56 protein-coding genes (2 of these 56 only partly in view) are annotated in these 56,714 nt (G+C 76.0%); 34 read left to right on the top strand and 22 right to left on the bottom strand.

The window, feature by feature from the left end; all coding sequences use genetic code 11:
- Together BLS21_RS01850 and BLS21_RS01845 are read left to right on the top strand one after the other, a co-directional pair.
- Nucleotides 1–85 carry the end of a WhiB family transcriptional regulator gene (locus BLS21_RS01850; protein ID WP_175479383.1) on the top strand. It extends 152 nt beyond the left edge of the window, so only the last 85 of its 237 coding nucleotides appear in the window; the start codon falls outside the window, past its left edge; it ends in the stop codon at nt 83–85.
- 151 nt (nt 86–236) lie between these two features.
- Nucleotides 237–1,049 carry a hypothetical protein gene (locus tag BLS21_RS01845; protein WP_245699936.1) on the top strand — a complete coding sequence of 271 codons (813 nt, stop codon included), beginning with the start codon at nt 237–239 and terminating at the stop codon, nt 1,047–1,049.
- A 55-nt stretch (nt 1,050–1,104) separates the two neighbouring features.
- Here BLS21_RS01845 and BLS21_RS01840 read toward each other — a convergent pair whose 3' ends face one another.
- Entirely contained in the window at nt 1,105–2,106 is a 1,002-nt protein-coding gene (locus tag BLS21_RS01840) for a hypothetical protein (RefSeq protein WP_091213006.1), read from the bottom strand.
- A 139-nt stretch (nt 2,107–2,245) separates the two neighbouring features.
- Nucleotides 2,246–2,692 (bottom strand): metallopeptidase family protein, encoded by a 447-nt coding sequence (locus BLS21_RS01835; protein ID WP_091213004.1) that lies wholly within the window; start codon nt 2,690–2,692, stop codon nt 2,246–2,248.
- Between the two features lie 188 nt (nt 2,693–2,880).
- Here BLS21_RS01835 and BLS21_RS01830 point away from each other — a divergent pair, with 188 nt between their 5' ends.
- From BLS21_RS01830 to manA, 6 genes are all read left to right on the top strand, one after another.
- Nucleotides 2,881–3,231 (top strand): DUF3499 domain-containing protein, encoded by a 351-nt coding sequence (locus tag BLS21_RS01830; RefSeq protein WP_072917856.1) that lies wholly within the window; start codon nt 2,881–2,883, stop codon nt 3,229–3,231.
- A 98-nt stretch (nt 3,232–3,329) separates the two neighbouring features.
- Entirely contained in the window at nt 3,330–4,694 is a 1,365-nt protein-coding gene (locus BLS21_RS01825; RefSeq protein ID WP_091213002.1) for a phosphomannomutase/phosphoglucomutase, read from the top strand.
- Nucleotides 4,691–4,885 carry a Trm112 family protein gene (locus tag BLS21_RS01820; RefSeq protein ID WP_091212999.1) on the top strand — a complete coding sequence of 65 codons (195 nt, stop codon included), beginning with the start codon at nt 4,691–4,693 and terminating at the stop codon, nt 4,883–4,885. The genes BLS21_RS01825 and BLS21_RS01820 overlap by 4 nt, the downstream gene beginning before the upstream one ends.
- A complete protein-coding gene (locus tag BLS21_RS01815; protein WP_091212997.1) occupies nt 4,882–6,027 on the top strand; it encodes an SIS domain-containing protein in 1,146 nt (381 codons plus the stop codon). Before BLS21_RS01820 ends, BLS21_RS01815 begins: the two co-directional genes overlap by 4 nt.
- On the top strand, nt 6,024–6,146 hold the full coding sequence (locus tag BLS21_RS26120) for a hypothetical protein (protein WP_281241890.1): 123 nt from the start codon (nt 6,024–6,026) through the stop codon (nt 6,144–6,146). Before BLS21_RS01815 ends, BLS21_RS26120 begins: the two co-directional genes overlap by 4 nt.
- Before the next feature lie 249 nt (nt 6,147–6,395).
- Nucleotides 6,396–7,571, top strand: a complete 1,176-nt coding sequence (gene manA / locus BLS21_RS01810) for a mannose-6-phosphate isomerase, class I (protein WP_091212994.1) — start codon at nt 6,396–6,398, stop codon at nt 7,569–7,571.
- Nucleotides 7,572–7,575: 4 nt separating this feature from the next.
- Here the strand turns inward: manA and BLS21_RS01805 are convergent, their stop codons facing one another.
- Complete coding sequence (locus BLS21_RS01805) at nt 7,576–8,586, bottom strand: lysylphosphatidylglycerol synthase domain-containing protein (RefSeq protein WP_175479361.1); 1,011 nt, start codon at nt 8,584–8,586, stop codon at nt 7,576–7,578.
- A gap of 64 nt (nt 8,587–8,650) precedes the next feature.
- Complete coding sequence (locus BLS21_RS24910; protein ID WP_175479360.1) at nt 8,651–10,951, bottom strand: glycosyltransferase family protein; 2,301 nt, start codon at nt 10,949–10,951, stop codon at nt 8,651–8,653.
- A gap of 315 nt (nt 10,952–11,266) precedes the next feature.
- On the opposite strand from BLS21_RS24910, the gene BLS21_RS01800 reads away from it, so the two are divergent.
- The gene (locus BLS21_RS01800) at nt 11,267–12,052 is read left to right on the top strand and encodes a glycosyltransferase (protein WP_091212989.1); all 786 of its coding nucleotides are present in this window, start codon (nt 11,267–11,269) and stop codon (nt 12,050–12,052) included.
- Here the strand turns inward: BLS21_RS01800 and BLS21_RS01795 are convergent.
- From BLS21_RS01795 to BLS21_RS01785, 3 genes are all read right to left on the bottom strand, one after another.
- The gene (locus BLS21_RS01795; protein WP_091212986.1) at nt 12,043–12,996 is read right to left on the bottom strand and encodes a Gfo/Idh/MocA family protein; all 954 of its coding nucleotides are present in this window, start codon (nt 12,994–12,996) and stop codon (nt 12,043–12,045) included. The genes BLS21_RS01800 and BLS21_RS01795 overlap by 10 nt on opposite strands.
- Entirely contained in the window at nt 12,993–14,096 is a 1,104-nt protein-coding gene (locus BLS21_RS01790; protein ID WP_091213767.1) for a DegT/DnrJ/EryC1/StrS family aminotransferase, read from the bottom strand. The genes BLS21_RS01795 and BLS21_RS01790 overlap by 4 nt, the downstream gene beginning before the upstream one ends.
- 74 nt (nt 14,097–14,170) lie before the next feature.
- Entirely contained in the window at nt 14,171–14,764 is a 594-nt protein-coding gene (locus BLS21_RS01785) for an acyltransferase (protein WP_091212984.1), read from the bottom strand.
- A gap of 219 nt (nt 14,765–14,983) precedes the next feature.
- Here BLS21_RS01785 and BLS21_RS01780 point away from each other — a divergent pair, with 219 nt between their 5' ends.
- The 7 genes from BLS21_RS01780 to hpf all read left to right on the top strand — a co-directional run bounded on the left by BLS21_RS01780 (nt 14,984) and on the right by hpf (nt 23,584).
- Nucleotides 14,984–15,901, top strand: a complete 918-nt coding sequence (locus BLS21_RS01780) for a GmrSD restriction endonuclease domain-containing protein (protein ID WP_217635935.1) — start codon at nt 14,984–14,986, stop codon at nt 15,899–15,901.
- A gap of 140 nt (nt 15,902–16,041) precedes the next feature.
- Nucleotides 16,042–17,526 carry an adenosylhomocysteinase gene (gene ahcY / locus BLS21_RS01775; protein ID WP_091212981.1) on the top strand — a complete coding sequence of 495 codons (1,485 nt, stop codon included), beginning with the start codon at nt 16,042–16,044 and terminating at the stop codon, nt 17,524–17,526.
- A 134-nt stretch (nt 17,527–17,660) separates the two neighbouring features.
- A complete protein-coding gene (mtrA, locus tag BLS21_RS01770; protein ID WP_281241889.1) occupies nt 17,661–18,368 on the top strand; it encodes an MtrAB system response regulator MtrA in 708 nt (235 codons plus the stop codon).
- Between the two features lie 79 nt (nt 18,369–18,447).
- Entirely contained in the window at nt 18,448–20,193 is a 1,746-nt protein-coding gene (mtrB, locus tag BLS21_RS01765; RefSeq protein WP_091212977.1) for an MtrAB system histidine kinase MtrB, read from the top strand.
- Nucleotides 20,190–21,917: an LpqB family beta-propeller domain-containing protein gene (locus tag BLS21_RS01760; RefSeq protein ID WP_091212974.1), complete on the top strand. Its 1,728-nt coding sequence runs from the start codon at nt 20,190–20,192 to the stop codon at nt 21,915–21,917. The genes mtrB and BLS21_RS01760 overlap by 4 nt, the downstream gene beginning before the upstream one ends.
- Before the next feature lie 165 nt (nt 21,918–22,082).
- Nucleotides 22,083–22,862, top strand: coding sequence for a ComF family protein (locus tag BLS21_RS01755; RefSeq protein WP_091212971.1), 780 nt, complete (start codon nt 22,083–22,085; stop codon nt 22,860–22,862).
- Nucleotides 22,863–22,900: 38 nt separating this feature from the next.
- Nucleotides 22,901–23,584, top strand: a complete 684-nt coding sequence (gene hpf, locus BLS21_RS01750) for a ribosome hibernation-promoting factor, HPF/YfiA family (protein WP_091212969.1) — start codon at nt 22,901–22,903, stop codon at nt 23,582–23,584.
- Nucleotides 23,585–23,625: 41 nt separating this feature from the next.
- Here hpf and BLS21_RS01745 read toward each other — a convergent pair whose 3' ends face one another.
- Both BLS21_RS01745 and BLS21_RS01740 read right to left on the bottom strand, forming a co-directional pair.
- On the bottom strand, nt 23,626–24,186 hold the full coding sequence (locus BLS21_RS01745) for a GNAT family N-acetyltransferase (RefSeq protein ID WP_091212967.1): 561 nt from the start codon (nt 24,184–24,186) through the stop codon (nt 23,626–23,628).
- A gap of 10 nt (nt 24,187–24,196) precedes the next feature.
- Complete coding sequence (locus tag BLS21_RS01740) at nt 24,197–24,589, bottom strand: pyridoxamine 5'-phosphate oxidase family protein (protein ID WP_091212964.1); 393 nt, start codon at nt 24,587–24,589, stop codon at nt 24,197–24,199.
- Nucleotides 24,590–24,631: 42 nt separating this feature from the next.
- On the opposite strand from BLS21_RS01740, the gene BLS21_RS01735 reads away from it, so the two are divergent.
- Both BLS21_RS01735 and secA read left to right on the top strand, forming a co-directional pair.
- Entirely contained in the window at nt 24,632–25,333 is a 702-nt protein-coding gene (locus tag BLS21_RS01735) for an SDR family NAD(P)-dependent oxidoreductase (protein WP_091212961.1), read from the top strand.
- A 71-nt stretch (nt 25,334–25,404) separates the two neighbouring features.
- A complete protein-coding gene (gene secA / locus BLS21_RS01730; protein WP_091212959.1) occupies nt 25,405–28,569 on the top strand; it encodes a preprotein translocase subunit SecA in 3,165 nt (1,054 codons plus the stop codon).
- 135 nt (nt 28,570–28,704) lie between these two features.
- Here the strand turns inward: secA and BLS21_RS01725 are convergent, their stop codons facing one another.
- The gene (locus BLS21_RS01725) at nt 28,705–29,292 is read right to left on the bottom strand and encodes an Rv3235 family protein (RefSeq protein ID WP_091212957.1); all 588 of its coding nucleotides are present in this window, start codon (nt 29,290–29,292) and stop codon (nt 28,705–28,707) included.
- A 40-nt stretch (nt 29,293–29,332) separates the two neighbouring features.
- On the bottom strand, nt 29,333–30,061 hold the full coding sequence (locus BLS21_RS01720) for a LysM peptidoglycan-binding domain-containing protein (protein WP_091212954.1): 729 nt from the start codon (nt 30,059–30,061) through the stop codon (nt 29,333–29,335).
- Nucleotides 30,062–30,162: 101 nt separating this feature from the next.
- Here BLS21_RS01720 and BLS21_RS01715 point away from each other — a divergent pair, with 101 nt between their 5' ends.
- Nucleotides 30,163–30,732, top strand: a complete 570-nt coding sequence (locus BLS21_RS01715; protein ID WP_091212952.1) for a hypothetical protein — start codon at nt 30,163–30,165, stop codon at nt 30,730–30,732.
- An 82-nt stretch (nt 30,733–30,814) separates the two neighbouring features.
- On the opposite strand, the gene BLS21_RS01710 is transcribed toward BLS21_RS01715, so the two are convergent.
- Nucleotides 30,815–31,090, bottom strand: coding sequence for a helix-turn-helix domain-containing protein (locus tag BLS21_RS01710; protein ID WP_091212949.1), 276 nt, complete (start codon nt 31,088–31,090; stop codon nt 30,815–30,817).
- 181 nt (nt 31,091–31,271) lie between these two features.
- Between BLS21_RS01710 and BLS21_RS01705 the strand changes: the two genes are divergently transcribed.
- The 4 genes from BLS21_RS01705 to BLS21_RS01690 all read left to right on the top strand — a co-directional run bounded on the left by BLS21_RS01705 (nt 31,272) and on the right by BLS21_RS01690 (nt 35,623).
- Complete coding sequence (locus BLS21_RS01705; RefSeq protein ID WP_091212946.1) at nt 31,272–32,276, top strand: SAF domain-containing protein; 1,005 nt, start codon at nt 31,272–31,274, stop codon at nt 32,274–32,276.
- Nucleotides 32,276–33,574, top strand: a complete 1,299-nt coding sequence (locus BLS21_RS01700; RefSeq protein ID WP_091212943.1) for a CpaE/TadZ family protein — start codon at nt 32,276–32,278, stop codon at nt 33,572–33,574. Before BLS21_RS01705 ends, BLS21_RS01700 begins: the two co-directional genes overlap by 1 nt.
- An 84-nt stretch (nt 33,575–33,658) precedes the next feature.
- Nucleotides 33,659–35,038, top strand: a complete 1,380-nt coding sequence (locus tag BLS21_RS01695) for a WS/DGAT/MGAT family O-acyltransferase (RefSeq protein ID WP_091212939.1) — start codon at nt 33,659–33,661, stop codon at nt 35,036–35,038.
- Between the two features lie 72 nt (nt 35,039–35,110).
- Nucleotides 35,111–35,623, top strand: coding sequence for a DUF6912 family protein (locus BLS21_RS01690; protein WP_091212935.1), 513 nt, complete (start codon nt 35,111–35,113; stop codon nt 35,621–35,623).
- A 19-nt stretch (nt 35,624–35,642) separates the two neighbouring features.
- Here the strand turns inward: BLS21_RS01690 and BLS21_RS01685 are convergent, their stop codons facing one another.
- The gene (locus BLS21_RS01685) at nt 35,643–39,809 is read right to left on the bottom strand and encodes a type VII secretion EssC family protein (RefSeq protein WP_139176987.1); all 4,167 of its coding nucleotides are present in this window, start codon (nt 39,807–39,809) and stop codon (nt 35,643–35,645) included.
- 150 nt (nt 39,810–39,959) lie between these two features.
- Between BLS21_RS01685 and BLS21_RS01680 the strand changes: the two genes are divergently transcribed.
- The gene (locus BLS21_RS01680) at nt 39,960–40,253 is read left to right on the top strand and encodes a WXG100 family type VII secretion target (protein ID WP_091213761.1); all 294 of its coding nucleotides are present in this window, start codon (nt 39,960–39,962) and stop codon (nt 40,251–40,253) included.
- Between the two features lie 34 nt (nt 40,254–40,287).
- Here BLS21_RS01680 and BLS21_RS01675 read toward each other — a convergent pair whose 3' ends face one another.
- Both BLS21_RS01675 and BLS21_RS01670 read right to left on the bottom strand, forming a co-directional pair.
- Nucleotides 40,288–41,214 carry an MFS transporter permease gene (locus tag BLS21_RS01675; protein WP_091212929.1) on the bottom strand — a complete coding sequence of 309 codons (927 nt, stop codon included), beginning with the start codon at nt 41,212–41,214 and terminating at the stop codon, nt 40,288–40,290.
- Nucleotides 41,211–41,711 carry a hypothetical protein gene (locus tag BLS21_RS01670; RefSeq protein ID WP_245699935.1) on the bottom strand — a complete coding sequence of 167 codons (501 nt, stop codon included), beginning with the start codon at nt 41,709–41,711 and terminating at the stop codon, nt 41,211–41,213. The genes BLS21_RS01675 and BLS21_RS01670 overlap by 4 nt, the downstream gene beginning before the upstream one ends.
- Nucleotides 41,712–41,848: 137 nt before the next feature.
- Between BLS21_RS01670 and BLS21_RS01665 the strand changes: the two genes are divergently transcribed.
- Nucleotides 41,849–42,358 carry a MaoC family dehydratase gene (locus tag BLS21_RS01665; protein WP_091212924.1) on the top strand — a complete coding sequence of 170 codons (510 nt, stop codon included), beginning with the start codon at nt 41,849–41,851 and terminating at the stop codon, nt 42,356–42,358.
- Nucleotides 42,359–42,383: 25 nt separating this feature from the next.
- Here BLS21_RS01665 and BLS21_RS01660 read toward each other — a convergent pair whose 3' ends face one another.
- Nucleotides 42,384–42,809 carry an NUDIX domain-containing protein gene (locus BLS21_RS01660; protein ID WP_245699934.1) on the bottom strand — a complete coding sequence of 142 codons (426 nt, stop codon included), beginning with the start codon at nt 42,807–42,809 and terminating at the stop codon, nt 42,384–42,386.
- 76 nt (nt 42,810–42,885) lie between these two features.
- Between BLS21_RS01660 and BLS21_RS01655 the strand changes: the two genes are divergently transcribed.
- The 5 genes from BLS21_RS01655 (at nt 42,886) to BLS21_RS01640 (ending at nt 46,273) form a co-directional block, all read left to right on the top strand.
- Nucleotides 42,886–43,509: a DUF6758 family protein gene (locus tag BLS21_RS01655; protein ID WP_091212918.1), complete on the top strand. Its 624-nt coding sequence runs from the start codon at nt 42,886–42,888 to the stop codon at nt 43,507–43,509.
- A 133-nt stretch (nt 43,510–43,642) separates the two neighbouring features.
- The gene (locus BLS21_RS24905; protein ID WP_175479359.1) at nt 43,643–43,798 is read left to right on the top strand and encodes a hypothetical protein; all 156 of its coding nucleotides are present in this window, start codon (nt 43,643–43,645) and stop codon (nt 43,796–43,798) included.
- Nucleotides 43,799–43,804: 6 nt separating this feature from the next.
- A complete protein-coding gene (locus BLS21_RS01650; RefSeq protein ID WP_091212915.1) occupies nt 43,805–44,533 on the top strand; it encodes a PH domain-containing protein in 729 nt (242 codons plus the stop codon).
- The gene (locus BLS21_RS01645; RefSeq protein WP_091212912.1) at nt 44,533–45,408 is read left to right on the top strand and encodes a PHP domain-containing protein; all 876 of its coding nucleotides are present in this window, start codon (nt 44,533–44,535) and stop codon (nt 45,406–45,408) included. Before BLS21_RS01650 ends, BLS21_RS01645 begins: the two co-directional genes overlap by 1 nt.
- A 10-nt stretch (nt 45,409–45,418) precedes the next feature.
- Entirely contained in the window at nt 45,419–46,273 is an 855-nt protein-coding gene (locus BLS21_RS01640) for a RecB family exonuclease (RefSeq protein WP_245699932.1), read from the top strand.
- A gap of 114 nt (nt 46,274–46,387) precedes the next feature.
- Here the strand turns inward: BLS21_RS01640 and BLS21_RS01635 are convergent, their stop codons facing one another.
- From BLS21_RS01635 to BLS21_RS01620, 4 genes are all read right to left on the bottom strand, one after another.
- The gene (locus BLS21_RS01635) at nt 46,388–47,260 is read right to left on the bottom strand and encodes an oxygenase MpaB family protein (protein WP_091212909.1); all 873 of its coding nucleotides are present in this window, start codon (nt 47,258–47,260) and stop codon (nt 46,388–46,390) included.
- The gene (locus BLS21_RS01630; RefSeq protein ID WP_175479382.1) at nt 47,257–48,204 is read right to left on the bottom strand and encodes an alpha/beta fold hydrolase; all 948 of its coding nucleotides are present in this window, start codon (nt 48,202–48,204) and stop codon (nt 47,257–47,259) included. The genes BLS21_RS01635 and BLS21_RS01630 overlap by 4 nt, the downstream gene beginning before the upstream one ends.
- An 83-nt stretch (nt 48,205–48,287) precedes the next feature.
- Nucleotides 48,288–49,430, bottom strand: coding sequence for an outer membrane protein assembly factor BamB family protein (locus tag BLS21_RS01625; RefSeq protein WP_091212907.1), 1,143 nt, complete (start codon nt 49,428–49,430; stop codon nt 48,288–48,290).
- Nucleotides 49,431–49,519: 89 nt separating this feature from the next.
- Complete coding sequence (locus BLS21_RS01620; protein WP_091212902.1) at nt 49,520–51,040, bottom strand: DEAD/DEAH box helicase; 1,521 nt, start codon at nt 51,038–51,040, stop codon at nt 49,520–49,522.
- Between the two features lie 438 nt (nt 51,041–51,478).
- On the opposite strand from BLS21_RS01620, the gene BLS21_RS01615 reads away from it, so the two are divergent.
- The gene (locus BLS21_RS01615; RefSeq protein WP_091212898.1) at nt 51,479–52,129 is read left to right on the top strand and encodes a ferritin-like fold-containing protein; all 651 of its coding nucleotides are present in this window, start codon (nt 51,479–51,481) and stop codon (nt 52,127–52,129) included.
- Nucleotides 52,130–52,186: 57 nt separating this feature from the next.
- Here the strand turns inward: BLS21_RS01615 and BLS21_RS01610 are convergent, their stop codons facing one another.
- Both BLS21_RS01610 and BLS21_RS01605 read right to left on the bottom strand, forming a co-directional pair.
- Nucleotides 52,187–52,423, bottom strand: a complete 237-nt coding sequence (locus BLS21_RS01610; protein WP_091212895.1) for a DUF3107 domain-containing protein — start codon at nt 52,421–52,423, stop codon at nt 52,187–52,189.
- Between the two features lie 149 nt (nt 52,424–52,572).
- Nucleotides 52,573–53,223 carry a TetR/AcrR family transcriptional regulator gene (locus BLS21_RS01605; protein WP_091212892.1) on the bottom strand — a complete coding sequence of 217 codons (651 nt, stop codon included), beginning with the start codon at nt 53,221–53,223 and terminating at the stop codon, nt 52,573–52,575.
- A 69-nt stretch (nt 53,224–53,292) separates the two neighbouring features.
- Between BLS21_RS01605 and BLS21_RS01600 the strand changes: the two genes are divergently transcribed.
- From BLS21_RS01600 to moeZ, 3 genes are all read left to right on the top strand, one after another.
- On the top strand, nt 53,293–54,351 hold the full coding sequence (locus tag BLS21_RS01600; RefSeq protein ID WP_245699930.1) for an alpha/beta fold hydrolase: 1,059 nt from the start codon (nt 53,293–53,295) through the stop codon (nt 54,349–54,351).
- A gap of 170 nt (nt 54,352–54,521) precedes the next feature.
- Nucleotides 54,522–55,580: a DUF3152 domain-containing protein gene (locus tag BLS21_RS01595; protein WP_245699928.1), complete on the top strand. Its 1,059-nt coding sequence runs from the start codon at nt 54,522–54,524 to the stop codon at nt 55,578–55,580.
- Between the two features lie 305 nt (nt 55,581–55,885).
- Nucleotides 55,886–56,714 carry the 5' portion of an adenylyltransferase/sulfurtransferase MoeZ gene (gene moeZ / locus BLS21_RS01590; protein WP_091212887.1) on the top strand. Its footprint extends 332 nt past the window's final position, so 829 of the gene's 1,161 nt are visible here — the first part of the coding sequence; it begins with the start codon at nt 55,886–55,888; the stop codon falls past the right edge of the window.

Here is a 56,714-nt window from a genome sequence, read left to right as displayed (position 1 = left end):
CGCGCTGGCCAACGACGAGCGCTTCGGCATCTGGGGCGGGCTCTCCGAGCGTGAGCGCCGCCGCCTGCGCCGCCGCGCCGGCTGAGGGCGGACCCTCCTGCCCCCACCCCTCGCAGGCTCGGGGCGGGGCCCTGCAGGAGGGCTCCTCACCGCACACAGCGCCGTGTGACACCAGCTCCGAGCTGTCCCTACAGCCGCCGACGGATCCCGTCGGCGGCTGTGGTGTCGTTCGGGGCATGACGACGCGTGTGGTGACCGGCCGGGCCGGCGTGGTCCGGGAGCTCCGCGCGGCCGGACCGCTGCTGGCGGCGGTGCGTGCGCCGGTGACCGCCCGTGCTCCCTGGCTGACCGCCGCGCTCGCCCTGGACGGCGCCCGCCGCGCCGGCCCCCGGCCGGTCGCCGTCGTGGTCGACCCGCCCGGCGGCACGGGCGTCCCGCGGGCGCTGGCGACCCTGGTCCTGCGCGGTGGCCCGCGGCTCACGGCCACGCTGCTCGGGGACGGGCTGCCGGTACCCGCCGGGGCGGCCCCGGCCCGCCTCCCGGCCCGCGACGACGACGCCGCCGAGCAGCTGGCCGCCGGCGTGCTGGGCCTGCTCGACCGGGTGCTCCGCCCCTGGACGCTGCGGCTGACCGGCCTGCCGCTGGGCGACCCCACGCTGCGCGCGATCGGCCGGCGGCGGCCCGAGGCGGCGTTCACCAACGCCCGCAGCGCCCGCCTGGTCGACGACCTCGACGGCGCCGGCGCGGTGCACCGCACCCGGGACCCCGCCGAGCTGGACCGCCGGCTGCCCGCGCTGCTCGCCCGCGAGCCCGACCGTCGCACCCGGACTGCCCTGCGCGTCACCGCCCGGCTGCACGCCGCGATCGGGCAGGTCGAGCTGGCCGTCGGGGCCGACGGCGACCGGGGCCTGCTGACCCTCGTCGACGGCGCCGACCGGCGGCCGTGGTGGGGCACCCCCGATGCGGCCTGGCGCACCGAGATGGGTGCGCCCCTGGTCTCGCTGACGCTGTCCGGCGGCGGCCCCGCAGCGCTGCCGGGCCGGCGGTGACATCCCGGCCCCCGCGCCTCTCCCGGCCATGTCCGCGGAGATGGCCACCGGGTTCTCAGCGGGCGTGGCGGACGACGTTGAGCCCCGGCTCGTCGACGCTCTCGGCGCGGTCGGTGCCGAGGAAGAGGGTGCCCTCGGCCGGAGCGGTGCCGTCGCGCACCGGCCCGGCGGGGGAGACGGTGACCGCCAGGTCGTACACCCGGCCCGTGTAGGCCGGTGCGGTGCCGATCGGCCGGGTGTAGGTCGGGAAGCGGCCGGCCAGCCGCAGGCCCTCGCCGTCCCGGGTCACGGTCAGGGCGGGGGAGGGCAGGTCGGCGTACTCGGTGCGCGACCGCACGCAGCCCGCGGCCGCCGGGTCCTCGGGCGCCTCGGCGGCCAGGCAGTTCCAGGTCGGCAGCCGCACGTGGGCGAGCGCCGCCCCGCCGTCCCCGGCCGCGGTGACGCTCACCATCGGGTAGGCCACCGTCGTCCCCACCGCCTGCCGCTCGACGACGAGGCCGCCGAAGGCCAGCCGGGCCACGACGCCGTCCTCGCCCAGCGGCACCGAGCGGGCGGCCAGCACCCCCGCGCCGCCCTCGCCCGGCAGCGGGTCCGCGGGCACGGCCGGCAGCGGCGGCGGCGCCGGGGTGGGGGTCGGGGTGTCCGGCGGGGACGGTGCCACCGGTTCGGGCGCGGGGGTCGCGGCCGGCTCGCCGCCGTCGCCGGTGGCCCCGGCGACACCGGCCAGCGCCGCGACGAGCACCAGCGCCGCGGCGGCCATCCCGGCCACGGCCCGGCCGCTGCCGTCCGGGCGCGCGGGGCCCGGGTCGTCCTCCTCCGGGGGTGCGGCGACCGGCGCGGGCGGCGGGGGCGGCGTGCCGGGCGGGGCGTCGAGGAAGCCGGGGAGGTCGTCGTCCGGCCAGCGCGGAGCCGGGCGGGCGGGGCGTGCCGGCGCCGGATCGGCAGGGGGAGCGGGGGGTCGCGGACGGCTCAGCGCGACCACGGCCAGGCCGGCGAGTGCGAGCAGCGCCAGGACCAGCACGACCCACGGGACGGCGGCCGGCGCGGAGGAGTCCATCGCGACAGAGCATCGCAGGCCCCCCTGCGGGGTCCCGGCCCCGTCCGGGGGCACCGCCCCGAGCGTGGTGACGTGCTGGAACGGCCCTGCTGCAGGGTCCCGCCGCGAGCTCGCGAGCGGTGGGGGGCAGAGGGGCCCGTCAACCGGTGGGGTCGATCTCCTCCGGGTCGCGCCCGAGCAGCACGGCGACCTGGTCCACGACGACGTCGCGCACCAGGTCGGCGAGGTCGTCGCGGTCGTGCGCGCGCAGCTCCAGCGGCCGGCGGTAGACGACGATCCGCGGCGGCACCTCCCGGGCGCCGTCCCGGTGCGCGGGCAGGACGCGGGCCAGCGGCACGCTGCCGTCGTCGAGCACGTCGGTGTCGAGCACCACCTCGTCGGGGTCGGTGTGCTCCACCCAGGGCACGTCCTCGACGGCGAACTCGACCCCGGCGAGCTCCTTCTCCCACCGGCGCTCGAGGTCCTCGACCGCGTCCAGGACGAGGTCGTCGAACTGCTCGGCGCGGCTGCGGGCCAGGGGGACGCCGTCGGGCACCAGGCGCCCGCGCAGCCCGCGGCCGTGGCGGTCGCGGCGGGATCGGCTCATGACGGGTGCGAGCGTACGGCTCCGGCCCCGGACCCGACGTCCCGAGCGGGGCAGCGGCCACCTCGGCCGGTGCCCACGGGGACATCGTGGAGGATGGGACCGCTGCTCCTCCCGGGCCGCGGACGTCGGTGTGCCTGATGCCAACCAGCCGGGTACGCGGCTACTGTGCCGTCCGTGAGGAACCGGTGGTGAGGCAGTCACGTCGCTGCTCGCGCAGCGGCTGCGCGCAACCGGCGGCAGCGACCTTGACCTACGTGTACGCGGAGTCGACCGCTGTCGTCGGCCCGTTGGCGACGTTCTCGGAGCCGCACAGCTACGACCTCTGCGAGTTCCACGCCGAGCGGCTGACCGTGCCGCGCGGCTGGGAGGTCGTCCGCCACGAGATCGACGTCGAGGACTCCGGCCCGACCGGGGACGACCTGCTGGCCCTGGCCGACGCCGTCCGCGAGGCCGCCCGGCCCGAGCCCCCGCGCAACCCCGCCGACGACGGCAGCGGCACCCGCCGCGGCCACCTGCGGGTCCTGCCCGACATCACCTGAGAGAGGACCACCCTCCCCCCGCGCCTCGCACGCTCGGCGCGGGCCCCTGGAGGGCGGCCGTTCCAGCACCTCGCCCGCACGCCGATAAGGTCGCCCGCGTGCGGGAGCTGTCCACGATCACCAAGGCCTACGACGTCCGCGGCGTCGTCCCCGACGAGTGGGACGAGGACGTCGCCCGCCGGATCGGCGCGGCCTTCGCCGAGCTCGTCTGGCAGGAGAGCGGCGCGACCGCGATCGTGACCGCGCACGACATGCGCGACTCCTCCGTGCCCCTGTCGCGGGCCTTCGCCGAGGGCGTGCTCTCCCGCGGCGTCGACGTCGTCGAGGCCGGCCTCGGCTCCACCGACCTGCTCTACTTCGCCTCCGGCTCCCTCGGCGTCCCCGGCGCGATGTTCACCGCCAGCCACAATCCCGCGCAGTACAACGGCATCAAGCTCTGCCGCGCCGGCGCCACCCCGGTCGGGCAGGAGTCCGGTCTGGCGACCCTCCGCGAGTGGGCCGAGCGCGACTCCTACGACCGGGTCCCCGAGCGGACGGCGTCGATCAGCCAGCGCGACCTGCTCGCCGAGTACGCCGCACACCTGCGCTCGCTGGTCGACCTCTCGACCATCCGGCCGCTGCGGGTCGTCGTCGACGCCGGCAACGGCATGGCCGGGCACACCGTCCCGGTGGTCCTCGACGGCCTGCCGCTGGAGGTCCTGCCGCTGTACTTCGAGCTCGACGGCTCCTTCCCGCACCACGAGGCCAACCCGCTGGACCCGGCCAACCTGGTCGACCTGCAGGCCGAGGTCCGCCGGGCCGGCGCCGACCTCGGGCTGGCCTTCGACGGCGACGCCGACCGGGTCTTCGTCGTCGACGAGCGCGGCGAGCCGGTCAGCCCGTCGGCGATCACCGCGCTGGTCGCCGTCCGCGAGCTGGCCAGGGGCCGGGGGACGACGGTCATCCACAACCTGATCACCTCGCGGGCGGTCCCGGAGATCGTCCGCGAGCACGGCGGCCAACCGGTGCGCACCCGCGTCGGGCACTCGTTCATCAAGGCCGAGATGGCCCGCACCGACGCCGTCTTCGGCGGGGAGCACTCCGCGCACTACTACTTCCGCGACTTCTGGCGGGCCGACACGGGCATGCTCGCCGCCATGCACGTGCTCGCCGCGCTGGGGGAGCAGAGCCGGCCGCTGTCGGAGCTGACCGCCGGCTACTCCCGCTACGTCGCCTCCGGAGAGGTCAACTCCACCGTGGCCGACGCCGCCGGCCGGGTGGCGGCGGTGCGGCAGTCGTTCGAGGAGCAGGACGGCGTCACCGTCGACGAGCTCGACGGGCTGACCGTGGACCTGCCCGACGGCTCGTGGTTCAACCTGCGGGCCAGCAACACCGAGCCGCTGCTGCGGCTCAACGTCGAGGCGCCGGACGAGGCGCGGATGACCTCCCTGCGGGACCGAGTGCTGGAGATGGTGCGCGCATGACGACAACACCGGGTCCGCTGGGGCTGGACCCCACGCTGCTGGAGATCCTGGCCTGCCCCGACACCCACCACAGCCCGCTGACGGTGGACGAGGCGGCCGGCGAGCTGGTCTGCCCGACCTGCGACCGGGCCTTCCCGGTCCGCGACGGCATCCCGGTGCTGTTGCTCGACGAGGCCAGGCAGCGCTCGTGACGTCGCCGGAGCTGGCCGAGGAGGTCCTCGACGACCTCGACGTGCTGCGCGCCCGGGACCCGCGCGGCCTGCTGCCCGCGGTGGCCGGGGCCGGCGCGCAGGTCCGCGAGACCGCCCGGCTGACCGAGGAGGCCGGCCTGGACCGGGTCACCACGGGCGGCCGCCCGCGCGGCCTGGTCGTCGTGGCGCGCCGTGAGGGAGCCGTGGCCGCGCAGGTGCTGCGGGCGCTGCTCGGGCCGGCCAGCCCGGTCACCGTGGACGTCGTCCCCGGGCCCGACCTGCCGGTGTGGACCGGCCCCAGCGACATCGCGGTCGTCGTGACCCGCACCGGCGCGGGCCGCTACGCCGTCACCCCGGCCTACGAGGCGGCCCGCCGCGGCGTGACGCTGCTGGGCATCGGTGCCGAGGACGCCCCGCTGCGCGCGGCCTGCTCCACGGCCCGCGCCCCCTACGTGCCGCTGCCGCGGTCCCGGGTGCGGCACACCACGCTGTGGTCGCTGCTCACCCCGATGCTGCAGCTGGCCGTCGGCCTGGACCTGGTGTCGGAGGGGGCGGCCGACCTGGAGGCCATCGCGGCGGCCCTCGACGAGGTCGCCACGGAGTGCGGTCCGGCCCGGGAGTCCTTCGTCAACCCGGCCAAGACGCTGGCCCTCGAGCTGCTGGACGCGCTGCCGGTGATCGCCGCCGAGGGGCCGCTGGCCGGCACCGCCGCGACCCGGATCGCCGACCAGCTGGCGACGCTGGCCGGGCTGCCGGTGACCACCTTCCGGATGCCCGACCAGCGGGTCGCCGCCTGCGCGGTGCTGCGCGGCCCGCTGGCGCCCGAGGGTGGCGAGGACGACTTCTTCCGCGACCGCGCGGAGGACACCGGCCGGCGGCTGCGGCTGCTCACCGTCCGCGACGCCGACGCCGGCGAGCACGACGGCGCGGGGGAGCGCGAACCCCGGTCGGCCCGGGAGGCGCTGGGGGAGGCGCTGCGCAGCGCCGCCGCGGCCAACGTCCCGGTGAGTGGGCTGGCCGAGCACGGGGAACCGGAGCGGTACGGCCGGCTGCCCCGCCTCGCCCGTCAGCTGGCGGTCGCCGACTTCACGGCCGTCTACCTGGCCCTGGCGCTGGACACCGAGAGGTCCGCCCCGTCATGAGCACCGCCGAGGCGATCTGCGCCGCCGTGCCGATGACCCGGGTCGTCCGCCTCGAGCCCGACCTGCGCCGCACGCCCTCCCCGGAGGGCCCGGGCTCGACTCCCGTCGCCCGGGACTGACCCGGGCGGGGCGTGGGCGGGACCTCGGCGCCTGCCGGCCCGCCGGGCGGCCGACCGGGTTCGGCGCACCCCGCTGTCCGGTGCGCATCCCGCGGCGGCGACCGGGCTCGGGGCCGGGCCGCCCGGCCGGGACGCCGTCCGCACCGCCGGGGAGGTGCGTCCGCGCGCTGACCCGGACGGGCGGGAGCGCGAGGTGGTGTGGCCCGGACCATGCCCACCGGACGCGACCGGCCAGTAACGTCCACGGCGATGTGGCCCCTCACCAGCGCCGTCCGTTTCTACCCGTGGGGGAGCCGGACGGTGATCCCCGAGCTGCTCGGGCGGCCCAGCCCGGCCCCGCAGCCGCACGCGGAGCTGTGGATGGGTGCGCACCCCGACGAGCCGAGCCTGCTGGCCGACGGCCGGCCGCTGGACCGGGCCATCGCCGAGGAGCCCGAGCGGCTGCTCGGTGCCGCGGTCGTGTCGCGCTTCGGTCCGCGGCTGCCGTTCCTCATGAAGGTGCTGGCCGCCGACCGGCCGCTGTCGCTGCAGGCGCACCCCACGATGGAGCAGGCGGCGGCCGGCTACGCCGCCGAGGAGGCCGCGGGCATCCCCAAGGACGACCCGACGCGGACGTTCAGGGACCCGTGGCACAAGCCCGAGCTGCTGCTCGCGCTCACCACCTTCGAGGCCCTCTGCGGCTTCCGGCCGGTCGAGGAGTCGCTGCACTGCCTGGCCAAGCTGCAGCTGCCCGAGCTCAAGCCCACGATCGCGGCGCTGGCACGCGGCGGCCTGCGAGCGGCCATCCCGCAGCTGCTGGCCCTCTCTGGCCGGCGCCGCACCTCCCTGGTCGAGGCGGTCGCGCGCAAGGCGGCCGCCTACGTGGCCGCGCACGACCCGGAGTTCATCAACACCTACCGCTGGGCGGCGACGCTCGCCGAGTCCTACCCGGGTGACCCCGGCGTCGTCATCTCGCTGATGTGCAACCACCTCAAGCTGGCGCCCGGCGAGGCGGTGTTCCTGCCGGCCGGCAACCTGCACGCCTACCTCAGCGGCGCGGGGGTCGAGGTCATGGCCAGCTCGGACAACGTGCTGCGCGGGGGGCTGACCGACAAGCACGTCGACCTGGCGGCCCTCATCGAGGTGCTGGACTTCGCCGACGGCCGCATCCCGGTCCTCCACCCGGTGCTCGGGCCGGGCGGGCTGCGCTACCCGGTGCCGGTCGAGGACTTCGACCTCACCCGGGTGGAGCTCGACGACCGGACCGGGACGCTGACCACCGCCGGCCCGCAGGTGCTGCTGTGCACCGAGGGGCGCGCCGTGCTGGCCGCGGCGGACGGCGAGCTGGTGCTGGAGAAGGGGAGGTCGGCGTTCGTCCCGGCGGGGGAGCCGGTCACCGCCCGCGGGCCCGCGCTGCTCTACCGGAGCACGACGAACCTGCGCTGACGGGTCAGGCGGGGGTGTCGCGCCGGGCCGAGAGCCGGGCGGCGAGCACCGCCGCGGCGGCGGAGGCCAGCTCCACGACGGTGAACAGCACGCGCGACACGAGGGCCAGGGCCAGGGCCTGCCCGTAGGGCAGCACCGCGGCCAGCGCCCCCACGATGACGAGCTCACGTGCCCCGATGCCCGACGGCAGCACGAAGGCGACCAGGCCGGCGGTCATCGCCACCCCCATGGTCCCCACGCACAGGACGACGAGCAGCGCCCGGTCCGTCGCCCCGGCGGCCGGGAGTGCGTCGACGAACACGAACAGGTGGAGACCGTAGAGCAGGTAGACCAGCAGGCTCAGGCCGCTCGCCCGGGCGATCGCCCCGCCGGCCAGACGCCGGGGCAGGGGTGCCTGGCGCAGCAGCGCCAGCACCCGGTCGACCACGAACGTCAGCGCGGTGGGGTGCAGCAGGGCGAGCCCGACCGGCAGCAGGGCGAACATCCACAGCAGCACCGGCTCGCTGCCGGCCAGCGCCGGGACCGCGAGGAGACCGACGAGCAGCGAGGTCACGACCGCGACCCCGGCGGTGAGCAGCGAGGCGGTGAGACCGCGGGCCCGGGAGACCCCTGCCGCTCGGGCCAGCTCCATCTGGAGCACGAAGGCGACGACCGATCCGGGCACGTACTTGCCGAGCTGGCCGACGAGGTAGATCTCGGCGGCGTCGGACACCCCGACCCGGGCTCCCATCGCGGCCAGGGCCGCACGCCAGACGAGCGCACCGAGCAGGACGCCGCCCGACACGGCCACCAGGGCGAGCAGCACGTGGGGCCACGGGAGCTGGCGCAGCGTCGCGGACACCTCGTCCCACTCGCGGACCACCTGGAGCACGGCGAGGCCGATGACCGTGGCGACCACCAGCCGCCGGGCCCAGGCGAGCAGGACGCCCCGAACGTCCGCGGGACGGCGACCGCGGGCTGCCGCGGTCCCGGCCGGGCCCGACGTCGTCGGCGGTCGGGCGACGTCCCCGGTCACGTGCGGGCACCCCCGTTCCCCGCTCGGCGCGGCGTCGTCCGGTGCGGCACCGGGTCGTGGCCGGTCATCGGCCGGACGTACCCACTGGGACCACGTCCTCCCGCCGTTCGTCCCCGGCGTCGGGCTCGAGGCGGGCCCGGGGGTCGTCCGGCGGCGCCGTGGGGCGCCGTCCCCACCGCCACCTGGCGACGAGCCACACGGCCGACTGGACGAGGCCGACGAGCGCCGCCGCGGCGAGGACGTCGGCCCCCTCCGCCAGGCCCGGTGACCGGAAGTCGATCTCCAGGAGGTGCCGGCCGGCGGGGACGTCGACGGCCAGCAGCCCGGCAGGACCGTCTCGCACGTCGACCGGCTCCCCGTCGAGCGTCGCGGTGTAACCCGGCCAGGCCAGCCGGGCGAAGACCAGCGTGCCGGCGTCGGCTGCCCGCACCTGCACCTGCTCGCCGACTCCCGTTCCGGCGTCGGACAGGACGTCCACGCCGGGCGACACCCAGGACAGGCGCCCGCCGTACCCGATGGCCTCGTCGCGGACCCACACGGTGCGCAGCCGGTCCCGGGTCGCCAGGGACCAGCCGGGCGGGGGCGGCTGACCGGCGGGACCGGGGAACACCTGGGTGTCGATCACCAGGGTCTCCACACCCAGCAGGTCGACCAGCGGCACGCCGGTGCCGACGGCCGGTCGCCAGGCGCGGTCGAACGCCTCGGGGCACACCTGGCCCCGGTACCCCATGCAGAGCGCGTCGGCGAACTCCTCGAACCCCATGCCGCTGTACCGCACGATCGACTCGTGCCCGGACATGAGGGTCTCGTTGCCGAACAGGAGGTGCCCGGTGTACCGGCGCGGTGCCGTGCGGAGCGACCCCGGGGAGGCCAGCTGCAGCACCGTGCCGCGGTAGGCGGACGACGCCTCCTGCACCTGCGCGATCGAGCTCGGCAACTGCGCCTGGTCCACCGCCTCGCCGGAGCCCAACGGCAGCTGCCGGGTCTGGACGGTGACGACCAGGACCGTGCCGACCACCAGGACCGTCGCCCCGGCGAGGCGTCCCCGCCGGTGGGACGCGGCCAGGGCCAGGAGGACCAGGGCGAGCACGCCCCCCGTGGCCAGCACGTGCAGCCACGGGTGCTCGGGGCGGGCGGCGAAGGACAGGTAGCCCCCGACGACCACGACGGCGACCGTCGCCGTCGTCCGTCGGCGCACGTGGTCGGTGGCCGGGCCGCGGGACAGGAGCAGGGCGAGCAGGACGCCGAGGGCCAGGTAGAGGTACTCGATCAGCCGGATCGGCCAGCGGAAGAGCCACAGGTTCGACGGTCCGAACGTCAGCACCGCGAAGACGGCGGCGACGACGGCCACGCTGGTCAGCGGCCGGTCCGGTCGCCGCAGCGCCCCCCAGCGCACCCACGGCAGCAGGGGGAGGGCGAACCAGGTGGCGTAGGTCGACGGGACCTGCTCGATGAGCGCCCCGCCGAAGTGCAGGATCGCGGGCAGGTACGTGGGCGCGCTGGAGGCCAGGACGTCACCCAGTTGCGGGACCAGGAACGTGTCGTTGGCCAGCATCGCGGTCTGCTCGCGGTCGGTCACCGGCAGGGTGCCCACGAGTGGCAGGAAGACGAGGGCCGCGGTCGCCCCGACGCACGCACCGGTGACGACGACGCCGACGAGTCGCCCCCAGTCGCGCCGCACCAGCAGCTCCACGGCGATGCCGGCCAGCACGACGACCATCCCCAGCGCCGCGTACGGGTTGCCGGTGGTCATGGCCAGGGCGCCGAGGAGGAAGGTCACCAGCGGCAGGAGGTGGCCGCGGGACTGCCGGCGCGCCGCCCACCAGAACCAGGTCACCCAGGAGAACGCCATGAGGCCGGCCGGCCAGCCGTTGGCCTCGTAGTAGAGGGTGAAGCCGGTGGCGGGGACGGCGAGGGCGACGGCCACCGACGCGAGCCGACCGGCGCCGTACTCGCGGAACAGCAGGTACGCGCCCATGCCGAGCAGGGCCAGGAACTGGATCTGCACGACGGCGGCGGCCGTGGCCAGGTCGTCGAAGTAGGAGACGAGCACGTAGTCCAGCAGCTGGACCGGGTTCCACAGCGCGTACGTGCCCTCGGCGGCGTAGTTGCCGCCGGTCCAGCCGGCCGGCTCCATGGTCGGCCACTGCCCTGCCCGCAGCAGGTGGCCGAAGTGGTGCCACAGCGGGACGAAGGACTGGGGGTTGTCCCCGCCGTAGTAGAAGTCGTGCCGTTGCAGGAAGGGGATGGTCATCGTCGCCGCGACCGCCACGCCGACGCCGAGGACCACCAGGAACTCGGGTACCCGGTGCCCGCGACGGCCGTCGGTCGGGGAGCCGGTCGACCGCTGCGAGACGGTGCTCACCGAGGGCTCTCTCCTCCGTGGTTCCCGAGGTGCGTGGTGGTCGAGGTGCGTGGTGGTCGAGGTGCGTGGTGGTCGAGGTGCGTGGTGGTCGAGGTGCGTGGTGGTCGAGGTGCGTGGCCCTCCTGGCACCCACCGCCGTCCACGGTCCCGCCGGGCACGGGGACGGCGGCCGGCGCAGTCGTCGTCCCGCGGGCTCCGGGGCCGCCGTCCGGAGCGGACGGCGGGCGGTCTGTGTTTCCGGGACGTTACCCTGCGAGAACGCATCTGCCCCGTGGGACGACGTCGGGACGGACGGTGGAACGGGAGCCAGCGGACATGGACGGGGCGGTGGGCGCGCCGGGCGGTGGAGCGGCTCCGGTCGCCCTCACCTACGTCGTCCCGGCGCACAACAGCACGCTCGCCATCGAGCCCACGCTCCGCGCGCTGGCGGACCGACTGGCCGACGTGGACGCCGAGGTGCTCGTCGTCGAGAACGGCTCCACCGACGGCACCGACGCCCTCCTGCAGCGGATCGAGCAGGCCTGGTCCCACCCCCGGGTGGCACTGCGGCTCCTCCGGTCGGCGAAGGGGATGGGGAACGCCTACCGCGCCGGCATCGCCGCGAGCCGCGGAGCGCGGGTGGTCCTGACGGCCGACGACCTGCCGTTCGGGTTCGACGACCTGGACGCCGCCGAAGGCGTGGACCCCGCCGTGCACCCGGTGGTCATCGGGTCCAAGAGGCACCGCGACTCGGACGTCGACCGGGGCCTCCTGCGCCAGGTCCTCACCGCGGGGTTCGGGGTGCTGCGGCGAGTGGTCCTGGGGATGCGGACGCTCGACCCGCAGGGGACGTTCGTCCTCGCCGGCGACTGGGCGCGCGAGATCGGTCCCCGGCTCACCGAGCCGGGTTACCTGGTGACGACGGAGCTGTGCTTCCTCGCCGAGCGCTCGGGCGTCCAGCCGCTGGAGGTGCCGGTCCGGCTCTCCCCCCAGCACCGGGAGCACCGCAGCCGCGTCACCGTGCGCGACGTCCGGCAGATGGCCGTGGGGCTCCTGGCGATCCGGCGCCGGCATGCGTCCCCTGCGAACCGGCGGCCCGCGCAGGCGCCGGCTCAGCGGTAGGGCAGACCGGCCGACCGTTGCACGGCCAGGGCCAGCTCGAGGGCCCGGCGGCCCTGGACGCCGGTCACCCGTGGGGAGCGGCGGTGCGTGACGCACTCGAGGAAGTGCTCCCACTCGAGGGCCAGCGGCTCGCCGCGGTGCTCGAGGAAGGGGATCTCGACCAGCCCGCTCTGCCGGTAGCGCACACCGCCCTCGGCGAGGAACTCGTTGTGGTCGACCCGGTGGATGGTGAGGTCCTGGCGGACCAGGTCCAGGACGACGAAGTTGGTGCGCTGGGTGAGCTCGATCCGGCGGATCTTGCTCTGCCCGACGCGGCTGGCCGTCACCGTCGCGGTCACCCCGTTGCGGAACTGGAGCAGGGCGGTCACGAGGTCCAGGGAGTCGGTCCGTTCCCGCCGGCCGATCCCCTCGACCCGCTCGACGTCGGAGTCGGCCAGGGCCAGCGCGAGCTCGAGATCGTGGATCATCAGGTCGAGGACGACGTCCGCGGTGACCCGCGGGGAGAAGGGGCCCATGCGGGTCAGCTCCACGTGCAGCGGGTCCTGGACGATGCCGTCCAGCTGGAGCACCGCGGGGTTGAACCGCTCGACGTGGCCGACCATCAGGATCCGGTCGTTCTCGCGCGCCGCCTCGATGAGGGCGTCGGCGTCCTCGACCGTCGTGGCGACGGGCTTCTCGACCAGCAGGTCCACGCCGGCGCGCAGGAGCGGGACGCCGACGTCGACGTGCTGTTCGCTGGGGACGGCGACGACGGCGGCCTCGGCGAGCTCGGGGACCGCGGCGGGATCGGTGCTGTACCGCGCGCCCACGGAGTCGGCCAGGGCCCGGCCGCGCTGCCCGTCCGGGTCGACGACCAGCGTGACCTCCGCCTCGGGCAGCCGGCGCAGGACCCGCGCGTGGTTGGCCCCCATGAGCCCCGCGCCGACGACGGCCACCCGGGTCACCTGAGCACCTCGGTGACCGCCTCGACGATCCGGTCGAGGTCGGCCCGACTCAACTGCGGGTGGACCGGCAGGGACACGACCTCGGCCGCCATCTGCGCCGCGACGGGCGTCTCGTCGGCGACGACCCGCGGGTGGTCCCGGTAGCAGGGGTGGTCGTGCACCAGCCCCGGGTAGTAGACGCCGGCCCCGATCCCGCGGTCCGCGAGTGCGGCCACCAGACCGTCGCGGTCCACCGCCGCATCCGCGGTGACCCGCACCGTGTACTGGTGGAACACGTGGTCGCGCCCGGCCGGCACGGAGGGCAGGCGCAGGCCGGGCACGGTGCGCAGGCCCTCGGTGAGGTGGGCCGCGTTGGCGCGCCGGGCGTCGTTGATGGTCGCGAGCCGGCCGAGCTGGGGGAGGGCGATCGCCGCCTGCAGGTCGGTGAGCCGGTAGTTGTGGCCTGGCAGCTCGTACCGGTACGGCGCCCGCATGCCGTGGTTGCGGAGCAGGCGCAGCCGGTCGGCGACGTCCGCGTCCCGGGTCGTGACCATCCCGCCCTCACCGCACATGACGTTCTTCGTGGCGTAGAACGAGAAGCACCCGACGCCGAAGGAGCCGACGGCACGCCCGTCGACCCGCGCACCGTGCGCCTGCGCGGCGTCCTCCACGACGGCCAGCCCCCGCTGCCGGGCGAGCTCCTCGAACCGGGGCATGTCCGCCGGCAACCCGTAGAGGTGCACCGGCAGGAGCACCCGGGTCCGCTCGCCGACCAGGGCCTGCGCGCACGCGACGTCGAGGCAGAAGTCGTCCGTGACGTCGGCGAAGCGCGCGGTGGCCCCCGACTCGAGGACGGCGTTCAGCGTCGCCACGAAGGTGAACGGTGAGGTGACCACCTCGTCACCCGGGCCGACCCCCAGCGCCTGGAGCGCCGCGACCAGCGCGGTGGTGCCGTTGTTGACGGCGACGGCGTGCTCGACGTCGTGCGCGGCGGCGAACCGTCGTTCGAGCTCCTCGACTCTCGGGCCCTGGGCCAGCCGACCCGAGCGCAGCACCTCCAGGACCAGCGACTCCTCGTCCGGGCCGATGGCGACGACGGAGATCGGGATCGGCTCGACCACCGGGACCGCCTCGCCGGCGCTCGCCGGACCCGTGCCCGGTGGTGCCGTGCTCTCGCACGACCTCGCGAGCTCGGTCACGCCTGCGCCCCGAGGGGACCCGCCGTCCGGTCGCGGTGCTCGGCGCACCGGAGGTCGCCGGGGCGCTCCACGGCACGGCTGACCACCTCGCCGCACTCGCACACCCACCCGGCGGGGCAGGCGGGATTGCCCATGACGAGCTGGTGCGGTTCGACGTCCCGGGTCACCACCGCACCTGCGGCGACCATCGACCAGCGACCGAGCACGGCGCCGCAGACGATGGTCGCGTTGGCGCCGATGGAGGCACCGTCGTGCACCACGGTCGGGGTGATCGACCACTGGCCGGCCGAGGCGCGGGGCCGCAGGTCGTTGGTGAACACGGCACTCGGTCCCACGAACACGTCCGAGCCCAGCGTGACGCCGTTGTAGACCGAGACGTTGTTCTGGATCTTGCACCGGTCGCCGACCACGGCGCCGGCGTCGACGAAGACGTTCTTGCCGAGGACGCAGCCCGACCCGATCACCGCGCCGGCCCGGACGTGGGCGTGGTGCCAGACCCGGGTGCCCTCACCGATCTGCGCCGCGTCCTCGATGACGGCCGTCTCGTGGGCGGCCGCCGGGTGACGTGCAGGCTCCTGTGCGGAGACCATGTCCCTCCGTCTGGGCCGGGGTGATCCGGATCACCGTGGACCCCGTCACGGGCAGCCTACGGCCATCCCGTGCCGCCGCCGTTCGGCCGTGCACCTCGGAGAGGCCCCAGTGCCGACGTCCCCGGGACGGCAGCAGCACGAGTCCCGGGCGTGTCACCGCCGCCGTGGCGCGGCCGAGCGCCTAGCGTCGAGCCCGCCCGTCCCGCGTCGGAGGAGCCCGTGCCCCCCTCCTCGCCCGTCGTCCCGTCCCGGCTCCGCCGCGGCGTGCTGACCGGCAGCGCCCTCCTGGTCCTGCTGGGCGGCCTCCCGGGCTGCGACGTGCTGAGCGCGACCGGGCAGGCCGGCGGCCCACCGACCGGCGTCCTGGACGACGCGGCCGCCGAGGAGGCGATCGCCACCGCGCCGCCGGACTCCGCCCTGGCCGCTCTCGGCGAGGTGCCGGTGCGCGGCCGGGCACCGCGCACCGGCTACGAGCGCGAGGAGTTCGGCGACGGCTGGGTCGACACCGACCGCAACGGCTGCGACACCCGCAACGACGTGCTGGCCCGCGACCTGACCGGCGAGGAGTTCCGGCCCGGCAGCGACTGCGTCGTCGTCTCCGGCACCCTCGAGGACCCCTACTCCGGTCGCACCATCGAGTTCCGCCGCGGCGAGGACACCAGCGACGACGTGCAGATCGACCACGTCGTCGCGCTCTCGGACGCCTGGCAGAAGGGCGCTCAGAGGTGGGACGCCGACCGGCGCACCGCGTTCGCCAACGACCCGCTCAACCTGCTCGCCGTCGACGGGCCGCTCAACATGCAGAAGGGGGACGGCGACGCGGCCACCTGGCTGCCACCGAACACCGCCTACCGGTGCGCCTACGTCGCGCGGCAGGTCGCGGTGAAGTCCGGCTACGGGCTGTGGGTCACCCGCGCCGAGCGCAACGCCGCCGCCACGGTGCTCGCCGGCTGCCCGGACGAGCCGCTGCCCGGCGCATCGCCGGACGTCGGCGCTCGGACGGCGCCGGCACCGGCCGGGACCGTCTACGCCGACTGCGACGCGGTCCGCGCGGCGGGCGCGGCCCCGATCCGGCGGGGCGAGCCGGGCTGGAGCGACACCTTCGACGGGGACGGCGACGGGGTCGGCTGCGAGTAGGGAGCCGCTCGCCCGCGTATCCTGGACGACGGCACGAGCCCCGCCGAAGCCTCGGCATGCTCGCTCTCCCCGCGTCTCGGGGATCGAAGCGACCCAGCCACCGCCCGGCCGACGCGACCGGGCCGTACCTCCGGAGCGACATGACCGCCACCACCGGCACCCGTGTACTGACCGACGGCGACTTCGAGGTCGCCGACCTCTCCCTGGCCGGCTTCGGCCGCAAGGAGATCCGGCTCGCCGAGCACGAGATGCCCGGCCTCATGGCCCTGCGCGCCGAGTACGGCGACGAGCAGCCACTGGCCGGCGCCCGCATCGCCGGCTCCCTGCACATGACGGTGCAGACCGCCGTCCTCATCGAGACGCTGAAGGCGCTCGGCGCCGACGTCCGCTGGGTCAGCTGCAACATCTTCTCCACCCAGGACCACGCCGCCGCGGCGGTCGTCGTGGGCGACGGCACCCCCGAGGAGCCCACCGGTGTCCCGGTGTTCGCCTGGAAGGGCGAGACGCTGGAGGAGTACTGGTGGTGCACCCAGCGACTGTTCGAGTTCCGCGACGAGAGCGGCGCCGTCGTCGGGCCGAACATGCTGCTCGACGACGGCGGCGACGCCACGCTGCTGGTGCACCTGGGCACCCGCTTCGAGGCCGACGGCAGCGTCCCGGACACCACCGAGGCCGACTCCGAGGAGTACGGCGTCATCCTCCAGGCGCTGCGCGGCACGCTGGCCGCCGACGCCGGCTACTGGACCCGCATCGGCCGGGGCATCCGCGGTGTCACCGAGGAGACCACCACCGGCGTCATGCGCCTGTACGAGCTCGCCCGCGACGGCCGGCTGCTGTTCCCGGCGATCAACGTCAACGACTCGGTGACCAAGAGCAAGTTCGACAACCTCTACGGCTGCCGGCACTCGCTGGTCGACGGGCTCAACCGCGCCACCGACGTGATGATCGGTGGCAAGGTCGCCGTGGTCTGCGGCTACGGCGACGTCGGCAAGGGCTGCGCGGAGGCGCTGCGCGGCCAGGGCGCCCGGGTCGTCGTCACCGAGATCGACCCGATCAACGCCCTGCAGGCGGCGATGGAGGGCTACCAGGTCACCACGCTCGACGACGTGATCGACCAGGCGGACATCATCGTCACGGCCACCGGCAACCGCGACGTCATCACCGCCGAGCAGCTCGGCCGCACCAAGCACCAGGCGATCGTCGGGAACATCGGCCACTTCGACAACGAGATCGACATGGCCGGCCTGGCCCGCACCCCGGGCATCACGAGGACGACCATCAAGCCGCAGGTGGACGAGTGGCGCTTCGCCGACGGCCACACGATCATCGTGCTCTCCGAGGGCCGGCTGCTGAACCTGGGCAACGCCACCGGCCACCCCAGCTTCGTGATGAGCAACTCCTTCTCCAACCAGGTGCTCGCGCAGATCGAGCTGTGGACCAACCGGGCCGCCTACGAGGGCCAGGAGCCCTCGGTGACGGTCCTGCCGAAGAAGCTCGACGAGCACGTGGCCCGGCTGCACCTCGGTGCCCTCGGCGTGAAGCTCACCGAGCTGACCAAGGTCCAGGCCGACTACATCGGGGTGCCGGTCGAGGGCCCGTACAAGAGCGACCACTACCGCTACTGAGGAGGGACCCCCTTCCTCCCCACCTCTCGGGGGAGGACGCGGGGCCACGCGATCGGGGCACGTGGGGACACCCGTCCGGAGCACTCCGGGCGGGTGTCCCCGCTTCCGTCGCCGGGCAGCGCAGAATGGTCGCCGTGCCACCCAGCGCTGCTCAGAACGGGACCTCCCGCGGCCGAGTCCTGGTCGTCGACGACGACGCCGCCCTCGCCGAGATGCTCGGCATCGTGCTCCGGCGCGAGGGCTACGAACCGGCGTTCGTCTCCGACGGCAACCGCGCGGTGGCCGTGTTCCAGCAGACCCGCCCGGACATCGTGCTGCTGGACCTGATGCTGCCCGGCCGCAACGGCCTGCAGATCTGCCAGGACATCCGCACGCAGTCGACCGTCCCGATCGTCATGCTCACCGCCAAGGGCGACACCCTGGACGTCGTCCAGGGGCTCGAGGCCGGTGCCGACGACTACGTCACCAAGCCGTTCAAACCGGTGGAGTTGGTCGCGCGGGTGCGCGCGCAGCTGCGGCGCGGCGAGACGGGGCAGGCCGAGAGCCTGAGCATCGGCGACGTGCAGATCGACGTCCCGGCGCACCAGGTCACCCGGGACGGCGTCCCCGTCGCCCTGACCCCGCTGGAGTTCGACCTGCTGGTCGCGCTGGCCCGCAAGCCGCGCCAGGTGTTCACCCGCGAGCTGCTGCTCGAGCAGGTGTGGGGCTACCGGCACGCTGCTGACACCCGGCTGGTCAACGTCCACGTGCAGCGGCTGCGGGCGAAGATCGAGCGGGACCCGGAGAAGCCGGAGATCGTGCTGACGGTGCGAGGAGTCGGCTACAAGGCCGGTCCGCCGTGAGCGGCTCCGCCGTCCGGCCGGCTCCGCCGGGCGGGAGCGAACCGCTGCCTCCCGTGAGCCCGGCTCCGCGACGACGGCCGTGAGCACGACGCGGCCCGCGGCTCCGGCGGCCGACGCATCGCCCGAGGCGCCGTCGTCCCCGGGCGCCGTCGGCCCGGACCCGGCCGACGGGCCCCGCCGGCCGCTGTCGGCCGACCTCGGCGCGCTGCGCCGCCGGCTGAGCCGGCAGGCCACCCGGACGCGCCGGCTGGCACAGCAGCAGGCCGCGCGGGCGGCGGCCGCCTGGCGCTCGTCGCTGCAGGTCCGGATCGGCACCATCACCATGCTGGTGGCCGGCACCGTCGTGGTCATCGTGAGCCTGGTGCTGTTCAGCCAGATCAAGGACCAGCTGCTGTCGGTCAAGGAGCAGGCGGCGATCGACCAGGTGCAGACCGGGGTGGTCTACGCGCAGAACGAGGTCGCGGGCATCGCTGCAGGTGACGCCGCCAGCGTGCGGGCGACCCTGGACCGGACGGTCAAGCAGCTCAAGGAGCGTGGCAGCCCGGCCGGTGACTTCGAGGTCGTCATGGTCTACCGGACCGGCGACTCCGAGCGGGCCCCCGCGGTCAGCCAGCGCGGTATCTACCCGGCGATCCCGCCCGAGCTGCGCGCCGACGTCGCCTCCGGCGGCCAGTACGCGCAGTACGCGATGGTCCCCGACGGCAGCGGGCAGGCCCGGCCCACCTACCTCGTCGGTGCCCCCGTGCCGACCGGTGCGAGCAGCGCGGAGCGGATCGAGCTGTACTACGCCTTCCCGCTCGACCAGGAGGCCGAGAGCCTCTCGTTGTTCCGCAGCACGGTCGTCATCAGCGGCATCGCCCTCACCCTCTTCGTCGTCGGGATCGCCCTGCTCGTGACCCGGCTGGTGGTCGACCCGGTGCGCCGGGCCGCGGGCATCGCCCAGCGGCTGGCGGAGGGGCAGCTCGAGGAGCGGATGGTCGTGCGCGGCGAGGACGACCTCGCCCGGCTGGCAACCAGCTTCAACGCGATGGCCGACAGCCTGCAGCGGCAGATCACCCAGCTGGAGTCGCTGTCCCAGCTGCAGCAGCGCTTCACCTCCGACGTCTCGCACGAACTGCGCACGCCCCTGACGACGGTGCAGATGGCCGCCGACGTGCTCTACGAGTCCCGCGCGGACTTCCCGCCGCACGTGGCGCGCTCGGCGGAGCTGATGCACACCGAGCTCGACCGCTTCGAGGCGCTGCTCACCGACCTGCTGGAGATCAGCCGCTACGACGCGGGGGCCGCCGTCCTCGACTGGGAGCCGACCGACCTCGGCGCGCTCGTGCGCCGTGTGGCGGCCGGGATGTCGGCGCTGGCCGAGCGGCACGGCTGCGAGCTGACGGTGTCCGGGCCCGCCCAGGACGTCATCGCCGAGGTCGACGCCCGCCGGGTGGAGCGCATCCTGCGCAACCTGGTCGGCAACGCGATCGAGCACGGCACCGGCAAGCCGGTGGAGATCACCTGGGCGGCCAACCGGACGGCGGCGGCGGTCACCGTGCGCGACCACGGGGTGGGGCTCTCCGCCGCCGAGGCGCAGCACGTGTTCGACCGCTTCTGGCGCGCCGACCCCGCGCGGGTGCGCACCGTCGGCGGCAGCGGGCTGGGGCTGTCGATCAGCCTCGAGGACGCGCGGCTGCACCGCGGCTGGCTGCAGGTGTGGGGGCAGCCCGGCGCCGGCGCGCAGTTCCGGCTGACGCTGCCGCTGGCTGCCGGCACCGACCTCACCAGCTCGCCGCTGCCGCTGCGGCCCGCGGTCCTGCGCCGTCCCGGGGGCGCCCGGTGACCCGCCGTGGCGTCGTCCTGGCCACCGTCCTGCTGGCCCTGCTCGGCGGCTGCTCGACGGTGCCGACGAGCTCGGCGCCCGTGCAGATCACCCAGGCGCCGCCGCGTGCGGACACCCCGGTCGGCATCGAGCCGCTGTCGCCGGAGCCCGATGCCACGCCGGAGGAGATTGTCCGCGGCTTCCTCGACGCCGCCGCCAGCACGGTGCGCGGGCACCCCGTGGCCCGCGAGCACCTGGCTCCCGAACCGCAGGGGTCGTGGTCCGACGACGCCGGCATCACCCTGCTCGGTCCCGACTACGCCACCGTCACGACCGACGCCGGCACCGTCGTCGTGACCGGCGAGCTGGTCGGCACCATCGACCAGCGCGGCGGGTTCACCGTGGGCGGCCAGGAGGTCTACTCGCGGGAGTTCCGGCTCGAGCGGGTGGACGGCGAGTGGCGGATCAGCGACCCGCCGGACGGGCTGCTCATGCTCGAGCCGGACTTCGAGCGGCTCTACGAGCGGCGCGACCTCTACTTCCTCGACCCGACCGGCCAGCGCGTCGTCCCCGACCCGCGGTACCTGATCACCGGGGAGGCCCAGCCGACGGTGCTGGTCGAGCGGCTGCTCGAGGGACCCTCGGCGGTGCTGGCCGCGGGCGTGGTCAACGAGCTCCAGGGCGCCGCGCTGGGCAGCACGGTCACCGTCTCGGCCCAGGCGGTCACCGTCGACCTGTCCGGCGTCGCCGACGCCCCGCCCACCCGGCTCGCGGGGATCTCGGCCCAGCTGGTCTGGACGCTGGGCCAGCTGAGCTCGGTGCGGTCGGTGGAGGTCCTCGTCGACGGGGACCCGCTGCGCCTCGACGGCGTGCCGGTCATGCAGACGGTCGACACCTGGGCCACCCTCGACCCCAAAACCGCCCCGGTCGACGCGGTCGGGCACTTCCTCGTCGACGGCGCGGTGTGGACGGCGACCGACGTCCCCGCGCCGGCTCCCGGCCCGGCCGGCACCGGGGCCTACGGGCTGTCCAGCGCCGCGGTGGCCACCGACCCCCGTACCGGCGAGCTGACCCAGATGGTGGGGGTGACCCAGCGGGACGGTCAGGCGGTGCTGCTCACCGGCTCCTACGGCCGCGACCTGACCCCGGTGCTGCCCAGCGGCTCGCTGACCGTGCCGACGGTGGCGCCCGCCCGGCAGGAGTTCTGGCTGGTCCGCGACGGCTCGACGGTGGTGCGGGTGACCGCGGGCGGCCCACCGCAGGCGGTCAACGCCGTCACGCTGCCGGGCCTGGGCCGGGCCACCGCGCTGCAGCTGTCGCCCGACGGTGTCCGCGCGGCCGTCGTGGTCGAGGGCGGCCAGCGGCAGAGCCTGTACGTCGGCACCGTGGTGCGCTCGGCCGACGGCCCGGTGGCGCTGCGCGACTGGCGCGAGGTCGCCCCGGCGCTGGGCCAGGTGGTCGACGTCGCGTGGCGGACCTCCGGCAGCCTGCTGGTGCTGGCCGGTGACGCCGGCGAGGACCGCAGCCTGCCCTACACGGTCGGTGTCGACGGCTGGGACCTCTCGCCGGTGCCCACCGCCGGGCTGCCCAGCCAGGCCACCGAGGTCGCCGCCGCACCCGGGCGTCCTCCGCTGGTCAGCGCCGGCGGCACCATCTGGGAGTGGCAGGTCGCCGGGGGCACGTGGGTGACCCTGGTCCGCGGTGCGCAGCCGCAGCCGGGCACCGAGCCGTTCTACCCCGGCTGAAGTGAGGACCCCGTCCTCCCCACCCCTCGCAGGCTCGGGGTGGGACCCGGGACGGGGCCAGGACCCTGCGAGGGGGCCGCAGGACCGAGACGCCGAGGCCTGCTCCCCGTCCACAGATCCCCCGCCGCCCTGGGCGCGACCGGTACGGGGCGCGAGGCTGGGGCAGTGGACGGCGGGGTGCTCGCGGCGCTGGCCGACCTGCTGCTGCCGCGCGAGTGCGCCGGGTGCGGTGTGCCGGGTGCCGTCCTCTGCCGGCGGTGCGCCGCGCTGCTCGCCGTCCCGCACCTGGCCCAGCCGCGCCGCTTCCCCGCCGGCTTCCCGCCGACGGTGGCCGCCGGCGCCTACGACGGGCCGGTGCGCCCGGCGGTCAACGCCTTCAAGGAACGCGGCCGGGCCGAGCTCGCCCGCCCGCTGGGCGCCGCCCTGGCGCTGGCCGTCGCCGGCGTGCTGGCCGGGCTGTCCGGGCGGCCTGGGCCGGTGCGGCTCGTCCCGGTGCCCAGCAGCGCGGCCGCCCTGCGCGCCCGCGGCCGCGACCACGGCCGCGACCACGTCCGCGAGCTGACCGCCCGCGCGGTCGCCGAGCTGCGGGCGGCCGGGGTGGACGCGGCGGAAGCGCGACTGCTGCGCCGCAGCGGGCGGGCCGCCGACTCCGCGGGCCTCTCGGCGGTGCAGCGGCGGGCCAACCTGGCCGGCACCTTCGCGCTGCGTCCCGGCTCTCCCGAGCTGCCCGCGACCGCGGTGCTCGTGGTCGTCGACGACGTCGTGACCAGCGGCGCGACGCTCACCGAGGCGGCCGGGGTGCTCGCGCCCGCGGCCGGCCGGGAGGGGTCTCCGGTGCTGGCCGCGGTCGTCGCGGCCACTCCTCGGCGCACTCCGGCGGAGGGTCCGGCGCAGGTCGGCGGGGGTCCGGCAGATCGACTGTCGGGACCCGGCGACCGGGACTAGCGTGGGTTCGATCACAACCCGAACGACCGGGAGGTCTCATGGAGATCGTGGTCCGTGGCCGGAACGTCGAAGTCCCCGAGCACTACCGACAGCACGTCGAGGACAAGGTCGGCAGTCTCGACCGGTTTGACGGGAAACTCAAGATCCTGCGCATCGACGTGGAGCTCTTCCACGAGAAGAACCCGCGCCAGTCCGGCAAGTGCCAGCGCGTGGAGATCACGCTCCGCGGCAAGGGGCCGGTGATCCGGGCCGAGGCCGCCGCGCCGGACTTCTACGCGGCGCTGGACCTGGCCGCCGGCAAGCTCGACCACCGGTTGCGCAAGGCCGCCGACCGCCGCCGCGTCCACCACGGACGACGGACCCCGGCCAGCGTGCGGGTGGGCGGTGGCGCCCCCGACACCGCTGTCGCCGAGTCCCTCGACCGCGACCGGGAACTCGCGGAGGGGCCGCACGTCACCGACCTCGACGAGCACCTCCCCGGCCGGATCGTGCGAGAGAAGCACCACCCGGCCACCCCGATGCACGTCGACCAGGCCCTGCACGAGATGGAGCTGGTCGGCCACGACTTCTTCCTCTTCCTGTGCGCCGACACCGGGCAGCCGACGGTCGTGTACCGCCGGCACGCCTACGACTACGGCCTCATCCGGCTCGTCGACGCGCCGCTGGACGGTGCCGCCCGGCAGTCCACCTCGGCCGCCGAGCCCGCGGCGGCGGGGGCCTGACGCCGGGGCGGGGGTGCGGCGACCCCGCACCCCCGCCCCGCTCACTCCTCCCGCAACCGTCCGAACAGCACCGCGTCCGCGCGCGAGCCGTCCTGGTAGGCCAGACAGGAACGGACGACGCCCTCGCGGACGAACCCCGCCCGCACCGCGACCGCCTGCGACGCGACGTTCTGCACGTCGGTGAACAGGTGCACCCGCGCCACGCCGTGTCGGAAGGCCCAGTCGGCGAGCGCGCGTGCGGCCTCGGCGGCGAAGCCCCGGCCGCGTGCCCAGGACGCGGTCCAGTAGCCGATGTCCGGCCCCAGCATGCCGGCGTCCAGGTGCCGCACGCCGCAGGCGCCGACCAACTCGCCGTCGGCCTCCACCGCGGCGTCCAGCGCGGTGCCCCCGGCGCGCCCGCGGGCGGCGGAGCGGGTGACGAACTCCTCGGCGTCGGCCCGCGTGTAGGGCTCGGGGAGGTTCGGCATCCACCGCCGGTGCTCCCGGTCCAGACAGGCGCGGAACACCGCGTCGGCGTCGTCCGGGCGGAACGGGCGCAGCACCAGCCGTGCGGTGCGGACCACCTCGGTGGTCAGGTCGACTCCGGTGAGGTCGAGGGCCATCAGCCCATGGTCAGGGGTTGCCCAGCACCCGGTCGACCGAGATCTCCAGGACCACCCGCGCCGGGTTCTCCCGTGGAGTGCGATAACGCCGGGCGTAGCGGGCCTCGGCGTCGGCGACCGCGGCGGGGTCGTCCCGCACCACCGCCGTCCCCTCGAGGGTGACCCAGCGGCGGCCGTCGACCTGGCACACCGCGACCCGGGAACGTCCGGCGCGGACGTGCCGCGCCTTGGCCGACGTCCCCGAGGTGATGACCCGGGCGGTGCGGGTGGCCGCGTCGTAGGTCACCCCGACCGGGACGACGTGCGGGCTGCCGTCGGCGCGCAGCGTGGTCAGCGTGGCCAGGTGCCGCTCGGTGAGCAGGGCGAGCAGGCCGTCCGGCAGGTCGTCGAGGTCGTACGCCACGGACCCGAGGTTAGGTCGGCACAACGAGGGCATCCGGCGCCCGTGGAGCTCGAGGGCGCGCGGGTGCTGGTGGCGGGGGCGACCGGTGTGCTGGGCGGGGAGCTGGCGGGTGCGTTCGCCCGTGCCGGCTGCCGCGTGGCGCTGACCGGGCGGGACGAGGGGCGGCTGCGCGAGCTGGCCGAGTCGCTCGGGGGAGTGCCGGCCGGCGCGGTCGGCGCGGTCGACGCCGAGGCGCTGCGCCGGGCGGTCGACGCGGCCGCGGAGGGACTGGGCGGGCTCGACGTCGTGGTGGTCGCCTGGGGTGTGGTGGCGTTCGGCCCGGCGGCCGAGGCCGACGACGCGGTCACCGAGGAGCTGTTCGCCGTCAACACGCTGGCGCCCATGAGCCTGGTCCGCGCTGCGCTGCCGCACCTGGCGGACGGCGGCGCGGTCGTGCTGCTCTCGGCGATCGTGGCCGACGCCCCGACCCTCCAGATGGCCGAGTACTCGGCGAGCAAGGCGGCGCTGTCGGCCTGGGCCGGGGTGCTGCGCCGCGAGCTGCGACCCCGGTCGATCACCGTGCTCGACGTCAAGCCGCCGCACATGGACACCGGCCTGGTCGACCGTGCCCTCGCCGGGGACCCGCCGCGCCTGCCCCGGGGACACGACCGGTCGGAGGTGGTCGAGGCGGTGCTCGAGGGGATCCGGGAGGGAGGCCGGGAGATCGTGCTCGACGCGGGGACGAAGCGACTGGTCCGCCGCTGAGGGCCCGGCTGCCCACGGCGGGTCGCTGTGGGCAGCCCCGGGTGACCGGCTCCGCCGCCTACTCTGGACGGGTGGTGTTCCAGAGGATCCTCCGAGCCGGCGAGGGCAAGACCCTCCGGCGACTGAACAAGATCGCCGATGCGGTCGAGTCGCTGGCGGACGACGTCGCCGACCTCACCGACGCGGAGCTGCGCGCCAAGACCGACGAGTTCAAGGAGCGCCTGGAGGAGGGGGAGACCCTCGACCACCTCCTCCCGGAGGCCTTCGCCGTCGTCCGCGAGGCCGCCACCCGCACCCTGGGCCAGCGGCACTTCCGCGTGCAGCTCATGGGCGGCGCCGCGCTGCACCTGGGCAACATCGCCGAGATGCGCACCGGTGAGGGCAAGACGCTGACCGGCGTCCTGCCCGCGTACCTCAACGCGCTCACCGGCCGGGGCGTGCACGTGGTCACGGTCAATGACTACCTGGCCAAGCGCGACGCCGAGTGGATGGGCCGGGTGCACCGCTTCCTGGGCCTCTCGGTCGGCGTGATCCTCTCCGGCGAGCGCCCGGCGCACCGCCGTGAGCAGTACGCCTGCGACATCACCTACGGCACGAACAACGAGTTCGGCTTCGACTACCTGCGCGACAACATGGCCTGGAACAACTCCGACCTGGTGCAGCGCGGGCACCACTTCGCCGTCGTCGACGAGGTCGACTCGATCCTCATCGACGAGGCCCGCACCCCGCTGATCATCAGCGGCCCGGCCGGCGACCCGGCGATGCAGCGCTGGTACGGCGAGTTCGCGCGGCTGGCCCCGCTCATGCAGCGCGACGTCCACTACGAGGTGGAGGAGGCCAAGCGCACGGTCGCCATCACCGAGGAGGGCGTGGAGTTCGTCGAGGACCAGATCGGCATCGAGAACCTCTACGAGGCGGCCAACACCCCGCTGATCAGCTTCCTGAACAACGCGCTGAAGGCCAAGGAGCTCTACCACCGCGACCAGCAGTACATCGTCAGCAACGGCGAGGTGCTCATCGTCGACGAGTTCACCGGCCGCGTGCTGTCGGGCCGGCGCTACAACGAGGGCATGCACCAGGCCATCGAGGCCAAGGAGCGGGTGCAGATCAAGGACGAGAACCAGACGCTCGCCACGATCACCCTGCAGAACTACTTCCGGCTCTACGAGAAGCTCTCCGGGATGACCGGCACCGCCCAGACCGAGGCGGCCGAGCTCTCGCAGACCTACGGGCTGGGCGTCGTGCCGATCCCGACGAACCGGCCGATGATCCGCGAGGACCGCTCCGACGTCATCTACAAGACGGAGAAGGCCAAGTTCGACGCCGTCATCGACGACATCGCCGAGCGGCACGAGGCCGGGCAGCCGGTCCTGGTCGGCACGGCGAGCGTGGAGAAGTCCGAGGTCCTCTCCACGCTGCTGCTGCGCCGCGGCATCCCGCACGAGGTGCTCAACGCGAAGAACCACGCGCGTGAGGCGCACATCGTGGCCCAGGCCGGGCGGCTGGGCGCGGTCACCGTGGCCACCAACATGGCCGGCCGCGGTACCGACATCCAGCTCGGCGGCAGCCCCGACTTCATCGCCGACGAGCAGCTGCGCGCCCGCGGGCTGTCGCCGGCGGAGACGCCGGAGGAGTACGAGGCGGCCTGGGACAGCGCGCTGGAGAAGGCCAGGGAGCAGGTCCGGGCCGAGCACGAGCAGGTGACCGAGGCCGGTGGCCTGTACGTGCTGGGCACCGAGCGGCACGAGAGCCGGCGCATCGACAACCAGCTGCGCGGCCGCTCCGGCCGGCAGGGCGACCCCGGTGAGTCGCGGTTCTACCTGTCGCTGGGCGACGACCTCATGCGGCGCTTCAACGGCCCGATGCTCGAGTCGATGATGACCACGCTGCGGGTGCCGGACGACCAGCCGATCGAGTCGAAGATGGTCAGCCGGGCGATCCTGTCGGCGCAGACCCAGGTCGAGCAGCAGAACTTCGAGGTCCGCAAGGACGTCCTGAAGTACGACGAGGTGCTCAACCGCCAGCGCACCGTGATCTACGCCGAGCGGCGCAAGGTGCTCGACGGCGAGGACCTGCACGTGCAGGTCCGGTCGATGGTCGACGAGGTCATCAGCGCCTACGTCGACGGCGCCACCGAGATGGGCTACGCCGAGGACTGGGACCTCGAGCAGCTGTGGACCGGCCTCAAGGCCCTCTACCCCGTGGGGCTGGACCGCGACGAGCTGATCGACCGCGTCGCCGACGGCGACCAGGCCGGGCTCTCCGCCGACGTCCTCAAGCGCGAGCTGCTCGACGACGTCCACCGCGCCTACGAGGAGCGCGAGGCCGCCCTCGGCTCGCAGGTCATGCGCGAGCTCGAGCGGCGGGTGCTGCTCAGCGTGCTCGACCGCAAGTGGCGCGAGCACCTCTACGAGATGGACTACCTGCGGGCCGGCATCCACCTGCGCGCGATGGCCAACCGCGACCCGGTCGTGGAGTACCAGCGCGAGGGCTACGACATGTTCATGTCGATGCTCGACGGCATCAAGGAGGAGTCGGTCGGCTTCCTGTTCAACCTGGAGGTCAAGACCAAGGAGCAGCAGGACGCCGAGGCCCGGGCCAAGCAGGCCGAGGCCGAGGCCAAGGCGCTGGCGGCGGCCCAGGAGGGGACGGCGCGGGTGCTGGCCCGGCAGGCGGCCGCCGCCCGGGCGGCGCAGGCCGCGGCGGCTCCCGCTCCGCCGGTCGCTTTCGCTCCGCCGGTCGCTCCCGCTCCGTCGGCTCCGGCGGCCTCTGCCCCGGCTCCGGCCGCCTCGGCTCCGGCTCCCGGTGCGCCGGCCGCCGCCCGGCCGGCCCCCGCTCCGGTCGAGGAGAACGGGGCCGCTCCGGCCGCCGCCCAGGCCCCGGCTCCTGCCGCCGAGGCCCCCGCTCCCGTCCCGGCGGCGCGCCGGAGCTCCACCGCGCGGCGGGGGCGGCACGCCGCGCCCGAGGTCGAGCCGACGGCACCCGAGGTGGAGGAGCCGGTGGCCTCGGGCACCGGGCCGGAGCTCTCCGTCACGGGCCTCGACGACCCGCACCGCGGCGACCAGCTCAGCTACTCCGCCCCCGGCCTGGACGCCTCGCCCAAGGAGAGCGGCCGGACCAAGGCGGCCAAGACCGCGACCGTGACCGGCACCAAGGAACCGGCTCGCAACGCGCCCTGTCCCTGCGGCTCGGGCAAGAAGTACAAGGTCTGCCACGGCGCGCCCTCCCGCGCCTGAGCGACCCGCGACGACGCCCCCTCCGGATGCCTGCCGGAGGGGGCGTCGTCGCGTGCGGCCCCGTCCCGGGTCCCGCCCCGAGCTTGCGAGTGGTGGGGAGGACGGGGTCCTCCCATGGCGGGGCAGGGGGCTCCTTCACCCGATCTGCAGTGCGGTGCACCGCCACCGGCCGTCGATGCCCTCGAGTCGCGCGGCGACGGCGTGCGCGCGGCCGGACCGGCGGGCCACCGCGCTGACCTCGGCGACCCCGTCGACCGGCTCGCAGACGTGCACCGGGCCGAGCAGCACCGGGGCGGTGCCGCCGGCGCACCACCGGGGTCGGCGGCCGCTGGTGAGCGCCGCGTAGACGCCGAGAGCGGCGAGCGGCTGCACCTGGCTCAGCGGACGGTGGCCGGCCAGCCCCTCGAGGGTGAGCAGCAGCAGTCGGCGTCCGGCGACGCGCGGGTCGGGGAGGTCCGTCCGGGCCGACCAGGTCGGCTCGAAGCCCGGCACGAACTCCGTGAGGGGCTCCTCCGGACGCGGCCGTGGACCCGGCCGGTGCGGTGCCCGCGGGACGGCGACGCCCGGGAGCACCAGCCGCAGCACCGGCTGCGGGTCCAGCGGCGGCTGCGGCGTCGGGACGACGGTGAGCCGCAGCGGAGCAGCGTGCGGCGGCTGCGGGCCGGCCCCGGGCGGGGTGTCGGTTGCGGTGTCGGTGGCGGCGGGGCGGACGGGGGCGGTCATCAGGGGCTCCGGGGTCCGGGGTGGGCGAGGGCGGGCGGCGTCAGGACGCCGGGGGCGGGCGCAGCACCTGGCCCGGGCGCAGGAGGTCGGGGTCGGGGCCGATCACTCCGGCGTTGGCGTGCCACCAGGCGTCGACGGCCGTGGCCACCTCGTCGTCCGTCGGGCTGACGCCGGTCTGCCGGGCGAGGTCGGCGGCGGCGATGTCCCAGAGGCACTCGCCGCGCAGGACGACGTGCTCGTCCCGGACCGGTGCCGGCCAGTCGGGCACCGCGGCGGGGGCGCTCGGTGCCGGTGGAGCCGGCGTCTGCGCGGGCGTCTCCGGCCAGTCGACGACGGGACCGTGCGCCGGAGCGACGGGACCCTCGGCGGAGGCGACGGCGACGGCCTGGGGGAGTGCGCCCGACACCGGGGTGCAGCCCGCCACCAGCGGGGGGCCGGTGACCAGCCCGACGCCCAGGGCGAGGGCAGCTGCCCGCCGGGCGCCGGCGGGCAGCAGGCACCGGGTGAGCGTCCGCGCGATCGTGCCGGCGACCCCCGGCAGCGCGGAGAGCGCGGTGAGGGTCAGACCCAGCGCGCCCCACAGCCAGACGGCCCAGGCGAGCGCCGCGACGCCGGCGAGCAGGACCGTCTCGGCGCCGGCCGTGTCGACGACGCGCTGCAGGTCCAGGCCGGCGTCCGCGACCGCCCCGAGGTCCGGGGTGACCGCGCGGAGGCCGGCAGCGGCAGCGGCCATCGCCGTCGCCGTCCCGAACAGGCGCCGGATCGACATGTCCCCTCCTCGACTCGTCATGTCGCCTCGTGACTAAAGCAAGCAAACGCAAGCAAATGCAAGAACTAGTGCCCAGTAGTGTGGAAACCGAGGAGGTGGCGATGCGGTGGCAACGGCTCTTCGCCGACCTGCAGGCGGAGTTCGACGAGGCGGAGGCCGCGGCCGAGCGGGCCGAGGACGCCTCACGCCGGCGGGTGGAGACCGGCGCCGTCCGGCTCGTGGACCGGCTGGCCGGTGCCCTCGACCGGCCGCTGGCCCTGCGGTGTTCCGGCGCCGGCGACGTGACCGGTGTCCTCGTCGAGGTCGGCGCCGACTGGCTGCTGCTGACCGACGACAGCCGGCGGGAGGTGCTCGTGGCGACGGCGACCGTGCGGACGGTCGCCGGGCTGGGACGCGCGACGGCTCCGGCCGCGGACGCCGGCCCGGTGCGTGCGCGGCTGGACCTGCGGCGGGCGCTGCGCGGACTGGCCCGCGACCGCAGCGTCGTGCAGGTCGTCCTGGACGACGGTGCGGCGTACGTCGGCACCGTGGACGGCGTCGGTGCCGACCACGTCGAGCTGGCCGAGCACGCCGCCGACCAGCCGCGCCGGGCGGCAGCCGTGCGAGGAGTGCGGGCGATCGCCCTGCCGGCGGTGGCGGTCGTGCGGACGCTGGCGCCCGGGCTGGACTGACCGGTCGGCTCCCGCCGGGGACCACGAGCCGGACCGGACCGGGCGCCGTGCGGGGTCGGGCTCTGCCCGGTGCCGTGCGGGCTCAGCCCCGGCGGCGCCCTCCCGGGCTGGTCGACGCGTCGTCCTGCTCGGCCTGCTCCTCGGCGGCGGGCTCCGCGGGCACGGTGCCGGCGCGCGCCTCGGCGTACTTCTGGGCGATGAAGCGCTCGAGCTCCTCGTTCTCGACCCGCCACTGGCCGCGGCCGCCGATCTGGATGGCGATGAGCTCCTTGCGGCGCACCAGCGCGTAGGCCTGCGACCACGAGACGTTGAGGATCTCGGCGACGTCGTCGAGGGTCAGGAACCGCGGTGTGGGCATCAGGTCTCCGTCCGGTCCCGGACAGTCTGGCAGCCCCGTCCGGGTGGCATGCGCGCCGTCCACAGCCCCGAACGTGTGGACAGCGCCTGCACGCAGCGGCGCACCTGTCCCATCATTCCCGTCCGACCGTGGGCCCACCCGGGCCGTCCACGGCTCTCGCGCAGATGGAGGACCGCCGGCTGTGAGCGCCACGCGCACCGTGCCCACCGCCCGGGGGGCGAGCACCCCGGGCACCGCCGCCCCCGTGCCGGCACCGGCACCGCGACGGGTCCGGCCGCCGCGCTGGCTCGACCTCCGGCTGGTGCTCGGCGTCCTGCTGGTGCTCGGCTCGGTCCTGCTCGGCGCCCGCGTGGTCGCCGCCGCCGACGCGACGGTGCCGGTGTGGTCGGCCGCGGGCGACCTCGCGGCCGGGACGGTGCTCACCGCCGGGGACCTCGTGGCCGTCGACGTCCGGCTGGACGACGTCGCCGGCGCCTACCTCGCGACCAGCACGCGACCGGAGGGCCGGACCCTCGCCCGGGCCGTGCGCAGCGGGGAGCTGCTGCCCCGGACGGCGCTGGAGGAGCCGGCCGAGCTGGTGCAGCTGGCGCTGCCGGTGCAGGCCGGCTACGTGCCGCCGGGGCTGGACCGCGGACAGGTCGTCGACGTCTACGCCGTCGCCGACCCCGCGGCCGGTGCCACCGGAGCCGGTGACGGGAGCGTGGCCCTCGTCGTGGCGGCGGCTCCGGTGCAGGCGATCTCGGGCCGCACGGAAGGGGTGCTGTCCACCGCCACGACCACCGTGCAGGTCGTCGTCTCGGTACCGGCCGACCAGGCGCCGGCCGTGCTCGGCGCGATCGGTGGCCGCCCACTGGTGGTCGTCGTGCACGGTTCGGTGGACGGCGCCGGCGGTGCGGCGTCGGGCCCGGCGACCGCCGCGCCCTCCGTCACGCCCTCGACCTCCCGGTCCACGCCCTCGACCTCCGGGTCCTCGCCCTCGATCTCGGCGCCCGCGCCGTCGACCGCTGCACCCTCGGCCGCTGCGGTGATCCCGCCGGCCGCCGCACCGGCCCGGTCCGCGCCGCCCGCGGCTGGGGCCGCCGGGCCGACCCCCGGCGCGGCTCCGCCGTCGGTCGAGCCCTCCGCCGTCCCGCCGTCCCGGCAGGGCACCCAGGCGCCCAGCGTCCCGGCGGCCGGGACCCCCTGATGGCGCTGCAGGTCTTCACCGCCGTCACCGGTGCCGGGTGGGAGTCCGCGCTGGTGGGCGCCCTCGACCGGACCGACCACGGCGTCACCGTCGTCCGCCGGTGCGTGGACGTCTCCGAGCTGCTGGCCGCTGCGGCCACGGGGACCGCGCAGGCCGCGCTCCTGTCGGCCGACCTCCGCCGGCTCGACGGGGACGCCGTCGCCCGGCTGGCGGCGGCCGGGGTGGCCGTCGTGGGACTGGTCGACCCGGGCGACGAGCGCGCCACCGACCGGCTCCACGGCCTGGGGATCGGGCGGGTCCTGCCGGCCGACGCCGAGCCCGAGGCCATCGCCCGGGCACTGCGCGAGGCGGTGGCCGGTGGCCCGCCCGCCGGCCGGGACATCGCCGACCCGCGGGCCGCGCTGCCCGCGCCCGGGCTGCCGGCGCCGGCGCCGGAACGGTCGGCCGGCCGGGGCCGCGTGATCGCGGTCTGGGGGCCGACCGGAGCACCCGGCCGCACCACCGTCGCCGTGGGGCTCGCCGACGAGGCCGCCCGGCTGGACGTGTCGACCCTGCTGGTCGACGCGGACGTCTACGGCGGCGTGGTGGCCCAGGTGCTCGGCCTGCTCGACGAGTCGCCCGGGCTGGCCGGTGCGGCGCGGCAGGCAGCCGCCGGGACCCTCGACGAGGCAGCGCTCGGCCGGCTGGCCTGGGCGGTGCGCCCGCGGCTGGGCGTCCTCACCGGGCTGGCGCGCGCGGACCGCTGGCCCGAGCTGCGGCCGCGCGCCGTGGCCGCCGTCCTGGAGGAGGTGCGCCGCAGCGCCGAGCTCACCGTGGTCGACTGCGCCTTCAGCCTGGAGGAGGACGAGGAGCTCTCCTTCGACACCGCGGCGCCCCGGCGCAACGGCGTGACGCTCACCGTCCTGGAGGCCGCGGACACCGTGCTGTGCGTCAGCGGGGCGGACCCCGTGGCGCTGCAGCGCAGCATCCGGGCCCTCGGCGAGCTGCGCGACGTGCTGCCCGATGTCGAACCGGTGGTGGTCGTCAACCAGGTGCGGCGTGGACCGGTGCCCGGCGACCCCCGCCGCGAGATCGGCGATGCTCTGGAGCGCTTCGCCGGCCGCGAGGTGGGCTTCTTCCTGCCCGCCGATCGACGCGCCACCGACGCGGCCCTGGCCGATGGACGCACGTTGGCCGAGGTCGCGCCGTCCTCTCCGCTGCGCACGGAGGTGCGGGCGATGGCCGCCGCGCTCACCGGCGTGCCGGTGCCGGCAGCGTCCGGCCGGGGACGTCCGCGACTGCGCCGACGCGCCGGGTGAGGCGACGGGCGCCACTCCACGCGGGCTGTCGGTCAGGCGGTGCCGCGCCGTAGCGTGAGCACACCGACCGGGAGGAGACCGAAGGTGGAGCGCCTGACCACCCTGGACGCGTCGTTCCTCTACCTCGAGAAGCCGGACAACCCGATGCACGTGGCCGGCGTCCTCCTGCTCGAGCCGCCGGCGGGCGGCCTGGACGCGATCGCCGCTCTGATCGAGGCCCGGCTCCCGCTGGTGCCGCGCTACCGGCAGCGGGTCCTCGAGGTGCCGGGCCACCTGGCCAACCCGGTGTGGGCCGACGACCCGGACTTCGACATCGAGTACCACGTCCGCCGGTCCGCGGTACCCCGGCCGGGGACGCAGGCCCAGCTGCTCGACCTCGTCTCCCGGGTGGTCGCCCGCCCGCTGGACCGGGGGCGGCCGCTGTGGGAGGTCTACCTCGTGGAGGGCCTGGCCGAGGGCCGGGTCGCGGTCATCACGAAGACGCACCCGGCGCTGGTCGACGGACTGGGCACCGTCGACATCGGGCAGGTCCTGCTGGACGACTCGCCGGACGCGACGGTCCCCCCGCCCGGCCCGTGGCGACCCCGCCGGCTGCCCGGCGCGCTGCAGCTGGTGGGCGAGGCCGTGGCGGAGTACGCGGCGCGCCCGACGGCGGTCGTCGAGACCGCGCGGCACGCCGTCACCGACGCGCGGGCCACCGGCGCGCGGGTGACCGGCGCCGCGCAGGGTGCCGTGCGCGCGGCGCGGTCGGCCCTGTTCCCGGCTCCGCACACGCCCCTCGACGCGACGCACGGCAGCCAGCGTCGTGTGGCGGTCGCCCGGGCCGACCTCGACGACGTCAAGCGGGTCCGCAAGGCGCACGGCGGGACGGTCAACGACGTGCTGCTGACCGTGGTGACCGGAGCACTGCGGGACTGGCTGCTCTCGCGGGGCCAGGCGGTCGTCGGGTCCACCTCGGTGCGGGCGCTGGTGCCGGTGTCGGTGCAGGACGACGAGGACGAGGCCCCCGGCACCCGGGTGTCGAGCTACCTGGTGGACCTCCCCGTCGGCGAGCCCAACCCGCGGGTGCGGCTGACCCGGCTGAGCTTCGCCATGCGCGGGGTGAGCCAGCACGGCCGGTCGGTCGGCGCGGACGCGCTCATCGCGCTCACCGGCTTCGCCCCGCCCACGCTGCACGCCCTCGGCGCCCGGGCGGCGCGCGGCCTGTCCCGCCGGATGGCCAACCTGGTGGTCACCAACGTGCCGGGGCCGCAGGTGCCCCTGTACGCCGCCGGCGCCCGGATGCTCGAGGTCTTCCCGGTGGTCCCGCTCGCCCCGGGGCAGGGGCTGTCGGTGGGCATCACCAGCTACGACGGGTGCGTCTACTTCGGCCTGAACGCCGACCGCGACGGCGTCGGGGACGTCGACGTGCTCGCCGACCTCATCGAGCAGGAGCTCGCCGTCCTGGTCGAGACCGCGGGCTGACCCGCGGCCCGCGGGGCCGTCCCCGCGCCGGGATACCGTCGTGCGTCCCCTCGGCGCGAAGGAGCCAGCCCGGTGCGTGTGTACCTGCCCGCCACGACCAACGTCCTGCGGACGCTCGTGGACGAGGGACGCCTGACCGGGCCGTTCACCGCCTTCGCGGTCACCCCGGGCCTGCGTGAGTTCTACGCCCTCAGTGACGCCGGGGCCGACGACGAGGAACTCGAGTACGCCGCCCTCCTCGCGGCCGCGCGGGCCAGCCTCCGGCTGGTCGACGTCGACCCCTCCGCCGCCCGCCGCCGGGTCGTGCTGGCCGCCGACGTCCCCGACTCCGCGGTCGCCGAGATCGAGGACCCGGACGCCGACCGCGGTGCCGTCCGCATCACCGGGGACGTCGCGCTGGCCGAGGTCGCCAGCGCGCACGTCGACGGCGCGGAGGCCGAGGACGACGTCCGGGCGGCGGTCGACGTGGTGCTCGAGGCCGACCTCGGCAGCGAGGACGCCCAGTTCGTCGTCGACCAGGCCGAGGGTCACGAGCTCGCCTGGTACGCCACCCAGGAGATCGGGACGCTGCTCGAGCTGCTGTGATCCCGGGACGGGTGGCCGGTCACCACGCTGCACCGCAGGCTCCGCTGCCCACCGCGGCCGGGACGCGGTCCAGCGGCGGATCGCGACGGGCGACCTGCACCCGCTCCGCCGCACCCGCCACCACCAGCCAACCCGAGCCGGGGCGCGCCGGGACCGGTGTGCGGGGGAGCCGGATGCCCAGCAGGTCGGCGTCCCCGGGCCCCGGTGACAGCAGCAGGCCGCTGCGCCGCCGCCGCAGCGCGGGCACCGGGCCCCGGTAGGCCGCTGACAGCTCGGCCGCCGTCCCGGCCACGAGGAGGACGACGTCCGTCACGGCCTCGGCCGCGGTGAGCGCGCCGAACACGGCGGAGTCCGCCAGGGCGGCGGGGTCGTCGACGACGACCGCGCCGGGAGTGCCGCGCAGCCCGGCGAGCCACTCCTGCCAGCCGGCGAGGTCCGTGGCGTCCAGCCGGGGGAGGGCGGCGGTGCTCCCCGCGGACGCCCGGTCCGGGTCCCGGACGACCTGCAGGACCGCGGCCCCCGCAGCGGCGAGGTGGCGCGCCGCGCACGCCAGCGCCGTGGTCCGTCCGCTGCCGGGCGGCCCGGCGACGAGCAGGCCGCCGGTGCGGGCCAGGTCGACGGTCAGCACGCCGCCGCCGTCACCGCCGGGCCCGACCGGCAGCAGCAGCGGGGGCCCGCCGTCGGTCGGCTCCGGCAGCGGCAGCACGGGGGCGGTCGGCAGCTCGGGGATCGACAGCGGACCCCCGTGGCGGGGTGGGCCGGGCCAGGTCCGGGGCAGCTCGCGGGGCAGGACGAGCTGGCACTCCCGGGCCTCCTCCCCGACCAGCGCCCGACCGGGTGGCCGGTGCCCGGGCACGTCGCGGGCCGGGATTCCCGCGACGGCGTAGTCGGCGCGGTCGGGCAGCGGCAGGACCAGCCGGGTGCCGACGGTGTTGGCCAGCCGGCCGCCCGGGACGGCGCGATCGGCGGTGAGCAGGCACGTCAGCCCGGCCGCGCCGCCGTCCCGGACCAGGCGCAGCAGGGCCGCCGACCCCCGGCCGGGATCGGACTCGTCGAGCTGCGTCATGACCGACTCCACACCGTCGACGAGCAGCAGCAGGTGGGGGCGAGGTCCACCGGGCGGTGCCGCGCGCCGTGCCGCGACCTCCTGCGTCAGCCGGTCCAGCAGCCGCACGGTCCGCAGGGCGTCGTCCCCACCGACCGCGGTGCCGGTGTGCGGGAGGCCGGTTCCTGCCGCGGCCAGCCCGCCGCCGCCGTGGTCGAGCACGTGCAGGTGCAGCCGGTCGGGGCCGAGTGCGGTGACCGCCTCGGCGAGCGCAGCCCGCAGGAACGTCGTCCGCCCGCTGCGCGGACCGCCGACCGCGAGCCAGCCGCCGGCTCGGTCCAGGTCCAGCTCCAGCGGCTCCTGCGTCTGCGCGTCCGGGCGGTCGAGCAGTCCCAGCCGGAGCCGGGGGCTCGTACCGTCCCCCGCGAGGCCCCGCAGGTCGACGGCGGTCAGGTGGTCGGGCAGGGCGGGCTGCCACGGTCGGTGCGGCCGCGGCCGCCCCGTCTCGACGGCCCGGCGTGCCAGCTCCGCGGTGAGCCGGGCCAGGTCGCTGGACCCGGCCGGCACCTCCTCCGCCACCGGGACGACGGGGACCGGCCAACCCCACGGGGCCACCCGCGGTCCGGCGTCCCGGACACCGTGCGGCCCGCCGCTGACCCGTGCCGCCTGGAACGGCACGGGCGCGCCGCCACCGGTCCGCAGGTAGCCGCGGCCGGGGACGTCGACCGGCAGGACGGCGGCGTGTGCCGAGCCGAGCACGTCGCGGGACTCGGCCTCGTCGGTCGTCCGCAGGCAGATGCGCAGTGTGCAGTTGGCCCGGATCTCCGGGGAGACGACGCCGCCGGGACGCTGGGTCGCCAGCACCAGGTGCACGCCGAGCGAGCGCCCCCGCTGCGCGATGCCGACGAGTCCGGACAGGAAGGCGGGCAGTTCCTCGGCCAACCCGGCGAACTCGTCCACGACGATCACCAGGCGGGCCAGCTCGACCGCCTCGGGCAGGGCCGCCAGGTCGGGGACGCCGTGAGCGGCGAGGAGTGCCTCGCGGCGGGTGAGCTCGGCGGTGAGCGACCGCAGCGCCCGGGCGGTCGTCGCGCCGTCGAGGTCGGTCAGCAGCCCCACGGTGTGCGGGAGCTCGGCCGCCTCGGCGAACGCCGCTCCGCCCTTGTAGTCGACGAGCAGGAACGAGCACCGGTCCGGCGGGTGGGCCAGGGCCAGGGCGGCGATCAGCGTCTGCAGCAGCTCGGACTTGCCCGAACCCGTGGTCCCGGCCACCAGGGCGTGCGGCCCGTGCCGGCACAGGTCGACCGACAGGTCCCCGGTCGCGGTGCGGCCCAGCGTCGCGACCAGCGAGTCGCGCGCCCGGGACCACCCGCCGACCGCGGCGGCCGCCAGGTCGAGCAGCCGGACCTGGCGGGGGAGCGCGGCGCCGGAGGCGGCGGGCGCGAGCACGGCCAGGTCGCGCGCCAGCTGTGCGGCCACCCGCCGCGGCAGCCGGTCGACGGCCCCCACCGGCTGCTCGCCCGTACCGGACCGGAGCAGGGTCGCCCGCTCGCCGGTCTCACCGCCGAGCAGCAGGACGGCGTCCCCGAGCCCGGGGAGGTCCGCTGCCGAGGAGCCGCAGCCGAGGACGACGACCCGGACGGCGTGCGCGCTGCGCAGCGCGGCCAGCACGCGGGGCCCGAGGGGCCGGTCGACCAGCACGGCGACCCAGCCGAGGGCACCCTCCTCGCCGCCCGCCCGGCGGGACACCAGGGCGGTGAGCCACCGGAGGGTGTCCTCGTCGGGGTCGTCCTGGGGAGCGGTGCGGACGTGCACCGACCCATCGGCGAGGTGCGGCAGCCACCGCAGCCAGGCCCAGTCGGCCAGCCGGTCGGGTGTGGTGAGCAGGGCCAGCTCCACCTCGCCGGGCGCGTGCAGCGCCGCGAGCTGGCCCAGGACGCCGGCGAGGACGCCCACCGCCGGCTCACGCGGACCGGCGACGCCGAGCCCCCCGGTGGCGGCCAGCTCGACGACGACGGGCAGCCGGTCCGACCGCTCCCGGCCACGGGAGCCGTCGGGGTCCACCCGCACCACGCGGGACTCCCCGGGGCCGGTACCGATCCGCACGGCCAGCGCGTCGGCGTCCCCCCGGCGCCGGTGCCAGAGGTCGGTGGACCGGCGGCGGGCCGCGGTGGCCAGGGCGGCCAGGTCCGGGGAGGCGGCCTCGGCCGCGCGCTCGTCGGCGCGGAGCGCGGCCGCCAGCCGCACCTCCGCCTCGGCGAGCTCCGCGGCGTGGGCTGCCCGGGCGCGCCGCGTCGTGCGCCGGCCCGACCACCGGTCGGAGAGCCACGTGCCCACCGCCACCACCGGACTGAGCAGGGCGAGGAAGAGGAAGTGCGGAGCGTCGAGCACCCAGGCGAGGGCCACGCCACCGACCGCCGGGAGGGCCACGGCCACCCACGCCAGCCGCCGAGGCGGTGCGGGGACGGGAGCGGCCGGGAGCGCGATCTCGACGACCTCGCGCGGCTGGTGCAGGCGCGGGTGCGGACGCAGCTGCAGCCGTCCACCACCCCCGGGCCGGACGGCGGCGCGGGCGCTGCCCGGTCCCGTCGTCCGCAGCGTGCTCGACCCCAGCCGGAGCGGTGCCCCGGACGGCCACGGCCGCGGCTGTCCGTCGAGGGGCGCGCCGTCCAGCCGGCTGCCGTTGCTGGAGCCGAGGTCGCGGACGGTGAGGTCCCCGGCGCCGACCTCGACGAGCACGTGCTGGCGGGAGACGGCGGGGTCGGTCAGCCGGACGGCGGCGTCACCGCCGCGGCCGACGACGTGCCGGCCGCGGTCCAGGGGCAGCGCCGTCCCGGCGTCCGGGCCGCCGATCACGTGCAGTTCCAGCGCGCTGGCCCCCACCGCGGCGCCCGGGCGGGGGCCGGGCCGGCCGAGGCCCAGCAGCGCCCCGTGCAGCAGCGCCGGGTCGGTGAGCAGGAGGTCGGGAGCCAACCGGGTGCTGCCGGACCAGAGCTCTGCGGACGGCAGGCGCAGCGCGGCGGCCAGCGGGGGCAGGACCGCGCCGAGCCGCTCGTCGTCGCGGGCGGAGACCGCCACGTCGAGGGCGCCGCCGGACGTGACGAGGGTCCAGCAGCGGGTGGCGGGGGAGGGGGCGGGCACCTCTCGACCCTGGCTCCCGTGCTCCGCCGCTCGGGGCCCGCTCACGGATCTGTGGACGGCGGATGCGCTGTGGACGACCGGCGTGGGCCGGAGAGGGCCAGCACCTACCGTCCGCCCCGACCGGGAGGGACCCGGACCAGAGGAGGACACGTGAAGGTCGAGATCACCACCCTGGAGTCGCTGGCCGGGCAGTGCCGCGCCGAGGCCGCCGAGACCACCGCCCGGCACACCACCCTGTCGAGCAGCGTGGACGCCTCGGTGCTCGAGGGGTGGACCGACAGCCAGGCCGCGGCCCGGTTCACCGAGCTCTACGAGCAGTGGCGGCTCAGCGCGCACGGGGTCAGCGACGCGCTCACCGGCATGGGCGGTCTGCTCAGCAGCGTGGCGGCGTCCTACCAGCAGCACGAGGCGGACATGGCGGCCCGCATCGGTGCGCTGATCTGACCGGGCCCGGATCCGGCACAGCCCGCGGGCCGGCTCAGCCCGGGGGTGCGGCCCCGGCCGGGGAGACCTCGGCCGGGTGCCCGCCGCCGGTCCGGGCGCGCAGCCGGCGGGTGGCGTCGGGCAGCCGCTCCCACGGCAGGACCGACAGGATGGCGACGCAGTGCGGCAGGAAGATGATCGCCACGCTGGCGTAGACGGCCAGGTGGAAGCCGAGGAGGAAGATCACCAGCGCGATCCGCGCGCGGGCCGACCAGACCAGCAGCATGAGCGGTGCGGCGAACTCCAGCGCCAGCATCGCCCACTGGGCACCCACGAGCAGGCCGGGCGTCTCGAGGGTCCAGTCCGACAGCACGGTGCCGCGCCGCACCATGGCCCGGGCCAGCGTGGAGCCGGTGGCCCAGTCCCAGCCGCCGAAGCGCATCTTGGCCCAGGCGGCCAGGAAGTAGGTGAGCATGACGGTGATGAAGACCGCCGCCATGGCCCAGCCGGCCGCCTCCGAGGAGCGCTTGTCGCGCCACCGCACGCGTCCGATGGTGGGCAGCACCGCCAGCGCGACGAGGTAGGCGATCCGGTCGTGGTCCACCTTCCCGTAGCTCATCGCGATGACCATCCACTCGAAGTAGAGGAGGAACACCGCGGTGCCCAGCAGGCGGGGCGCCCGGCCGGTCGCCGCCACCAGGGCGGTGACGACGAGGGCCCACTGCACGACGGACACGACCGCCGGGGTGGGCGTCGGCAGGGGGAGCAGCCGGCCGATGGTCAGCGGCGCGTACCACTCGGTGGGGACGTCGGCGTGCGCCCGCACCCAGGCCGTGGTCAGGAAGACGTCGACCGGCACGAACAGGTAGGCGATGGTCCGGAACACGGCGACGCGCGCCAGCGGGACGGGCCGGAACCACCAGTCCGACCACGCGCGGCGGCCCGAGACGGACGGCGCAGCGGGGGAGGCGGTCGTGCTCACGGGGTGCCCTCCTGGCCGGTCGCCACGGCGTGGTCGACGAGCACGCTCTCGGTGACCTCGCCGGTGCGCCGGCCGCCGTCGAGCGCGTGCCGCCGCTGCACCACCCGCACCGCCACGAGCGGCGCGGCGTCGGGGTGGCGGTCGGCGTAGGACTCGGCGAGCAGACCCAGCAGCTGCGGCTCCTCGACGAGGCGGGGCAGCTGCCCCTCGAACTCGGCCCGGCGCAGCCCCACCTCGCCGCCGGAAAGCCGCACCTCGTCGCCGCCGGCGGTCACGCCCACCACGCTGGTGGAGACCACCGGGCGGTCGGGGTCGGCGCGGGTCGAGTACATCCGGAACGGGCCGAACGGGAACTCGGAGTCGTTGCCCCACAGCGTGCCGCCGAGCAGCAGCGCGAGCACGACCGCGGTGGCGGCGAGCCGGACCCGGCGGCCGGTGGGCGAGAGCGTCCGGACACCGGGCTCCCCGGTGTCCGGAACGGGGGGAGCCGGTACCACGGGCGCATCGTAGGATCGGCGGCCGTCCAGATGGGTCACCGACGCGGGGTGGGCAGCTGGCCCGCCGGGCGTGGTGGGCCCGTGTCCGGCGACCGCCCGGTGCCCCGATGTCAGCGTCGACACCGCGGAGGCAGCACGTGCAGTTCGGTCGGTACTACGAGGAGTTCGAGGTCGGTGCGGTCTACAAGCACTGGCCGGGCAAGACCGTCACCGAGTACGACGACCACCTGTTCTGCCTCATCACCATGAACCACCACCCGCTGCACCTGGACAGCCACTACGCGGCGGAGACCACCGACTTCGGGAAGAACGTCGTCGTCGGCAACTACGTCTACTCGCTGCTGCTCGGCATGAGCGTCCCGGACGTGTCGGGCAAGGCCATCGCCAACCTGGAGATCGAGTCGCTGCGGCACGTGGCGCCGACCTTCCACGGCGACACCATCTACGGCGAGACGACGGTGCTGGACAAGACCGAGTCGCGGTCGAAGGACGACCGCGGCGTCGTCCACGTCGAGACCATCGGCTACAAGCAGGACGGCACCGTCGTCTGCGTCTTCCGGCGCAAGGTCATGGTGCCCAAGCGCTCGTACGGCGAGGCCCGCGGCGGCGAGCAGCCCGGCCGCCCGGAGCCCAGGCCGCGCAGCTGACCGGCGGGCGTGCTGCCGGGCCGGCTCAGGACGGCAGCACGCCCCAGCCGCGCAGCGTCTCCAGCAGCCGCGGCGTGCAGGTCAGCCGCTCGAGGTCGGCCGCGTCGGCGAAGACGACGTCGTCCGCGTCGTCGCCGGCCACCGGGACGGCCGCCGGGTCCAGCAGCGTGCAGGCCAGGTCCACCACGTCGTAGACGACACCTTGGCCCGGGATCCGCACGCGGCCCACCTCGGCACCGGCCTGCACCGCCAGCCCGGTCTCCTCGCGCACCTCGCGCTCGACCGCCGCGGCCACCGACTCCCCGGTCTCGACCCGGCCTCCGGGCACCGACCACAGCCCGCGCGAGGGCTCGTGGCCGCGCCGGACCAGCAGCAGCCGGCCGCGGGCGTCGAGCACCACCGCGCCGACGCAGGCGACCACGGGCAGGGCGGCGTCGGCGGTGGGGAGCACGCCCTGAACGGTACGCACGCACCCGGCAGCGGCCAGCGCTTGACGAACCCGTCCGGTCACAGGACGGTGATGCCCGATGACTGCGACCACGGTCTGTCCCCGCTGCGGCGAACGCGTGGTCGTCCGCCCCGGGAACTCGGCTCAGGCCTGGTGCCACGTGCACGGTGCGGTGACGCCGCTGCACCACACCCTGCTGGTGGCGCACGACGCCATCGCCGCGGTGACCGCCGACGCCCGGGTGCCCGCGTGGGTGCCCGACCCGATGCCACCGGGCTGGACGGTCACCGGCCTGGCGTGGGGCGGGGAGCCCGGGGCGCGCGCGATCGTCGTCGACTGCGCCGGACCGGCGCCGCTCGGCGGCTCGGCCGAGCTGGTGCTCGTCGCTGAGGAGCCGGGCACCGGGGTCGGCTGCGGATACGCCGGGCTGCCCGGCCCCGACCCCGGCGACGTCATCTCCGGCCCCTCGTCGGCCGACGTCGAGGCCGCCGGGCAGCGCGCGCCGCTGTGGGCGGTGCCGACCTCCGACGACCGCGCCGCCTTCGTGGGGGAGGCCTACGGCGTCTGGTTGTGGCTGGTCATGTGGCCGATGTCGGCCGCGTGGCTGCTCGCCGAGCGGCTGACGCTGCTCGACCTGCGCGAGCGGCTCTACCCCGACCTGCCGCTCGGTCCGCCCAGCGAGCACCTGCTGCCCGGACCGTGACGGACCGGACCGGACCGACCCGCATCCCCGGCGGCGTGTCCCCGGGTGGGGGTCCTGCGGCGTGTGTTACGCATGGGGCTCGCCGTGCGGGCGCCCCCGTCCGCGCGTCCGCCCGACAGCCACCGCGGAGGTGATGGTGAAGAAGGTCCTCACCTGGCTGGCACTCGCCTTCGTCGTCTTCTACGTCATCTCGGCGCCCGAGAGCTCCGCCGACTTCGTCCGCACCGCCGGCCACGCCCTCGGCGACGCGGCGTCCTCGCTGGCCGAGTTCTTCGAGTCCCTCGCGTAGGCCGGCGTGGGCGGCCCGGCGGCACCTCCCGACGGCCGCCGGCCGCGGTGGAGCAAGGACGCCGACAAGTACCTGCTCCCGCACGAGTTGCCGCCCGTCATCGCCACCCGCCGGCACTGGGCGGTGCTCGCCGTCCCCGTGGCCAAGGCCGCCCCGGCGCTGGTCGCCGGTCTCTGGCTGATGCTGCTCGACCCGGACGGCCGACTGCCGACCACCGCCGGCTTCCTCGTGCTCGTCGGCGCGCTGGTGTACCTCGCGCTGCGGGTCGGCGAGTGGTGGATGCGGCACTTCATCGTCACCAACCGCCGGGTGCTGCTGACCAGCGGGATCATCGTCCGGACCGTGGCCCTGCTGCCGCTGCGCCGCATCACCGACCTGACGTACAAGGAGACGCTGTTCGGCCAGCTGCTCGGCTACGGCACGTTCCGCTTCGAGTCGGCCGGCCAGCAGCAGGCGCTCTCGGAGATCACCTACCTGCCGCGGGCCGATCTGCTCTACCGCGACGTGAGCGACCTGCTGTTCGGCGGCAACGGCGCCGACAAGGGGGACGACGAGGGCGACGCCGAACCGTCGCCGCGGCGGCCCCGCCGGCCGTCGCCCCCGTCGTCGGACCGCCCCGCGCGGGACGCCCCCGCCGACGGACGGCGGGACACCCAGCCGATCCCGCCGCTGCCGCCGCGGCGTCCCCGCTCGCCGCGGGTGGCCGGCCGCAGGATGCGGCAGGCTGGGCGCTGATGCGGATCGACCTGCACACCCACTCGTCGGTGTCCGACGGCACCGACAGTCCCGCCGAGCTGCTCGCCGCGGCGCGGGGCGCGGGCCTCGACGTCGTCGCGCTCACCGACCACGACACCACCGCCGGGTGGGCCGAGGCGCAGCGGACCCGCCCCGAGGGGCTGACCGTCGTCCCGGGCATGGAGCTGTCCTGCCGCTGGTTCCCGGCGCAGGCGCCGCCGATCAGCGTGCACCTGCTGGCCTACCTGTTCGACCCCGAGCACCCAGGCCTGGCCGCCGAGCGGGCACGGCTGCGCGAGGAGCGGCTCGGTCGCGGGGAGCGGATCGTCGCCGGGCTCGCCGAGGCGGGGCACCCGGTCGTCTGGGACGAGATCGTCGAGCGCGCCGGCGGCGGGGTGGTGGGGCGGCCGCACGTGGCCCGCGCCCTGGTGGAGGCCGGCGTCGTCGACTCGGTCGACCAGGCCTTCGCCACGCTGCTGCACCACCGCAGCCCCTTCTACGTCGCCAAGGCCGACACCGACGTGCTCGCCGGCATCGCGCTGGTGCGCGCGGCCGGCGGGGTGCCGGTGTTCGCCCACGGCCTGGCCACCCGGCGCGGCCGGGTGGTCGGCGACGAGGCGATCGCGGCGATGGCCGAGGCCGGGCTGCTCGGCCTGGAGGTCGACCACCCCGACCACGACCCGGACGAGCGGGCCCACATGCGGGGGCTGGCCGGCGAGCTCGGGCTGCTGGTCACCGGCTCCAGCGACTACCACGGCAGCAACAAGACGACGCCGATCGCCGCCTGCACCACCGCGCCGGACCAGTACGAGGCGCTGCTGGCCGCCGGGACGGGCGCCGTGCCGTTCCCCGGGACCGGTGGCGCCGCCGGTTAGCGTGACCGGCGTGGGAGGCGCACAGCTGGAGATGCCGGGCATGCCGCGGCGGCTGTTCCCGGCGACGCCGAGCAAGCTGGCCACCTTCGGCGACTGCCCGCGCCGCTACCGGCACGCCTACGTCGACCGGCCCACCCCGGCCAAGGGCCCGGCATGGGCGCACAACAGCGTCGGTTCGGCGGTGCACGCCGCGCTGCGCTCGTGGTGGGAGCTGCCACTGCCCAAGCGCACGCCGGCCGCGGCGCGCCAGCTGCTGTACGGGGTCTGGTCGACCGCGGGCTTCCGCGACGCCGAGCAGTCCGACCGGTGGCGCGCCCGGGCCGCGGGCTGGCTCACCGACTACGTGAGCGACCTCGACCCCGCCGACGAGCCGGTCGGCACCGAACGGCAGGTGGCCGCCACCACCGAGCGGCTGGCGCTGTCCGGCCGGGTCGACCGGATCGACCAGCGGGGCGACGAGCTGGTCGTCGTCGACTACAAGACCGGGCGTTCGGTCTGCACCGACGACGAGGCCCGCGGCTCACCCGCCCTGGCCGCGTACGTGCTGGGCGTGCGGCGCACCCTGCGCCGGCCGTGCAGCCGGGTCGAGCTGCACCACCTGCCGTCGGGCACGGTGGCCGCCTTCGAGCACACCGACCGGTCGCTGGCCAACCACGTCCGCCGAGCGGAGGACGTCGCCGCCGACATCACCGCGGCGACCGCGGCCGTCGACGACGGGGTGGACCCGGACGCCGCGTTCCCCGCGGTCCCCGGCCGGCAGTGCGGCTGGTGCGACTTCCGGCCCAGCTGCGCGGTCGGCCGGGCGGCCACCCCGTCGCGGGAGACGTGGAGCTTCCTCGCCGAGGAGACCCCGCCCGACGCCTGATGGCCCGTCCGGGGCCCCGTCCTGAGCTCTGACGGCCCCCTTGCAGGGTCCCGCCGCGAGCCTGCGAGTGGCGGGGGGCAAGGGGGTCCTTCAAGGGGGCAGCCGGGTCCTTGTTCAGGCCGTGAGCGGTTCGGCGGACGCGACGCGCTCCCGGGCCGTCCGCACGATGGGCGACTCCCGCACCTGTGCCGGCACCGCCAGCGCCGCGCGGCGGAACGCCCGCACCGCGGCGGTCGCGGCGGTGTCGGTCAGGCCGTAGCCCGGCAGTCCGTACAACCGGCGGGCCCACCGGGGCAGCGTCGCGGCACCCATGGCGGCCAGGGTGCTCCACGCGGGCCGTGCGGGGGTCAGCAGCTGCACCCACCCCGGCATCGGGGGCACCAGGACGAACAGCGAGGCGTTCCGCGCCGCCGGGGTGACCGCCAGCTGGGGGCGGGTGCGCTGCAGGTAGGCGTCGAGCTCGGCCACGCCGGCCGGCACGTCGCCGGCCTCGCAGCCGATGAGCACCGCCGCGGTGACCTGCTCGGCGACGTAGCGGTCGGCGTCCTCGTCGGTCAGCGGCACCCCGGCGCGGCGGGCGACCGACAGCAGCGAGTCGACCTCGCAGCAGTGCACCCACAGCAGCAGGTCGGGGTCGTCGACGGCGTAGCTGCGGCCGGTGGTCTCCTCGACCGCCGTGTTGCCGCGGTGCATGCCGCGCACCCGGCGCACCGAGCGCAGCGCGTCCCGGCGGGTGCCGAAGGTCAGCGTGGCCACGTACTCGGCCGTGCGGGTCAGCCGCGCCCACGGATCGTCGGTGAAGGCGGTGGAGAAGCGGGCGACGCCGTCCATCGCCACCGGGTGCAGGGCCTGCAGCAGCAGCGCCCGGATGCCGCCGACGGAGAAGGCCGGGTCGGCGTGGATGCGCCAGCTGACGCTGTCGGGGCCGAAGAAGCCGAGCAGGTCCTCCTCGGCGGTGAAGTCGCGGATCGACGGCGTCCGGTTCACCGCAGCGCCCCGGCGTCCTCGGCGGAGCGGCCGGCAGCGGGGACCGAGGCCCAGAAGTCCACCAGGACCTCCACCGTGCGGGCCGGGTTCTCGATGGCGGGGGAGTGGATCGCGCCCGGGATGACCTCGTGCCGGGCGCCGAGCCGGTGCGCCATGTCCTCCTGCACGGCCGGTGTCCACGCGTCGTCCGCCACCCCGTGCGCCACCAGCACCGGGACGCCGGTGGCCGCGAGCTCGGCGACCCGGTCGGGCTCGGTGGTCATCGCGTCGGCCATGCCGCGCAGGCTCGCGGCGCTGGTGGCGAGGAACCGCCGGGCCAGGAACTCGCGGGTCCGCGCGGGCACCAGCTGCGCCTTCGGGTCGGTCATCGCCAGCTGCTCGAGCGTCTCGTGCACCAGCGGCACGCCCCCGGCGTCCAGCAGCGGGGCCAGGTGCTCGAGCAGCTCCGCCCGGGCGCCGCCCAACCGCGACGGGCCGGAGCCGAGCAGGGTGAGGCTGGTGAACGCCGCCGGCTCGGCCAGGACGGCGGCCCGGCTGACCAGCCCGCCGAAGGAGTGCCCGAGCAGGTGCAGCGCGCCGGCGCCCTCGGCGCGCAGCTGCCGGGCGACGGCCACCAGGTCCTCGCCCAGCTCGGCGACCGAGTAGCGGGCCGGGTCGTCGGGGCCGGGGGACTCGAACTGGCCGCGCTGGTCGAGCGCGACGACCCGGTGGCCGGCGGCGCACAGCGGGCGCAGCAGCGGCGCGAAGTCCTCCTTGCTCCCGGTGAAGCCCGGGACCAGCAGGACGGTGCCGCGCCCGCCGTCGCCCCCGGTGTCCAGCGCCGTCAGCGGACCCGCGCCGCCGTCGAAGGTGCGGTGCCGGGCGTCGTGGTCGGCGAGCTGGCGGAGGTCGTCGGGGGCGATCGAGAGAGGAGCGCGGTCGTCCGGGCCGCCGGGCATCACCATGCCCACCAGTCAACCTCGGCGGCGGCCCCCCTGCAGTCGACCCGCCGCGAGCCTGTGAGTGGTGGGGGGCAGGGGGGCCTGTTTCAGCGGTGGGCGAGGACGCGGTCGGGCAGCTGGTGGACGACGACCGGGCCGGCCACGGTGAGCAGCCCGCCGGCCGGCAGCGGTGGGGTGCCGACGCGCTGCAGCTCCTCGCCGGTGGCGAGGTCGCGGAGGACGACGGCGTCGCCCTCGGGCACCGGCACCGACGTCCCCACGTCGAGCAGCGCCCGGTCGACGGTGCCGACGGGCAGGCCGGTGGCCGGGGTGCGCCAGGACACCGAGCCGGTGCCCTGGTCGACGACGGTGAGCGTGCCGTCGGCCCACACGAGCGCGCTGGTGCCGACCGCGGTCACGAGCACCTCGCCGGCGGCCGGATCGTCGACGGACGTGGCGACGGGTGCGCCCAGCGGGGCGCCGTCGGTACCGGCGAGCAGCTGCACGCCGTCGTCCCCGCTGACGACGACCGCCTGCTCGACGCCGGTCAGCGCCATCCCCTCGGCCGTGTCGCGGGTCCACCGCGGGCTGCCGTCGTAGCCGTCGAGCAGGCGCACCCGCGTCGACCCGCCGCACTGCTCGAGGACGGCCACGCCGGCCCCGCCGACGTCCCCGTCGGCGAACGTGCAGCCCTCCTCCGGGGCGGCTCGCCAGCGGATGCTGTCGCCGACCGGGTCGAGGGTGAGCACGCCGGTCGGGCTGGTGGCCAGCACGATGCCCTCGGTGCTGGTGAGCACCGCGTCGGGGCGCAGGTCGAGGTTGCGGGTCCAGAGCCGGACGCCGGTGTCGACCGACAGCGCGACCGCCTCGTCGCAGCGGCCCTCGGTCCCGGAGACGGCGACGACGCGGCCGCCGACGAGGGTCCAGTCGCAGAGCCGGGCGTTGGCGCGGGTGTAGCGCCAGGCCTCCTCACCGGTGACCACGTCGAGCGCGCGCACCCCGTGCCCGTCGCCGACGACGACGCGACCGCCGTCCACGGTGGCCCGGGTCGCGCCGCCGGACGCCGTGGTCGGCGCGGTCCAGGCCGGGGAGACGGCACCGGCCGGCGTCCCGGTGGGGACGTCGGCCGGTGCTGCGGTGGTGCTGTCGGTGGCCGCCGCGTCCGAGCCCCGCCAGAGCAGGGCGGCGACGACCACGAGCGCCAGGGTGGCCGCCGTCCATCCCCACACCCGCAGCGGCGGACGCATCATCGGCTGGCTGGCCTCCTGCAGGAGGGCACGGCGGCCCCCTTGCAGGGTCCCGCCGCGAGCTTGCGAGCGGTGGGGGGCAAGGGGGTCCTTCAGGCGGCGGGTTCGGCCGAGCTGGGACCGGAGCCGCCGCGGCGACGCCGGCGCCGCTTGCGGGCCGGGGCCTCGCCGGACGCGGCGCCCTCACCGGAGGACGCCTCGACGGGCGCGTCGGTCGCGGCGGCGGCACCGGTCGTGGCCGCACCGCCCCCTCGCGTGCGCCGGCGCGGACGGCTCTTGCGGGCCGCGGCGGGCTCCTCGCCGTCCGACCGGGCCGGCCCGTGGCCGCCGCCGGAGCGGGTGCGCTTGCCGGTCTCGCCGAGGTCCTCGAGCACCTCGGCGTCGAGGCCCTCGCGGGTGCGCTGGGCGCGGGGCAGCCGGCCGGTCGCGCCCTCGGGCACGTCCAGGTCGGAGTAGACCCACGGCGAGGTCGAGTAGGTCTCCGGCGGGTCGGTGAACTCCAGGTCCAGCGCCTTGTTGATCAGCTGCCAGCGCGGGATGTCGTCCCAGTCGACCAGCGTGACGGCGACGCCCTCGCGGCCGGCGCGGCCGGTGCGGCCGATCCGGTGCACGTAGGTCTTCTCGTCCTCGGGGCACTGGTAGTTGACGACGTGGCTGACGCCGGTGACGTCGATGCCGCGGGCGGCGACGTCGGTGGCGACCAGGACGTCGACCTTGCCGCTGCGGAAGGCGCGCAGCGCCTGCTCGCGGGCGCCCTGCCCGAGGTCGCCGTGCACGGCGGCCGCGGCGAACCCGCGCTCGACCAGCTCGTCGGCGACCTTCTGCGCGGTGCGCTTGGTGCGGCAGAAGACCATCGCCAGGCCGCGGTCGCGGGCCTGCAGCACCCGGGCGAGCAGCTCGGGCTTGTCGAGGTTGTGCGCCCGGTAGACGAACTGGGTGGTCTGCGGGACCGTCGACCCCTCGTCGTTGCCGTGCGCCCGGATGTGCGTGGGCTGGGTCATGAACGACCGCGACAGCGTCACGATCGGGCCGGGCATCGTCGCGGAGAACAGCATGGTCTGCCGCTGCGCCGGGACCATCGCGAGGATCCGCTCGATGTCGGGCAGGAAGCCCAGGTCGAGCATCTCGTCGGCCTCGTCGAGGACCAGCACGCGGACCTTGCCGAGGATCAGGTGGCCCTGCTGGGCCAGGTCGAGCAGCCGCCCCGGGGTGCCGACGACGACCTCGACGCCGGCCTGCAGCGCGGCGACCTGCGGCTCGAAGGCGCGCCCGCCGTAGATGGCCTGCACGCGGGTGCCGCGCTTCTTGCCGGCGGTGGCCAGGTCGCGGGCGACCTGCACGCACAGCTCGCGGGTGGGGACGACGACCAGCGCCTGCGGGACGCCGTCGCCGCCCTCGGCCGGCGGGACGACGCGCTGCAGCATCGGGACGCCGAAGCCGAGGGTCTTGCCGGTGCCGGTGCGGGCCTGCCCGATGAGGTCGTGGCCGGCCAGCGCCAGGGGGAGGGTGAGCTCCTGGATGGCGAAGGTGCGGGTGATGCCCGCCTCCGCCAGCGCCGCGACGACGTCGGGGTGGACGTCGAAGTCGCTGAACAGCGGGGCGTCGTCGGCCACGGGGGCGCCGCCGAGCTCCTCGACGGCCTGCTCGAGCTGCTCGGGCGCGGGGGCGCCGGTCTCGGCGCGCTCGATCTCGGGGGTGGTGGGGGTGTTCTCGGTGGAGGTCAGTGCTCTCGCCTCTGGTCTGCTGGGGGCCGGCTCCGGGGCGCGCTCGCGCCGCTCCGGAACTGTCCCGGTCGGGTGTCGCGGGATCGGTTCCAGCGCCGACGCGGCCAGCAGAAACCGGGCCGCACCTCGGTGTCGGCCCGGGAGGAGACCCCTCGGGGTGTCGTCTCCAGCGGTCGTCAGCGCACAGATACACAGCGAACCGAAGGGCTCGCCGATTCCCAGTCTACCGTGCGCGGCGGTTAGCCTCCCTCCGCCGCGCTGTCCGGGCCCTCCGTGCCACCCGTCCGGGGCAGTCGCCGACCGTCCCACCGACCCCGGGAGCTGCCAGTGGACACCGTCGACGAGCAGGCCGTCATCGACCTGCTGGGCGTGTTGTCCTACGCCGAGCTGACCGCGTTCGACCGGCTGGCCGAGGACGCCCGGCTGGCGCCCACCCTGGACGGCCGGGCCGCGCTGGCGCAGATGGCCGCCGCGGAGATCGACCACCACTGCCGGCTGACCGCGCGCCTCACCGAGCTCGGCGCCGAGCCGACCGCTGCGATGAGCCCGTTCGTCCCCGCGCTCGACGCCTTCCACGAGAGCACCCGGCCGCGCACCTGGCTGGAGGGCCTGGTCAAGGCCTACGTCGGGGACGGCCTGGCCTCGGAGTTCTACCGGGAGATCGCCGGCTTCCTGCCCGACCCCGACCGCGGGCTGATCCTCGACGTCCTCGCAGACACCGGGCACGCCGACTTCGCCGTCCGTGAGGTGCGGGCGGCCATCGCCACCGACCGCACGCTGTCCGGCCGGCTGGCCCTGTGGGGACGGCGGCTGGTGGGCGAGGCCATGCGGCAGGCGCAAGCGGTCATCGCCGAGCGCGACCAGCTCGCCGAGCTGATCCTGGAGGGCACCGGCGACCTGACCGGCATCGGCCGGTTGGTCGAGCGCATCACCACCGCGCACACCGAGCGGATGAAGACCCTCGGCCTCAACCCCTGACACGACGACGGGGCGCCGCCGCTGCTGCGGGGGCGCCCCGTCGGGACGTGCGGACCGTCAGGCGCCGGCGATGAAGCCCACGCGCCGCTGGTCGGCCTGCGCGATCTCCACGTAGGCGATGCGGTCGACGGGCACGAGCACCCGACGTCCGCGCTCGTCGACCAGGGTCAGCAGGCCGTCCTTGGTCGCGCCGGACATGGCCTTCGCCACCTCGGTGGCGATCTCGTCGGGGGACTGGGGGCTGTCGATGACCAGCTCCCGGGGGGAGTGTTGGACACCGATCTTGACTTCCACGGGGGATGCCTCCTCAGAGTTGCGCGGCTGTTCCCCACGCTAGTGCAGCCGCAGAACCGCCGACCTGAGGTGCAGGTGCGCCGTCAGCGAACGCGGCCCCCTGCAGGGCCCGCCGCGAGCTCCCGAGCAGTGGGGACACGGGGCCTTCGTCAGCGCGGTGGGCCCTCGCCGCCCTCGACCCGCGGGAAGCCGGAGATGCCGCGCCAGGCCAGCGCCGTGAGCAGGGCCACCGCCTCGTCGCGGGAGACGGTGCCCTTGCGGGGCAGCCACCAGCGGGCGCTGGTCTCGGACAGCCCGGTCAGGCCCGAGGCCAGCAGCAGGGCCCGCTCCCGGTCGAGGCCGGTGTCGGCGGCGATGACCTCGCCGATGGCCTCCACGCACGCCCGGTGCCCGCGGTCGGCGAGCTCGCGGACGTCGTCGTCGTTGTTGAGGTCGGACTCGAAGACCAGCCGGAAGGCGGCGCCGTCGGCGTTGATGAAGTCGAAGTAGGCACCGACGGCTCCGTTGACGCGGGTGCGGTTGTCGTCGGTGCCCTCCATCGCCTCGCGCACGCGGTCGGTGAGCAGGGTGACCTGCTGCTCCAGCAGCGCCAGGTACAGCTCGCGCTTGCCCGGGAAGTGCTGGTAGAGCACCGGCTTGCTGACCCCGGCCCGGTCGGCGATCTCGTCCATCGCCGCGGCGTGGAAGCCGTTGGCGACGAACACCTCCTGCGCAGCCTGCAGCAGCTGCGCCCGGCGGGCGCCCCGCGGCAGGCGGGACGAGCGGCGGACGGGCGCGGGAGCTGGGCGGGATGGGTGCATGGCGGGCAGATGTTACCGACCGGTCACCCGCTCGCGCGCCGTCGTGGGCCCTGACCTACCGTCGGCCGGGTGCCCGAGGGTCCCGCAACCCCCATCGCCCCGGAGAGGCGCCCGGCCCGGCTGTCGACGGTCGCGCTGCCCGGCGCCGACGCCGTCCCGCCGCCGTGGCCCGGCGAGCAGGTCGCCGTCCGCGGGGGTGAGGTCTTCGTCCGGCGGACGCCGTGGACCGGCCCGGTGGGCGGCCCCCGCGAGGGTGCGCCGCGGGAGCGGGCGCTCTACGTGCACGGGCTGGGTGGCGCCTCGACGAACTGGACCGACCTGGCCGCCCTGCTCGCCGTCCGCTTCGACGGCTGGGCCCTCGACCTGCCCGGCTTCGGTCGCTCGCGGCCGCCGGCGCGCACCTCCTACTCGGTGCGCGGGCACGTGGCGGCGGTCGTCGACGTCCTGGAGCGGATCGTCGCCGAACCCGGGGAGGCCGCCGGCCGGCCGGTGCACCTGCTGGGCAACTCCCTCGGCGGCCTGGTCTCGGTGCTCGTCGCCGCCGGCCGCCCCGACCTGGTGGCCACCCTGACGCTCGTGTCGCCGGCGATGCCGGTCTACCGCGTGCCCGGCGCCTTCAACCGCACCCTGCTGCTGCTCCTGCTGCCCGGCATCCCCGCGCTGGCCGAGCGCCGGCTCTCCGGCGTGACGCCCGAGCGGCAGGTCCGGGGGATGGTGCAGATGTGCTTCGGCGACCCGCGCCGGGTGCCGAGGGTGCGGCTGGAGCAGGCGCTGGAGGAGATGCGCGAGCGTGCCGGGCAGCCGTGGGCGACGCAGGCGCTGACCCGCAGCATGCGCGGCCTGATCACCTCCTACCTGCGGGTGGGCCCGCGCAACGCCTGGCGGCTGGCGCGGTCGCTGCGCCCGCCGACCCTGGTCGTCTGGGGCGACCGCGACCGGCTCGTCGACCCGGCGCTCGCACCGCGGCTGGCCGACGCCGTCCCCGACGCGCGGCTGCTGGTCCTCGAGGGGGTCGGGCACGTCGCCATGCTCGAGGCGCCCGAGCCGACGGCGCGGGCGGTGCTGGGGCTGGCCGAGGACGCCGCCGAGGCGGTCCTGCAGCGCGGCGACGAGGCCCGGGCCTCCTGACCCACCTGCGTACACGCCGTTCCCGCACGGTCTCCGCCGGGACCGCCGGGGCGTGAGAGTCTGCTGAGGTGAGTCCCGCGGACGCCTCCTCCGGCCGCGGACCGAACGGGCGCACGCGACCGGCCCCGGACGCCGGCCCGCCCGGTCGTCCTGCCCGTGCCGAGGAACCCGTGCGCGGGCTGCCGCGCGTGCCCCCGCCCGCGGCCCGCCGCGCCCAGCCGCACGAGTCCCCGCGGTTCGCCGACACCAACCCGGTCCTGACCCGGTCGGGGTCCGCGAGCCGCACCGACCGTCCGCAGGGCCGTCGTCCCGCGGCGACCGGTACCGCGCCGGGGCAGGGACCGGACGCGCCGCGCACCGGCGGCACCCGCGTCGTCGTCCGCGACCGCACCCGGTCGGGACCCCCGAGCGGCGGAGGCGGCCGGTTCCGCCGCTTCGTGACCCGCTGGGGATGGCGTGCCTACGCCATCCCGCTGCTGGCCCTCGCCACCGTGGTCACCCTCGTGGACCTGGTGCTCGGCGACACCGGTACGAGCGGGTCGGCCACCGCCGCGCCGGAGCCGTCCGTCGCCGCCGTGGCCCCTGGCGCCGTCGAGCCCTCGGCGACGCCCACGGTGACGCCCACGGCGCCGGTCGAGGTCGACGCCGCACCGACCGAGGCGCCGGAGACCGCCGCCGGAGCCCCCGGCTTCGTCCAGCAGGGCGCGGGCAGCGTGACCGTCGTCCCCGGCAGCTCCCAGGTCTACGGCACCGGGCCGCTGCAGCGCTTCGTCGTCGAGGTCGAGGACGGCATCGAGGTGGACGGGCCCTCGTTCGCCGCCGCGGTCGAGGAGACGCTGGGCGACCCGCGCTCGTGGGGCAACGGCGGGCGGATGTCGTTCCAGCGGGTGGGTGAGGCCGAGGCCGCGGCCGGGGACTTCGCGTTCAAGGTGACCCTGATCAGCCCCGGTAACATGGAGCGGTACTGCCCGGGCGTGGGCACCGGCGGCTACACCTCCTGCCGCTACGGCGACCGCGCCGTCATCAACCTGGCCCGCTGGGCGACCGCCGTCCCCGACTACCAGGGCGACATCCCCACCTACCGGCACTACGTGGTCAACCACGAGGTGGGCCACGCTCTCGGCAACGGCCACCAGCAGTGCCCCGGTCCCGGCCAGCCGGCCCCCGTCATGCAGCAGCAGACCCTCGGGCTCGAGGGCTGCGCCAAGAACGCCTGGCCCTACCCGTGACACGGCGGTCCTCCGGACCGCACCGCGGCCACGTGCCGTCCCCGGCTGCCGTCGAGCCCCGGACACCCGTCCCTGCTCGGGGGAGCCTGCGGCCCCCGCTCGCAGGGACCGCGCCGCGGCCACGTGCCGTCCCTCCGTCGCGCTGAGCCCGTCCCGCGCACTCGTCGAGGAGCCTGCGTCCCCCACTCCTCGCACGCGTCTCGCAGGGCGACTCCCCGATGGGGAATCAGCCGGACGTGCCAGGCTGTTGACCCGACGAACGCCGGCCTGCGCCTGGGCCGCTGTCGAGTACTGAGGAGCAGCTCGTGTCCCTGCCACCCCTGGTGGAGCCCGCCGAGGACCTGACGATCGACGAGGTCCGCCGGTACAGCCGTCACCTGATCATCCCCGACGTCGGGATGGACGGGCAGAAGCGGCTGAAGAACGCCAAGGTGCTCGCCGTCGGCGCCGGCGGCCTCGGCTCGCCCGTGCTGATGTACCTGGCCGCGGCCGGGGTCGGCACGCTGGGCATCGTCGAGTTCGACGTCGTCGACGAGTCGAACCTGCAGCGCCAGATCATCCACGGCAAGTCCGACGTCGGCCGGTCCAAGGCCGAGAGCGCGCGCGACTCCATCACGGAGATCAACCCCTACGTCGACGTCCGCCTGCACGAGACGCGGCTGGACAGCGACAACGTGATGGAGATCTTCAGCCAGTACGACCTCATCGTCGACGGCACCGACAACTTCGCCACGCGCTACCTGGTCAACGACGCCTGCGTGCTGCTGGGCAAGCCGTACGTGTGGGGCTCGATCTACCGGTTCGACGGCCAGGTCTCGGTCTTCTGGAACGAGCACGGCCCGAACTACCGCGACCTGTACCCGGTGCCGCCGCCTCCCGGCATGGTGCCCAGCTGCGCCGAGGGCGGCGTGCTCGGCGTCCTGTGCGCGACCATCGGCGCCATCCAGGCCACCGAGGCGGTCAAGCTGATCACCGGCATCGGTGAGACGCTGCTCGGCCGGCTGATGGTCTACGACGCCCTGGAGATGACCTTCCGCACCATCAAGGTGCGCAAGGACCCGGAGGCCGAGCCGATCACCGGGCTCATCGACTACGAGACCTTCTGCGGGGTCGTCTCCGACGAGGCCCAGCAGG

Source organism: Geodermatophilus siccatus, assembly GCF_900103785.1.
Classification (GTDB): domain Bacteria; phylum Actinomycetota; class Actinomycetes; order Mycobacteriales; family Geodermatophilaceae; genus Geodermatophilus; species Geodermatophilus siccatus.
This window is presented reverse-complemented; position numbering and strand designations above follow the sequence as displayed.

Coding starts and splice junctions, on each gene's coding strand:
- BLS21_RS01800 (WP_091212989.1), top strand. CDS start 11,267: ATGGACGGGGCGGTGGGCGCGCCGGGCGGTGGAGCGGCTCCGGTCGCC.
- manA (WP_091212994.1), top strand. CDS start 6,396: ATGTGGCCCCTCACCAGCGCCGTCCGTTTCTACCCGTGGGGGAGCCGG.
- BLS21_RS01700 (WP_091212943.1), top strand. CDS start 32,276: ATGGCGCTGCAGGTCTTCACCGCCGTCACCGGTGCCGGGTGGGAGTCC.
- BLS21_RS01645 (WP_091212912.1), top strand. CDS start 44,533: ATGCGGATCGACCTGCACACCCACTCGTCGGTGTCCGACGGCACCGAC.
- BLS21_RS01820 (WP_091212999.1), top strand. CDS start 4,691: ATGACGACAACACCGGGTCCGCTGGGGCTGGACCCCACGCTGCTGGAG.
- BLS21_RS01845 (WP_245699936.1), top strand. CDS start 237: ATGACGACGCGTGTGGTGACCGGCCGGGCCGGCGTGGTCCGGGAGCTC.
- BLS21_RS01710 (WP_091212949.1), bottom strand. CDS start 31,090: ATGCCCACACCGCGGTTCCTGACCCTCGACGACGTCGCCGAGATCCTC.
- hpf (WP_091212969.1), top strand. CDS start 22,901: ATGGAGATCGTGGTCCGTGGCCGGAACGTCGAAGTCCCCGAGCACTAC.
- BLS21_RS01785 (WP_091212984.1), bottom strand. CDS start 14,764: ATGGTCTCCGCACAGGAGCCTGCACGTCACCCGGCGGCCGCCCACGAG.
- BLS21_RS01725 (WP_091212957.1), bottom strand. CDS start 29,292: ATGACCGCCCCCGTCCGCCCCGCCGCCACCGACACCGCAACCGACACC.
- BLS21_RS01655 (WP_091212918.1), top strand. CDS start 42,886: ATGACTGCGACCACGGTCTGTCCCCGCTGCGGCGAACGCGTGGTCGTC.
- ahcY (WP_091212981.1), top strand. CDS start 16,042: ATGACCGCCACCACCGGCACCCGTGTACTGACCGACGGCGACTTCGAG.
- BLS21_RS24905 (WP_175479359.1), top strand. CDS start 43,643: ATGGTGAAGAAGGTCCTCACCTGGCTGGCACTCGCCTTCGTCGTCTTC.
- BLS21_RS01840 (WP_091213006.1), bottom strand. CDS start 2,106: ATGGACTCCTCCGCGCCGGCCGCCGTCCCGTGGGTCGTGCTGGTCCTG.
- BLS21_RS01720 (WP_091212954.1), bottom strand. CDS start 30,061: ATGTCGATCCGGCGCCTGTTCGGGACGGCGACGGCGATGGCCGCTGCC.
- BLS21_RS01715 (WP_091212952.1), top strand. CDS start 30,163: ATGCGGTGGCAACGGCTCTTCGCCGACCTGCAGGCGGAGTTCGACGAG.
- BLS21_RS01745 (WP_091212967.1), bottom strand. CDS start 24,186: ATGGCCCTCGACCTCACCGGAGTCGACCTGACCACCGAGGTGGTCCGC.
- BLS21_RS01630 (WP_175479382.1), bottom strand. CDS start 48,204: ATGGTGATGCCCGGCGGCCCGGACGACCGCGCTCCTCTCTCGATCGCC.
- BLS21_RS01625 (WP_091212907.1), bottom strand. CDS start 49,430: ATGATGCGTCCGCCGCTGCGGGTGTGGGGATGGACGGCGGCCACCCTG.
- BLS21_RS01605 (WP_091212892.1), bottom strand. CDS start 53,223: ATGCACCCATCCCGCCCAGCTCCCGCGCCCGTCCGCCGCTCGTCCCGC.
- BLS21_RS26120 (WP_281241890.1), top strand. CDS start 6,024: ATGAGCACCGCCGAGGCGATCTGCGCCGCCGTGCCGATGACCCGGGTC.
- BLS21_RS01835 (WP_091213004.1), bottom strand. CDS start 2,692: ATGAGCCGATCCCGCCGCGACCGCCACGGCCGCGGGCTGCGCGGGCGC.